The sequence below is a fragment of the Aminobacter aganoensis genome (assembly GCF_014206975.1).
GTDB classification, from domain to species: Bacteria; Pseudomonadota; Alphaproteobacteria; order Rhizobiales; family Rhizobiaceae; genus Aminobacter; species Aminobacter aganoensis.
The window spans coordinates 1-57,671 of the sequence record NZ_JACHOU010000019.1 but is presented as its reverse complement, the minus strand read 5'-3'; the positions used below and the strand labels follow the sequence as shown (position 1 = coordinate 57,671).

At 63.7% G+C, this 57,671-nt stretch carries 42 protein-coding genes (1 of these 42 running past the window's edge); 15 read left to right on the top strand and 27 right to left on the bottom strand.

Going from position 1 to position 57,671, the window contains the following annotated elements; all coding sequences use genetic code 11:
• The 8 genes from GGR00_RS23915 to GGR00_RS23880 form a co-directional block, all read left to right on the top strand.
• Nucleotides 1-388, top strand: partial view of a polyphosphate polymerase domain-containing protein gene (locus GGR00_RS23915; RefSeq protein WP_184701646.1) — the end only. Its footprint begins 425 nt before the window's first position; the window shows 388 of its 813 coding nt (coding positions 426-813); the start codon falls outside the window, past its left edge; it ends in the stop codon at nt 386-388.
• Nucleotides 389-399: 11 nt separating this feature from the next.
• Nucleotides 400-1,335, top strand: coding sequence for an esterase-like activity of phytase family protein (locus GGR00_RS23910; RefSeq protein ID WP_184701644.1), 936 nt, complete (start codon nt 400-402; stop codon nt 1,333-1,335).
• Nucleotides 1,336-1,705: 370 nt separating this feature from the next.
• Nucleotides 1,706-2,023 carry a hypothetical protein gene (locus GGR00_RS23905; RefSeq protein ID WP_184701642.1) on the top strand — a complete coding sequence of 106 codons (318 nt, stop codon included), beginning with the start codon at nt 1,706-1,708 and terminating at the stop codon, nt 2,021-2,023.
• An 11-nt stretch (nt 2,024-2,034) separates the two neighbouring features.
• Nucleotides 2,035-2,415: a hypothetical protein gene (locus GGR00_RS23900; RefSeq protein ID WP_184701640.1), complete on the top strand. Its 381-nt coding sequence runs from the start codon at nt 2,035-2,037 to the stop codon at nt 2,413-2,415.
• 12 nt (nt 2,416-2,427) lie between these two features.
• Complete coding sequence (locus GGR00_RS23895) at nt 2,428-2,595, top strand: hypothetical protein (protein ID WP_108610234.1); 168 nt, start codon at nt 2,428-2,430, stop codon at nt 2,593-2,595.
• Nucleotides 2,596-2,605: 10 nt separating this feature from the next.
• Entirely contained in the window at nt 2,606-4,003 is a 1,398-nt protein-coding gene (locus tag GGR00_RS23890; protein WP_184701638.1) for an APC family permease, read from the top strand.
• 59 nt (nt 4,004-4,062) lie between these two features.
• Nucleotides 4,063-4,761, top strand: coding sequence for a hypothetical protein (locus GGR00_RS23885; protein WP_184701636.1), 699 nt, complete (start codon nt 4,063-4,065; stop codon nt 4,759-4,761).
• A 9-nt stretch (nt 4,762-4,770) separates the two neighbouring features.
• Nucleotides 4,771-5,034 carry a hypothetical protein gene (locus GGR00_RS23880; RefSeq protein ID WP_184701635.1) on the top strand — a complete coding sequence of 88 codons (264 nt, stop codon included), beginning with the start codon at nt 4,771-4,773 and terminating at the stop codon, nt 5,032-5,034.
• Between the two features lie 4 nt (nt 5,035-5,038).
• Here the strand turns inward: GGR00_RS23880 and GGR00_RS23875 are convergent, their stop codons facing one another.
• Entirely contained in the window at nt 5,039-5,461 is a 423-nt protein-coding gene (locus GGR00_RS23875) for a hypothetical protein (protein ID WP_184701633.1), read from the bottom strand.
• 165 nt (nt 5,462-5,626) lie between these two features.
• Nucleotides 5,627-6,736, bottom strand: a complete 1,110-nt coding sequence (gene hppD / locus GGR00_RS23870) for a 4-hydroxyphenylpyruvate dioxygenase (protein ID WP_184701631.1) — start codon at nt 6,734-6,736, stop codon at nt 5,627-5,629.
• Nucleotides 6,737-6,861: 125 nt separating this feature from the next.
• Here hppD and GGR00_RS23865 point away from each other — a divergent pair, with 125 nt between their 5' ends.
• Entirely contained in the window at nt 6,862-7,329 is a 468-nt protein-coding gene (locus GGR00_RS23865) for an Lrp/AsnC family transcriptional regulator (protein ID WP_184701629.1), read from the top strand.
• A 139-nt stretch (nt 7,330-7,468) separates the two neighbouring features.
• Here GGR00_RS23865 and GGR00_RS23860 read toward each other — a convergent pair whose 3' ends face one another.
• Complete coding sequence (locus GGR00_RS23860) at nt 7,469-7,918, bottom strand: MarR family winged helix-turn-helix transcriptional regulator (RefSeq protein WP_184701627.1); 450 nt, start codon at nt 7,916-7,918, stop codon at nt 7,469-7,471.
• An 84-nt stretch (nt 7,919-8,002) separates the two neighbouring features.
• Between GGR00_RS23860 and hmgA the strand changes: the two genes are divergently transcribed.
• The 3 genes from hmgA to maiA are packed head-to-tail and all read left to right on the top strand — an operon-like array spanning nt 8,003 to nt 11,020.
• The gene (gene hmgA / locus GGR00_RS23855) at nt 8,003-9,352 is read left to right on the top strand and encodes a homogentisate 1,2-dioxygenase (RefSeq protein ID WP_184701625.1); all 1,350 of its coding nucleotides are present in this window, start codon (nt 8,003-8,005) and stop codon (nt 9,350-9,352) included.
• 13 nt (nt 9,353-9,365) lie between these two features.
• Nucleotides 9,366-10,382, top strand: a complete 1,017-nt coding sequence (locus GGR00_RS23850; protein WP_184701623.1) for a fumarylacetoacetate hydrolase family protein — start codon at nt 9,366-9,368, stop codon at nt 10,380-10,382.
• A 5-nt stretch (nt 10,383-10,387) separates the two neighbouring features.
• Nucleotides 10,388-11,020 carry a maleylacetoacetate isomerase gene (maiA, locus tag GGR00_RS23845; RefSeq protein ID WP_184701621.1) on the top strand — a complete coding sequence of 211 codons (633 nt, stop codon included), beginning with the start codon at nt 10,388-10,390 and terminating at the stop codon, nt 11,018-11,020.
• Nucleotides 11,021-11,022: 2 nt separating this feature from the next.
• Here maiA and GGR00_RS23840 read toward each other — a convergent pair whose 3' ends face one another.
• From GGR00_RS23840 to GGR00_RS23785, 12 genes are all read right to left on the bottom strand, one after another.
• The gene (locus tag GGR00_RS23840; RefSeq protein WP_184701619.1) at nt 11,023-13,035 is read right to left on the bottom strand and encodes a putative 2-aminoethylphosphonate ABC transporter permease subunit; all 2,013 of its coding nucleotides are present in this window, start codon (nt 13,033-13,035) and stop codon (nt 11,023-11,025) included.
• A gap of 1 nt (nt 13,036) precedes the next feature.
• Nucleotides 13,037-14,215, bottom strand: coding sequence for a putative 2-aminoethylphosphonate ABC transporter ATP-binding protein (locus tag GGR00_RS23835; RefSeq protein WP_184701617.1), 1,179 nt, complete (start codon nt 14,213-14,215; stop codon nt 13,037-13,039).
• 74 nt (nt 14,216-14,289) lie between these two features.
• A complete protein-coding gene (locus tag GGR00_RS23830; RefSeq protein WP_184701615.1) occupies nt 14,290-15,312 on the bottom strand; it encodes a putative 2-aminoethylphosphonate ABC transporter substrate-binding protein in 1,023 nt (340 codons plus the stop codon).
• Nucleotides 15,313-15,528: 216 nt separating this feature from the next.
• Nucleotides 15,529-16,365, bottom strand: a complete 837-nt coding sequence (locus GGR00_RS23825) for a DMT family transporter (protein WP_184701613.1) — start codon at nt 16,363-16,365, stop codon at nt 15,529-15,531.
• Nucleotides 16,366-16,805: 440 nt separating this feature from the next.
• Nucleotides 16,806-17,630, bottom strand: a complete 825-nt coding sequence (locus GGR00_RS23820) for an ATP-binding cassette domain-containing protein (RefSeq protein ID WP_184701611.1) — start codon at nt 17,628-17,630, stop codon at nt 16,806-16,808.
• The gene (locus tag GGR00_RS23815) at nt 17,623-18,660 is read right to left on the bottom strand and encodes an ABC transporter ATP-binding protein (RefSeq protein WP_184701609.1); all 1,038 of its coding nucleotides are present in this window, start codon (nt 18,658-18,660) and stop codon (nt 17,623-17,625) included. Before GGR00_RS23815 ends, GGR00_RS23820 begins: the two co-directional genes overlap by 8 nt.
• A complete protein-coding gene (locus GGR00_RS23810; RefSeq protein WP_184701607.1) occupies nt 18,660-19,556 on the bottom strand; it encodes an ABC transporter permease in 897 nt (298 codons plus the stop codon). The genes GGR00_RS23815 and GGR00_RS23810 overlap by 1 nt, the downstream gene beginning before the upstream one ends.
• Nucleotides 19,553-20,560 carry an ABC transporter permease gene (locus tag GGR00_RS23805; RefSeq protein WP_184701605.1) on the bottom strand — a complete coding sequence of 336 codons (1,008 nt, stop codon included), beginning with the start codon at nt 20,558-20,560 and terminating at the stop codon, nt 19,553-19,555. The genes GGR00_RS23810 and GGR00_RS23805 overlap by 4 nt, the downstream gene beginning before the upstream one ends.
• Nucleotides 20,561-20,617: 57 nt before the next feature.
• Nucleotides 20,618-22,189: an ABC transporter substrate-binding protein gene (locus tag GGR00_RS23800; protein WP_184701603.1), complete on the bottom strand. Its 1,572-nt coding sequence runs from the start codon at nt 22,187-22,189 to the stop codon at nt 20,618-20,620.
• An 83-nt stretch (nt 22,190-22,272) separates the two neighbouring features.
• Entirely contained in the window at nt 22,273-26,124 is a 3,852-nt protein-coding gene (locus tag GGR00_RS23795) for a hydantoinase B/oxoprolinase family protein (RefSeq protein WP_184701601.1), read from the bottom strand.
• Between the two features lie 17 nt (nt 26,125-26,141).
• Complete coding sequence (locus GGR00_RS23790) at nt 26,142-26,879, bottom strand: IclR family transcriptional regulator (RefSeq protein ID WP_184701599.1); 738 nt, start codon at nt 26,877-26,879, stop codon at nt 26,142-26,144.
• Nucleotides 26,880-27,101: 222 nt separating this feature from the next.
• Entirely contained in the window at nt 27,102-28,256 is a 1,155-nt protein-coding gene (locus GGR00_RS23785) for a M20 aminoacylase family protein (protein WP_184701597.1), read from the bottom strand.
• Between the two features lie 156 nt (nt 28,257-28,412).
• Here GGR00_RS23785 and GGR00_RS23780 point away from each other — a divergent pair, with 156 nt between their 5' ends.
• On the top strand, nt 28,413-29,588 hold the full coding sequence (locus GGR00_RS23780; protein WP_184701595.1) for a M20 aminoacylase family protein: 1,176 nt from the start codon (nt 28,413-28,415) through the stop codon (nt 29,586-29,588).
• Nucleotides 29,589-29,688: 100 nt separating this feature from the next.
• On the opposite strand, the gene GGR00_RS23775 is transcribed toward GGR00_RS23780, so the two are convergent.
• The 11 genes from GGR00_RS23775 to GGR00_RS28350 form a co-directional block, all read right to left on the bottom strand.
• On the bottom strand, nt 29,689-30,495 hold the full coding sequence (locus GGR00_RS23775) for an ABC transporter permease (protein ID WP_184701593.1): 807 nt from the start codon (nt 30,493-30,495) through the stop codon (nt 29,689-29,691).
• Complete coding sequence (locus GGR00_RS23770; protein ID WP_184701591.1) at nt 30,489-31,346, bottom strand: ABC transporter permease; 858 nt, start codon at nt 31,344-31,346, stop codon at nt 30,489-30,491. The genes GGR00_RS23775 and GGR00_RS23770 overlap by 7 nt, the downstream gene beginning before the upstream one ends.
• A 57-nt stretch (nt 31,347-31,403) precedes the next feature.
• Nucleotides 31,404-32,576: an ABC transporter substrate-binding protein gene (locus tag GGR00_RS23765; RefSeq protein ID WP_184701692.1), complete on the bottom strand. Its 1,173-nt coding sequence runs from the start codon at nt 32,574-32,576 to the stop codon at nt 31,404-31,406.
• Between the two features lie 39 nt (nt 32,577-32,615).
• Nucleotides 32,616-33,710 (bottom strand): ABC transporter ATP-binding protein, encoded by a 1,095-nt coding sequence (locus tag GGR00_RS23760; RefSeq protein WP_184701589.1) that lies wholly within the window; start codon nt 33,708-33,710, stop codon nt 32,616-32,618.
• A gap of 2 nt (nt 33,711-33,712) precedes the next feature.
• Nucleotides 33,713-35,767: a hydantoinase/oxoprolinase family protein gene (locus GGR00_RS23755; RefSeq protein WP_184701587.1), complete on the bottom strand. Its 2,055-nt coding sequence runs from the start codon at nt 35,765-35,767 to the stop codon at nt 33,713-33,715.
• Entirely contained in the window at nt 35,764-37,446 is a 1,683-nt protein-coding gene (locus tag GGR00_RS23750; protein WP_343065630.1) for a hydantoinase B/oxoprolinase family protein, read from the bottom strand. The genes GGR00_RS23755 and GGR00_RS23750 overlap by 4 nt, the downstream gene beginning before the upstream one ends.
• Before the next feature lie 135 nt (nt 37,447-37,581).
• Entirely contained in the window at nt 37,582-40,281 is a 2,700-nt protein-coding gene (locus GGR00_RS23745; protein ID WP_184701583.1) for a LuxR C-terminal-related transcriptional regulator, read from the bottom strand.
• 103 nt (nt 40,282-40,384) lie between these two features.
• Complete coding sequence (locus GGR00_RS23740) at nt 40,385-41,719, bottom strand: HlyD family type I secretion periplasmic adaptor subunit (RefSeq protein WP_184701581.1); 1,335 nt, start codon at nt 41,717-41,719, stop codon at nt 40,385-40,387.
• Between the two features lie 14 nt (nt 41,720-41,733).
• Nucleotides 41,734-43,701: a calcium-binding protein gene (locus tag GGR00_RS23735; RefSeq protein WP_184701579.1), complete on the bottom strand. Its 1,968-nt coding sequence runs from the start codon at nt 43,699-43,701 to the stop codon at nt 41,734-41,736.
• Nucleotides 43,698-45,470, bottom strand: coding sequence for a type I secretion system permease/ATPase (locus GGR00_RS23730; protein ID WP_184701577.1), 1,773 nt, complete (start codon nt 45,468-45,470; stop codon nt 43,698-43,700). Before GGR00_RS23730 ends, GGR00_RS23735 begins: the two co-directional genes overlap by 4 nt.
• Nucleotides 45,471-45,571: 101 nt before the next feature.
• Nucleotides 45,572-54,985 carry a peroxidase family protein gene (locus GGR00_RS28350; RefSeq protein WP_246441592.1) on the bottom strand — a complete coding sequence of 3,138 codons (9,414 nt, stop codon included), beginning with the start codon at nt 54,983-54,985 and terminating at the stop codon, nt 45,572-45,574.
• A gap of 180 nt (nt 54,986-55,165) precedes the next feature.
• Between GGR00_RS28350 and GGR00_RS23700 the strand changes: the two genes are divergently transcribed.
• Entirely contained in the window at nt 55,166-56,584 is a 1,419-nt protein-coding gene (locus GGR00_RS23700; protein ID WP_184701575.1) for a sensor histidine kinase, read from the top strand.
• Between the two features lie 123 nt (nt 56,585-56,707).
• Nucleotides 56,708-57,367, top strand: coding sequence for a response regulator (locus GGR00_RS23695; RefSeq protein ID WP_343065633.1), 660 nt, complete (start codon nt 56,708-56,710; stop codon nt 57,365-57,367).
• Nucleotides 57,368-57,458: 91 nt separating this feature from the next.
• On the opposite strand, the gene GGR00_RS23690 is transcribed toward GGR00_RS23695, so the two are convergent.
• The coding region (locus tag GGR00_RS23690) for an aldehyde dehydrogenase family protein (RefSeq protein WP_184701571.1) at nt 57,459-57,671 on the bottom strand (213 nt) is incomplete at its 5' end.

Below are 57,671 nucleotides of genomic sequence, written 5' to 3'. Positions count from 1 at the left end.
CGACGTGTACCGAGCCCAGTACGGCCAGCCCTTTCCGCACCAGCTGTCCCGCGTCATCGACATGCGCTACCGGCGCATGACGCTGGTCGCCAAGCAAGGCGGCGAGCGCATGACGATCGATTGTGGCCTGCAGTTCTTCACTCCGGAGGCACAGCACGCCGTCGACGATGGCCTGTTCATCATCGAAACGAAGTCGGCCAACGGCAATGGTGTTGCAGACGCCATACTGAGGGCGCTGCATCAGCATCCGACGAAACGGTGCTCGAAATATTGCGTCGGCACCGCGCTGCTCAACCCAGGCACCAAGCACAACAAGTTCCTGCCGGCCTTGCGCAAGCTTGGCGGCTTTCCCAGCCAAGGGGCACAGCCCATGGCCACCCAACAATAGGAGAAAACGAGATGATCAAGAAAATCTTGCCGGCACTGCTTCTGTGCACCACGGTCCTGGCGCCTGGATCCTTGGCGATGGCACAGTCGTCCAGCTTCGCGCTGACCTTGCTCGACAGCAAGGCCAGCCCGGCCAGTGGACCGGGCGGTCACAACATCAACGAACTGTCCGGCCTGGCCTGGGATGCGGACGACAAATTGCTCTATGCGGTTTCGGACGACGGCGTGCTGCATCATTTCCGCGTGGAGATCAAAGACAACAAGATCGCCAGCATGGAGCCGGTGTTTTCGGTTCAGCTCGCCACCGGCACGACCCCCGCGCTCGTCAATGCCGAAGGGCTCGCCGTGGTGAATGGCGACAACGGCACGCCGTCGGACGGCGAGCTCCTCGTCGCCTTCGAGGACGGTCCCGCGATCCATCGCTTCAAGCCCGACGGCACGCCGATCGAAGCGCTGACTCTGCCGGGCACGTTGTCGGACGTCGCCCAATACAATGAGCCGAACAGCCGGCTGGAAGCGGTGGCCGCCACGATCGATCGCGGCATCGTGACGGCGCCGGAGGAGGCGATGCAGGGCCAGCCCGGCGACACGCACACGATCTACGGCCTGGATGGCGGACGCTGGACTTTCCCGACCTTCCAGCCCAAGCGAAGCAACCTGAAGGCCATCGAGACGATGCCCGGCGGGCAATTGCTGGTGCTCGAACGCACGCGTGAAACCAAGGGCGGTCCGAGCATTGGCCGGTTGCGCGTCGTCGACCCGCAGGCCTGCGCTGCCGAGACATGCACGGCGACGGAACTCGATGCAGGTGCCAGCACGCTGCTGAACGACAACTTCGAAGGCATGGCCCGTCTCACCGACGAGCTCTATCTGGCCGTGACCGACAAGACCAAGAAGGAAACGCCGTCGACTGAATTCGTCCTGTTTTCGGTCATCAAGCCGGACTGAGTTCGCTGTAGCCGCTTGGCCGATCAATCAACTCGGCAGGCATCATTGCCTGCCGAAAATCATGAGTGTCGCTCTCCCGACGCCGACCGTTTGTGACTCCCGTATCGCCACCTCAAATTGACGCTTTGGCAGCCAAAACGTCCTTTGTGACCCCTCCGCATGGGGCTTCGGGCCTGTCCCGTAAAATTTCCGACATCCTGCCAAATCCATAAAACTCAATCGTTTCAATGTCGTTCTGCTCTGGCCTAAAGCCTGGGTGCGGCATGTGATCGCGGCTTCACTTGACAGCAATTTAAGTTTGCCGGACATTCCTCAGGGGAAATTAATTTCCCGCATAATGAAGCCGAAAACGGCCGAGAGGAGGAGGAAAATGGAAGCAACACTAGCCCATCGAAGCGGAGATGCGACGCTTGAGCAGCGCATCGACAAGATGCACGGACGCGATCGAGCAGGCCTTGTGATTTTTGTCGTGGTGCTGTGGTGCACCATGTTGTTTGCTCTGTTCAGCGTCTGGTCCTACATCTCGCTGCCCGCCATCCGCGTGATCCTGTCGATCGCCTGCGCGCTGGTGCTGACGTTCAACACGGCGGCCATCGTCGCCATGCTGCGCCACTACGTCGAAGACAAACACTTCATCTATGGCCTTGACCTCAAGCATCTCGACGAGATGCGGCGTCGCCGAGGCTGAGGAAACGCACAATGGCTTACAAACCTCCAAAACAGGGCCTCGCGGGCCAGATTTTTGACGTCCTGACTTTGCTCGTGCTCACCGTCGGCGCGCTCTACATTCCGCTCTACCTGGGCCTCGCCGGCGCCGCCAAGGTGCCCAACCCAATCGCCAACCCGACCTGGGAAGCGCTCGGCCAGAACGCCACCGAGCAGCAGCAATGGGCCGCTCTCGGCATCACCGATCCGGCAGCAGCCAATGACATCATCACCGCCCGGTTCGACTACAGCTTCAGCTGGGTCGCGCTGATCGTCATGGCGGTGCTGGTCATCGGCTACTTCGTCATGGTCGTACGGCTGTCCGACAAGGAATATCGCGAAGTCATCGAAGAACGCTTCGGCAAGAAGCCATAGGGAGAGGCCACTATGGATACCTGGAACATCCTGGAATACGTGGCTTGGGCACTCTCGGCCATGTTCGGCGTGCTGATGCTCATCGACCTCATCCGCATCGACACCACCTATGACAACGAACTGCTGATCTCCTCTCGCGAAGGCGAGATCGAGGCGACGGCAGAGCGCCACGAGATCTGAGGGGACGACGATGGCAAATGTAACTTCAACGGCAGGGGAGCCTGAACGGCTTCAGCTGCTGCGCGTGCTGGGCCCGGCCCATATCTGGGCGCTCGGCGTCGGCATCGTGCTCGTCGGCGAATATATGGGTTGGAACTTCTCGGTCGGCAAAGGTGGCATGATCGCCGGTCTCGTCGCCTGCTGGGTTGCCGGCCTGCTCTATACCTGCGTCGCCATGATCGATTCCGAGGTGACGTCGACGGTCGCCGCGGCTGGCGGCCAGTATGCCCAGGCCAAGCACATCGTCGGCCCGTTGATGGCCTTTAATGTCGGCCTGTTCCTGGTCATGGCCTACACCATGCTGGAGGCGGCCAACGCGATCACCGTCGGCTTCCTGCTCGACACGGTTGCGGGCATGCAAGGGCATTCCGGGCTCAATCAGCAGCCCTTCATCATCCTCGCCATCATGTTCCTGGCGTGGCTAAACTATCGCGGCGTGCTGGCGACGCTGACCTTCAATCTGGTCATCACCGCAGTCGCCTTCCTGGCGATCATCACGCTGTTCGTCTCCGTGCAGTTCGGCGCCTCCAACGTTCCGCTCGACTTCTCGGCGGTTACCACCGATCCGCTGCCTTACGGCTGGGTAGGCATCGTTGCGGCGCTGCATTTTGGCCTCTGGTACTATCTCGGCATCGAAGGCACCTGCCAGGCGGCCGAGGAAGTGCGCTCGCCGGCACGTTCGCTGCCCTACGGAACCATGGCTGGCATCATGACACTGCTGATTGCCGCGACCATGACCTGGTATGTCTGCTCGGGCCTGGTGCCGTGGGAATATCTCGGCCAGGCGGGTACACCGCTGTTCGATGCCGCTCGCGTCACCGGCAGCACCGGCTTGATGATCCTGCTGTTCGTCGGCACGACCTTCGCCACGCTGGCGTCGGCCAATGGCTGCATCAACGACGCCTCGCGCGCCTGGTTCTCGATGGGCCGCGACCGCTACCTGCCGAGCTGGTTCGGTGCCGTGCATCCGGTCTACCGGACGCCCTACCGCGCCATCGTCTTCCTTGTTCCGATCGCGCTTATCTTCGCGCTCGGCGCACCGCTTGACCAGGTCGTGACCTTCTCGATCCTGTCGGGTTTGCTCGGATACACCTTCATGACCTTCAACATGGTGATGTTCCGTAACAAGTGGCCGCTCGACACGATCAAGCGCGGCTATGTGCATCCGTTCCACCCGTTGCCGACGATCGTCCTGCTGATCCTGTGCTCGACCGCCTATTTCGCCGTGTTCCTCGGCTATGGCACGCAGCTCAGCGCGATGATGTGCTTCTACATCGTGGCATCGCTCTGGTTCCACTTCCGGCGCTACCAGTTCGTGCGCCGCGGCGACCAGTTCACCATGCCCTGGCCGAAGCCAGTCGGTTACTGACCTACCAGGGAATGGCGGCGCGGACCTCGCGCCGCCATTTTCGCAACAAGGCGGCCCCAATGCTCACCACCATCGCCCTCTCAGTCTTCGCCGCGGCTGCATGCGGCTGGATGGGCATGTGCGCCGTTCGCGATCACCACGCTGCACTGGCCGAGCGCAAAGGCCTGCTCGACGACGCTGCGAGGCTGTTTGCCAGTTCCCGCATCAGTTTCGGGCCCGATCATTTTCCTGTCGTCGTGGGCCGGCTCGAAGATGGCAGGCAGGCAAAGATCGAACTCATCGCCGACACCATGGTCACGCGCCGTTTGCCCCAGCTCTGGCTCAGGGTCACGCTCAGCGAGCAGCGCAACCGTTCGCGGCCGACCATTGGAGCGCTGGCCCGCCCGACCGGCGCCGAATATTATTCGCTCGTCCACGACATGCCGGACTGGATGGCGCCTCCCGAGACGGAAGCATCATTGCTGATGCGTGGCGATGGCCGCGCGACGGCCTGGCAGGCCGAGCGAGTCTCGGCACTGTTCAGGAACCTGTTTGTCGATCCCACGGTCAAGGAAGCCGTCATCACGCCGGGCGGCACGCGCATCATAAGGCAAGCCGCGCAAGGCGAGCCCGGTGCGCACAAAGTGCTCCGGCAGGCGCGCTTTCCGCTGACCGCCATACCGCCCGAACTCGTGCGTGCCGCCCTTGCCGAGGCCGAAGCGCTGAGCGCCGTCCTTGCCGAGGACGAGCGCGCAGCATTGGCCTATGAAGCAGCCTGAGGAAGATCGATGGCCAAGCCGATCAACCCCTATCTCGTGCTCGCCTTGGCGGTCGTCCTGCCGGGCGCCGGTCACGTCGCGGTCCGCGATCCCAAGCGAGGGCTTGCCTTTGCTTTCTTCGTCGTCCTGTTCGCGGTGATTTCCTATGTCACCACGACGCCCGAAACCTCGTTCATCGGCCGGCACGCCGGCGGCCTGTTCGTCTGGGCGCTGTCAATCCCCGATGCTTATCGCCGCGCCCGTCTGCTCAGTGTCATGGCTCCCAGGGCCTGACCTGTCAGCCCGCCAACCGGCAATCGCGGCGCTCAGCCAGGGCGTCGAGGCTGCCTGCGTTGGGGCAGAAATCCCGATAGGACGCTTCGAACTCGCCCGAGGAAAGCCGGTCGCTGCAAAGGCGTCGCGCCGAGCACATCATGCAGGTCCGGCGCATGTCGCGGTTCCACACCGGGTAGCGGTTCTCGAATATCTCGGCATCGACGCCCTTGGACTTGACGGCCTCAGGCAGCAGGATCTTCGAGGCGAAGGCAGCGCGCATCGCCTGCCTGAAGTCCGACCGCGTCAGTCCGCACTCCGCGAGCATGCGTTCGCCGTCGTTGCCAAGCTGGCTGATCTCTAGCACGGCTGCCCGGCGCTGGCGCCAATCCTTGTAATGGAGCACGGCTGAGCGCCAAAGTTCGTGGGCCTGCGGTATCCCGCTCATTTCGCTACCTCCCGATGGGTGAGGAGATCCTCATCCCGCGCAAGTGTGGCAGGCTGGGCGGCGGCGTTCCTTGTGCTGGATCAAACTTGTGGTTGAACGCCAAAAAAGAGGGGCGGATTGCCCTGCGTGCAATCCGCCCCAACAGAGGCCTATGTAACGTCGCCGTCAGGCGGCTGTCTGCGAGATCACGCCGCGGCGGATCTGGTCCTCCTCGATGGATTCGAACAGCGCGCGAAAGTTGCCTTCGCCGAAGCCCTCGTCGCCCTTGCGCTGGATGAACTCGAAGAAGATTGGGCCGATCACGGTCTTGGAGAAGATCTGCAGCAGGATCTTGGTCATGCCGCCGTCGACCACGCCTTCGCCGTCGATCAGGATGCCGTGCGTCTTCATGCGCTCGATCGGCTCGTCATGGCCGTGCACGCGGGCGTGCGACTTCTCGTAGTAGGTATCGGGCGGGCCGGGCATGAACTTCAGTCCCTTGTCGGCGATCCTGTCGGTGGCGGCATAGATGTCGTCGGTGCCGACGGCGATGTGCTGGATGCCTTCGCCCTTGTACTTGCGCAGGTATTCCTCGATCTGGCTGGTGTCATCCTTGGACTCGTTCAGCGGGATGCGGATCTTGCCGCAGGGCGAGGTGATGGCGCGGCTGACGAGGCCGGTGATGCGGCCGTCGATGTTGAAGAAATGGATCTGCTTGAAGCCGAACAACTCGCGGTAGAAGTCCCACCACTTGTCCATGTTGCCGCGATAGACATTGTGGGTCAGGTGGTCGAGGAAGTAGAAGCCGACTCCTTCAGGCTTGTGATCGGTTTCGCCGAGCCAGTCGAATTCCGCCGTGTAGGCAGAGCCCTTGGCGCCGTACTTGTCGACGAAGTAAAGCAGCGAGCCGCCGATGCCGACGATGGCCGGCACGTCGAGCGCCTTGTCGGTACCGGTGTAGGGTGTAGCGCCTTTCGACACCGCGTGATCGAAGGCGTGCTTGGCATCGACCACCCGCCAGGCCATCGAGGCAGCGCAGGGGCCATGGTCGTTGACGAAGCGCATGGCATGGCTGCCCGGCTCGGCATTGACGATGTAGTTGATGTCGCCCTGGCGCCAGACGGTGATCTTCTTGGTCTTGTGGCGCGCGACGGGCTGGTAGCCCATGCGGGTGAAAAGCTCTTCCAGCTTCTCGGGCTCGGGGTGCGCGAACTCGACGAACTCGAAGCCGTCGGTGCCAGCGGGATTGTCGGCGTTGATCTTGGCCGGCGGCGCATCGTGCGGGAATGGACCCATGGCAAATCCTCCTCAGAAATGGGGTTGCGCATAGTGTGCTCCCAAATCGATGCAATGTGCTTGCATTGTGATCCTCTTTGGGCTGGTTTATGCGTGAAGCGTGCATGGAATGGGAGTTTTGTGCAATGAATGAAGCACTCGACCAGTTCGACCTCAAGATCCTGCGCGAACTGCAGCTCGACGGACGTCTAACCAACAACGAACTGTCGGAGAAGATTGCGCTGTCGGCTTCGCAATGCTCGCGGCGGCGCGCCCGGCTGGAGGCGGAAGGCTTCATCCGCGGCTACCAGGCGATGCTCGACCGCGAGCGATTGGGGCTCGACCTGCTGGTGGTGATCTCGGTGACGCTTGCCACCCACAACCGCGACAATGCCCAGCGTTTCGCCCGGTTGGTCAACGACCTGCCCGAAGTGCTCGAGGCCTATTCGCTGACCGGCGAGATGGACTACCACATCAAGGTCGCGGTCCGGGGACTGTCGGACCTGTCGCGTTTCGTCAACGAAGTGCTGTTGCCGCATGATTCCGTGCAGCACGTGAAGACGGCGATCGTGCTGACGACGCTGAAGCAGTTCGGGCCGCTGCCGATAGGGTAGGGGCGCGGCTAAGTCGAGCGCGACGTGGACGCCCTCCCTCCCCCTTCGGGGGAGGGATAAAGGGTGGGGGTGTGGCTAGGCGCGCCACTGGCAAAGAGGTACCCCCACGCCCGACCCCTCCCCACAAGAGGGAGGGGGACTACGGTCGCCTCTTTTCCAGCAACGCCCGCTCGACCTCGGCCAGCCCCGCCTCGATGCGCTCGATGGCGCCTGATCCGAGCGCAGCTTCCAGGCTCGCCTGATATGTACGCGCAAGGTCGGCGATCTCGCCATAGGCCCTGAGGCCGGCGGCGGTGAGTTCGAGATGCTCGACCCTGCGGTCGGACTCGTTCTCGCGCCGCTTCAGCCAGCGGCGCCCGGCGAGTGCTGCCACGGTGCGGCTGACCTTGGTCTTGTGCATGTTGGAATGGGCGCCGACCTCTGTCGCCGTCATTCGCCCGGCGCTGCCGAGAGCTGCGAGCGTGCGCCATTCCGGCCGTGTCATCTGGTAGCGCTGCTTGTATTCGCGTGCGAAGCTCAGGCTGATCAGCTCGGCGGCGCGGTTCAGCCGATAGGGCAGGAAGCTCTCGAGATCGAAGGGCGGAGGCATCGTGCAGCCTTTGATAGTTACAAAATCAACGGTTACAATTGCAACCAATTAGACGATCTCATGTGCTGACGGGAGGTGCAAGCCATGCTGGACAAAACCGAAAAGCAGGCGGTTGCTGCCGCGGCCTTGAAATACATGCCGGGCTTCGGCAACGACTTCGAGACCGAGGCGCTGCCGGGCGCGCTGCCACAGGGCCAGAACAGCCCGCAGAAGTGCAATTACGGCCTCTATGCCGAGCAGCTGTCAGGCTCGCCATTCACCGCGCCGCGCGGCACCAACGAGCGCTCCTGGCTCTACCGTATCCGCCCGAGCGTTCGTCACACCAAGCGGTTTTCGGGCGCCAGCTATCCGCACTGGAAGACCGCGCCTTGCCTCGACGATCATTCTCTTGCGCTCGGACAGCTGCGCTGGGGTCCGCTGCCTGAGCCCAACGACAGGACGAATTTCATCCAGGGCATCCGCACCATGACGACGGCGGGGGATGCGATGACCCAGGTTGGCATGGCCGCACATGTCTATGCCTTCAACGACGACATGGACGACGACTATTTCTTCAATGCCGACGGCGAACTGCTGATCGTGCCCGAGGTGGGGTCGATCCGCATCTTTACCGAAATGGGCATCATCGACGTCGAGCCATCGGAGATCTGCCTGATCCCGCGTGGCATGATGTTCAAGGTCTCGCGCCTCGGCGAGGGCGAGATGCGGCGTGGCTACATCTGCGAGAATTACGGCGCCAAGTTCACGATGCCCGACCGGGGCCCGATCGGCGCCAACTGCCTGGCCAATCCGCGCGACTTCAAGACGCCGACGGCTGCCTATGAGGACAAGGAAACGCCTTGCCGCGTGCTGGTCAAATGGTGCGGCAAGTTCCATGTCACGGAGATCGGCCATTCGCCGCTCGACGTCGTCGCCTGGCATGGCAACTATGCGCCGTTCAAATATGACCTGCGCACCTTCTCGCCGGTCGGTGCCATCCTGTTCGACCATCCCGATCCGTCGATCTTCACGGTGTTGACCGCCCCGACGGAAGAGGCAGGCACGGCCAATGTCGATTTCGTCATCTTCCCGCCGCGCTGGCTTGTCGCCGAGCACAGCTTCCGCCCGCCCTGGTATCACCGCAACATCATGAGCGAGTTCATGGGTCTGATCTACGGCCAGTACGACGCCAAGGAAGAGGGCTTCGTGCCTGGCGGCATGAGCCTGCACAACATGATGTTGCCGCACGGACCGGATGCCATGGGCTTCGAGAAGGCGTCGAACGGCGAACTCAAGCCGGTCAAGCTCGACCACACCATGGCCTTCATGTTCGAGACGCGCTTTCCCCAGCAACTGACGAAATTTGCCGCCGAGTTGGAAACACTGCAGGACAATTACATCGATTGCTGGGATGGTCTGGAACGCAAGTTCGACGGCACACCAGGCATCAAGTGAAGACGGGAACACCATGAAACTCGCGACGCTGAAAGACTCCACCCGCGACGGCCGGCTGGTCGTGGTCTCGAAGGACCTCACCAGCTGTTCCGAGGTTGGCCACATCGCCCGCACGCTGCAGGCGGCACTCGACGACTGGGCCCATGTCGGCCCGCGGCTGGCCAATGTCGCCGAAGGCATTGAGACTGGCAGCCAGCCGACGATGCGCTTCCACGAGCATGATGCGGCCTCGCCTTTGCCGCGCGCCTATCAGTGGGCCGATGGGTCTGCCTATGTGAATCATGTCGAGCTGGTGCGGAAGGCACGCGGCGCCGAGATGCCGGCAAGCTTCTGGACCGATCCGCTGATCTATCAGGGTGGTTCGGACTCGTTCCTCGGTCCGCGCGATCCGATCGTCATGGCCGACGAGGCCTGGGGCATCGACCTCGAAGGCGAGGTTGCCGTCATCGTCGACGATGTGGCGATGGGCGCGTCTGTCGAAGAGGCGCGGGACGCCATACGGCTGGTCATGCTGGTCAACGACGTTTCGTTGCGCGGCCAGATCCCGGCGGAACTCGCCAAGGGTTTTGGCTTTTTCCAATCCAAGCCGTCGACGGCGTTCTCGCCGGTTGCGGTCAGCCCGGACGAGTTGGGCAACGCCTGGGACGGCGGCAAGCTGCACTTGCCACTCCTTGTCGGCGTCAACGGCAAGCCAATTGGCCGGGCCAATGCCGGCCTCGACATGACTTTCGATTTCGGCCAGCTCGTCGCCCATGCTGCGAAAACCCGGCCGCTCTGCGCCGGCACGATCATCGGCTCGGGCACGGTCTCCAACAAGCTCGACGGCGGACCTGGCAAGCCGGTTGCCGAAGGCGGTGCGGGCTATTCCTGCATCGCCGAAATCAGGACGATCGAGACCATCGAAACGGGGGCTGCGAAAACGCCGTTCCTGAAGTTCGGCGACCTGGTCCGCATCGAGATGCACGACAAGACGGGCCACTCGATATTTGGCGCCATCGAGCAGACCGTGGCGAAATACGAGAAGGCCTGAATCGCATGAGCGAAACCGTTCTGTTCGACTACTGGCGTTCGTCCGCGAGCTATCGCGTGCGTATCGCGCTCAACATGCTGGGCGAGGAGTTTCGTTCGGTGTCCGTCGATCTGTTGGCGAAGGACCAGAAATCGGCCGGGCATCTGGCGCGAAACCCGCAAGGGCTAGTGCCCGTGTTGGAGGTCGACGGCCATGCCTTCACCCAGTCGCTGGCGATCATCGAATATCTCAACGAGACCAGGGCAGCCGGTTTCCTGCCCTCCGATCCCGTCGGGCGCCAGCGTGTGCGCCAGTTGTCTTATGCCATCGCCATGGAAATCCACGCCGTCTGCAACACCGGCGTGGTTGTCGAGCTGATGCGGGTTGCGACCGATGGCGAAGCAGCGCGCGACGCCTGGATGCAGAAGTTCATCGGCGATGGGCTGGCTGCTTTCGAACGGCTGCTGGAGCACCCCTCGACCGGTCAATTCTGCCACGGCGACACGCCAGCCATGGCCGATTTCTGCCTGGTGCCGCAGGTCTACAACGCCAGGCGCTGGGACGTCGACATCTCGGGCCTGCCGCGCGTCCTCGACATTGCCGGCCGGTGCGAGCAACTCGACGCTTTCGCCAAGGCTCATCCCGACCGGGTCAAGTAGACTTATCTCGCTCTCCAGGCCTGCGTCCGCGCGATTAGCACCTTGGAGAGGAGCAGGTGGATCAGGCGCGCTGCGATGTTGGTGTAGAAGATCATCATCGCCATGGCCGCCGCCGGGGCGACGTCGCCGGCATCGTCCATGTTGAGCACGGCGACCGAGGCCAGCGCGGTGTCCTTCGAATAGAGGAACACCACGGCCGACACCGTCGTCATCGCATTGACGAACAGGTAGATCGAGATGTCGAGGATCGCCGGCAGGCAGACCGGAACCGTGACGCGGGCGAACAGCTTGTACAAGGGCTGCTTGAGCGACGCCGCCACCGGTTCGAATTCCTGGTCGATCTGCTTCAGCGCCGTCAGCGCAGTCAGGTGCCCTACCGTGTAGAAATGGGTGATGGTGCAGACCACCAGGATCGTCATGGTCCCGTAGATAGCGTGCAGCGGGTTGGCCGGATCGTTGAAGAAGAAGATGTAGGCGAGGCCAAGCACCATGCCCGGCACAGCCATGGGCAGCATGGCCAGGAACTGAAAGGCCGAGCGACCTGAGCGAAAACCTTCGGTCTTCTCCACCATGTAGGCGCCGACGAAAATGATGGCCGTGCCGATGATCGCCGTCAGCGCTGCCAAGCGGATGGAGTTGTAGTAGGAACCCCAGCCGCCGCCATCCATGCGGTCGAAGGCAAAGTGCTTGAGGCTGAGGCTGAGGTCGTAAGGCCAGAGCTTGACCAGTGCGGCGAACTGGCTGGTGACCATGATGCCGATGATGAACACGGCGATCAGCGCGCACCAGGCGAGGCAGAGCGCGTCGAAGCCGCGATTGGGCTTGGGCTGATAAGGCACTGAGCGAGCCGACAGCAGTGCCACCTGCTTCTTGGTGACCATGCGGTCGACGACGAAGGCGGCGATGGCCGGAATCAGCAGGATGACCGAGACTACCGCGCCCATCTCGAAATTCTGCTGGCCGATGACCTGCTTGTAGATGTCGACGGCAAGAACGTTGTACTGGCCGCCGATGACCTTGGGCAGGCCGAAATCGGTGATGACAAGGGTGAACACCACGAAGGCGGCGGAGATCAGGCCGTAGCGCGCGCCCGGTATGGTAACCGTCCAGAAGGTGCGCCACCGGCTGGCCCGCAGCGAAGCGGCGGCCTCGTAGTGGCGCTGATCGGATATGGCCAGCGCCGTCGAGATGATGATCATGGCGTGGGGGAAGGCGAAGAACACCGAGCCGACAACGATGCCGAGCGGACCGTAGATCGACGCGCCCATCAGCACGTCCTTGAACAGGCCCTGGTTGCCGAAGAGGTAGATGAGGGCGATGCCGGGCAGCAGGGACGGCACCAGGATCGGTACCATGGCGACGAGCTTGAATGCGTCCTTGAAACGCATGCAGCTGCGGTTCAGCGCATAGGCGAAACCGAAGGCCAGCCCGACGGTGACGATGGTGCTGATGACGGCGATGAAGACCGAGTTCTCGATCGAGCGGAACAGCGTCGGCGTCGAGAAGTAGGTGGCGTAGTTCTCCAGACCGATCGCCCGCGAGGGCCTTAGCATCACCCTGCGGAACGCATTGGAGTCGAATTCCTGCCATTCGGTGCCGCTGTGCAGTTGCAGGCCGACAAGATAGGTCGCGTCCGGTGTCGTGCCTCGGATCTTGTATTTGACCGGACTACGGAAGCTGAATTCGGGAAAGAAGCTCGTTGCCTGCAGGCGGCCGTCGGAATTGGTCCCAAGCTTCTCCTCGGGAATGGCGTTGAGCTCGCCATTGAGTGCCGCGGCGGTGACCGGATCGCCCCAGTTGCCGGCGCTGTCGCTGACCTGGAACTCGAATTTGGCGAGGTCGAAGCTGTAGGTCGAAAACGACTTGGACAGCATGACGTAGAGGGGGGCTGCGAGCGCGACCAGCAGGTACAGCGCGATCACGATCATCAGACCACGCTTGATCGCCTCGTCCTTGTCGAGGGCGAGCTTCAGCGTCCGTCCGGCGGGCAGGGGAGTGTCGATTGCCATGGCCATGTCATGCCCTCCCGGGAAAGACCAGCAGGCGATCTTCGGGCAGTTCGACTGTCAGGGCACCGCCTTCCGCCAGCGAAAGACGGCGGGCGGCATTGATCGAGAAATCGGCGATCAGCGTTTCATCGCCAAGCTCCTTGCCGCGTAGGCGCGTGCGCCAGAACGAGCCCAGGAACTCCATTTCTCCAATGGTCACGTCGAGCAGGTTCTCCGGCTGCTGCACGATGTCGGGCGCACCCGGGGAGCGGGCTCCGGGTCCATGCGGAATGACGTCTTCGGGCCTGATCGCCGCAATGACCGGGGTGCCAGGGCCGAACTGATGCGGAGCGGATCTGAAAGCCTTGGCACCGAAGCTCACGCCGCCCTTGTCGGCGTTGGCGGCAAATTTGTTCGCCTCGCCGATGAAGTCGGCGACGAACAGCGTCGCGGGGTGTCGGTAGATCTCAGTCGGCGTACCGATCTGCTCGATGACACCATGGTTCATCACCACGATGCGGTCGGCCATAGACAGAGCTTCCTCCTGGTCGTGGGTGACCATGATGGTGGTGACGCCGAGCTTGCGCTGCAGTTCCTTGATCTCGTGGCGCAGATGGGTGCGCACCTTGGCATCGAGCGCCGACAGCGGCTCGTCGAGCAGAAGCAAGCCTGGCGAGATGGCGATGGCGCGGGCGAGGGCAATGCGCTGCTGCTGGCCGCCGGAGAGCTGGGCCGGATATTTGTTGCCTTGGTCGGGCAGGCCGACCAGCTTGAGCAGTTCGGTGACGCGGCTTGCGATCTCGGCGCGTGGGCGCTTGGTATTCTCCAGCCCAAAGGCGATGTTCTTGGCGATCGTCAGGTTGGGAAACAGCGCGTAGGACTGGAACACGATGCCATAGTCGCGCTTGGATGGCGGCAAGGTCGACACGTCGCGCCCGCCCTGATGGATGGACCCGCGGGTCTGCAGGTCGAGGCCGGCGATGGCGCGCAGCAGCGTGGTCTTGCCGCAGCCAGACGGGCCGAGGAAGCAGACGAATTCGCCTTCCCTGATATCGAGCGAGATGTCCTTCAGCGCGTGGAACTCGCCGAAGGCTTTCCAGACGTTCGAGATGTTGAGATAGGCTGGCTTCACGTTCAGGCTGGCGGCGTTCATGGCGCTCACTTCAGTCGGAAGTCGCGGCTGCCCGGCGAGGGTTTCGTGTCTCATCGTAACCATCCGGCTTGGGGGCAAGAGTTCGGGCGTCGCGCGTGGCGACGCCCGTCGGTCGACGGCTTTGGCCGTCAGCTCTTCGGCTCGGACTTGGAGTCGTAGCGCTTGGCCCACTCTGCAAGGATCGTATTGCGGTTGTTGGCCGCCCATTCGAAGTCGTTCTTGATCATCTTCTCTTCGATGTTGGCGGGCAGGTGTGGGACCGGCTTGGCAACGCCCGGCATGGCGACGATGGCCCAGCCGACATTGTACATCTCGTTGGCCTTCTTCGAGACAGACCAGTCGATGAGCGTCTTGGCGGCTTCTTCCTTGGCCGTGCCGGCGACGAGCGCCGAGGCTTCCATGTCCCAGCCGATGCCTTCCTCGGGAATGATGATGTCGATCGGCGCACCCTCGGCCTTGGACTTGGCTGCACGGAACTCGAAGGAGATGCCGATCACCGTTTCACCGGCGGCCGCCATCTTGCAGGGCTTGGAGCCGGAATGGGTGTAGGTGGCGATGTTCTGGTGCAGGCCGTCCATGTAGGTCCAGCCTTCCTTTTCGCCGAACAGCTGGATCCAGCTCGACACGTCGAGATAGCCGGTGCCGGAGGATGCCGGGTTCGGCATCACCACATGACCCTTGTATTCGGGCTTGGTCAGGTCCTTCCAGCTCTGGGGCGCGGTCAGGCCGAGCTTCTGGCCCTCGACGGTGTTGTAGCAGATCGACGCCGCCCAGCCGTCCATGCCGACCCATGCCGGTGGCGTGTCCTTGTCGACATATTCGGGCTTGAGCAGATCGACGCCCTTCGGCGCATAGGGCTCAAGCATGCCTTCGGCCTTGAGCACCAGAAGCGAGGTGGCGGCCAGTCCCCAGATCACGTCGGCCTGCGGGTTGTCCTTCTCGGCCAGCAGCTTGGCGGTGATGACGCCGGTCGAGTCGCGGATGAAGTTCAGCTTGATGTCAGGATGGTCCTGGTTGAACGTCTCGGCGTAACGCTTGAGGTCTTCGGCCTCGATCGCCGTGTAGACGGTAAGCTCGGTCTCTGCCCAGGCAGCCGAGGACATCAGCATGGTGGTAACAGCAGCAAGCGCGAAGTTTTTCTTCTGGTTCATGGATATCTGGCTCCCATTTGAATCGCTTAGGCACGTTCTGATTGGGAGAGGTCTGAGCAGGGATGCGCGTGCCGCGATTGCCCCGATTGCGCCTCGTCCAAGGCTGATACTGGGAACGAGGGGTCAATAAGTAAAATCTATTCTTTTTATAATACTGTAGCCTCAGCTTATGAGCTGTATGGCGATGCGACAAACGTGTTCGGGGTCAGTCCGCCGTCAGGAAAAGGCGAGGGCGATGACGCCGCAAGCGACGATGACGGCCGAGACGATGCGCGCCGGCCAGGGCCGCTCGCCGAAGATGAACAGTCCGATCAGCGCGGCGATGATGACGCTCGATTCCCGCACCGCCGAGACTGCCCCGAGCGGGGCGATGGTCTTGGCATAGATGACAAGCCCATAGGCCGCGACGGCACCAAGGCCGCCGACAAGTCCGAGCATGACGGTCTTGCGGTCGATGGTATGGGACGCGCCGCGGCGGCGGAACAAGACGAACAACGTGACCGGGAATTCGAGCAGGAACAGCCAGCCCATGTAGCCGAACGGGCTGTCGGACAGGCGAACGCCGATGCCGTCGATGACCGAATAGGAGGCGATCAGAAGGCCGTTGATCGCCGCAGCGGCCACGGCGCGCGGATCGGCGTTGGCGGCACCGCGCTGGAAGGCGAGAAAGGCGATGCCGAAGGTGACGGCGGCAAGCCCGGCCCAGCCCAGCGGCGGCAGGGTTTCGCCGATCATCACATAGGCGCCGAAAGCGACGAGGGCCGGGGCAAGGCCGCGTGCGATGGGATAGACCTGGCTCAAGTCGCCGAATCGGTACGACTGGAACAGGAAGATGTAGTAGCCGAAGTGGATGACGGTCGAGAGCAGGATGTAGATCCAGCTCTCCAGCGATGGCGCCGGCGCTGACAGGACCAGCACCGTGCCGAGCGTGGCATGGGTGGCCGAGACGGCGGCAAGAACGACGGCGCGATCTGTCGCCGCCTTGACGACGGCGTTCCAGCTCGCATGCAGGAAGGCCGCGACCAGGACGATGGTAAGGGCAAAGCCGGACATGCGATCAGGCTTTCACGGAGTGCAGTCGGAGAAGGGATCGAGGCGAGTCCGGAGAGGACGACGCTTCCTGGAAGTCGGCAACAGCATTTCCCCTCCACGCAAATGAGGGAGCGCGAACGCGCCCTCATCGACACTCATCTGATTTGCCGGCTCAAGACAATAGCGCTCGGGCTGACGATAACGAGAAGGTCTTGATGTTGGTAGGTTTGTCACCGCTTTGATGGCGCCTTCCTTGTAGACGCTGGACGATATCGTGACCGTCAAATGGCGACATGCCGATGCGATATGCCGTGACTTTTCAGACAGAGTTTGGGGATCGGCCGAAGGCGGTCGGATCGGAAAGCACAGTCAACTCATCGTCATCCCACTCCGAGGCTCTCAATGGAGGGCCTGCTTGGAGAGGACGAACAGATCAACGATGAGCCGGTTCGAGGCTCGATCTAGCCGCCGCGACCAGCGCTTGCAGGTACTTTCACTTCCGGCATCGCGCCGATCAGCATGCGAGCGTACTCGCTTTCCGGAGCGTCGAAAATGTCGGCGCAGTCGCCCTGTTCGACGAGTTCGCCGCGGTTGATCAGCGCGACACGGTCGCAGAGATAGCGGACGACGGCGAGATCGTGGCTGATGAAGAAGTAGGTCAGGCCGAGGCGATCCTGAAGTTCGCACAGCAGATTGAGTACCTGGGCCTGCACAGAGACGTCGAGAGCCGAGGTCGGCTCGTCGAGCAGCAGCAGTTCCGGGCCCGAGGCGAGGGCGCGCGCGATGCAGATGCGCTGGCGCTGGCCGCCGGAGAATTCGTGCGGATAGCGGTGCAGGTGCTGCGGACCCATGCCGACGAGCGAAAGCAGCTCCGCAGCTCGGTCGCTGCGCTGCCTGTTGGTCAGGCCGAGCGTCTCGTGGTGGATCACCAACGGCTCGGTGATGATGTCGTAGACCGACATGCGCGGGTTGAGCGAGGCGTAGGGATCCTGGAAGACGATCTGGACGCGCGAGCGCAGGCGGCGCAGTTCGGCGTCGGACAGCTTGCCCAGGTCCTGGCCCTGGACGCGGATGCTGCCCGAGGTCGGCGTTTCCAGGTGCAGGATGGAGCGGGTCAGCGTCGTCTTGCCCGAGCCGCTTTCGCCGACGAGGCCGAAGCTCTCGCCCTTGCGCACGCTGAGCGAGACGTTCTTCAGCGCATGGACTTCAGGCGACGAGCCGAAGATGCCGCGTCGGCCGGGATAGATCTTCGAGACGTTATCGATTTCAAGCATGATCTCAGTCATCGACGAGCGCCTCCATTTCGTTGACGCGAATGCAGGCGGCGGCATGGCTGTCGCCTACCGAGACCGGCGTCGGCATGGCAGCGGTGCAGGCGGGTTGGGCAAACTGGCAGCGCGGGGCGAAGCGGCAGCCCGGCGGCGGGGTGATCAGGTTCGGAACCGAGCCGGCCAGGCCGCGAAGCTCGCCGCGCCTGGTTTCGCGGGTCGGGATCGCCGACATCAAGGCGCGTGTGTAGGGGTGGACCGGATTGCCGATGACGGCTGCGACCGGTCCGCTTTCGACGATGTTGCCGGCATACATGACGGCGACGTGGCTGCATGTCTGGGCGACGACGCCGAGATTGTGGGTGATCAGAACGACGCCCATGTCGAAGTCTTTGACGCTGTTCTTGATGAGCTCGAGGATCTGCGCCTGGACCGAGACGTCGAGCGCCGTCGTCGGCTCGTCGGCGATCAGGAGGTCAGGCCGGCCGATCAGCGCCATGGCGATCAGCACGCGCTGGCGCATGCCGCCCGAGAACTGGTGCGGGTAGTCGTTGAGCCGTGCCAGCGCGTTGGGGATGCCGACGCGCGCGAGCATCTCGCCGGCGAGCTTGCGTGCGGCCTGGCGGCGTTCGCGCCGGCCGGCATTGGGCGAGCAGCCGATCACGTCGGGATCGCGCTCGGCCGCGGCCAGCGCCACGTCGACAAGTTGGTCGCCGATGCGGAAGGCCGGATTGAGGTTGGTCGTCGGGTCCTGGAAGATCATGCCGATGCGCTTGCCGCGCAGGCGCTGCATCTCAGCCTGGCTGAGCTTGAGCAGGTCATGGCCTTCGAGCAGGATCTCGCCCGCCGTGTAGTGCGCCGGCGGCGTCGGCTGCAAGCGCGATACCGACAGACCGGTGAGCGACTTGCCGCAGCCGCTTTCGCCGACGAGCCCCCAGATCTCGCCCCGGTTGACGGTGAGGTTGATGCCGTTCAGCACATGTGCCCGGCCGTCGAAGCTGGACATCCGGAGGTGCAGGTCGCGGATGGAAAGGAGAGGTTGGGTCATCAGCGCCTCGCCTTCGGATCGAGGATGTCGCGCAGGCCATCGCCGAGCAGGTTGAAGCCGAACACCGCGAGGAACATCGCCATGCCGGGCGCCATCGCCGTCCACCAGTAGTCGGGCATATAGGAACGCGAAACGGACAAGAGTGTGCCCCATTCGGGCGTCGGGGGACGAACGCCGATACCGATGAAGCCGAGGCCGGCGACGGTCAGGATGGCAAAGCCCATGTCGAGCGACATCTTGACGATGATCGGCGACACGACGTTGGGCAGGATGTGGCGGAAGAGGATGCGCTTGGGCGTGGCGCCGAGCGCACGCGCAGCGGTAACGTAGACTTCCTCGCGCGCTGCCAGCACCTCGCCGCGCACCAGCCGCGCGTAGCCGGGCCACCATGACAGGGCGATCGCGATCACCATGTTGCCGAAGCCCGAGCCGAGGGCCGCGGCAATCGCCATGGCAAGGATCAGGCCGGGGATGGTCAGCGTCAGGTCGGTCAGCCGCATCAGCACCTCGTCGACCCAGCCACGGGCAAAGCCAGCGACGGCGCCGACCAGCGTGCCGATCACCGAGCCGATGAGCACCACGCCGAAGCCGGCGAGCACCGATACCGTGGTGCCGGCCATGACCAGCGACAGCACGTCCTGGCCGAGTTCGTTGGTGCCGAACGGGTGCGCCGCTGACGGCGGGATGAAGCGCGAAGCGGTGTCGACCCCGCCGCCGACGTGTTCGGGGTAGGGGGCCAGCACGGTGCCGAAGACGGTGAAGAAGATCACCACCGCGACGATGGCCGCACCCAGCATCGACAGCTTGCTTTGCGAAAAGCGGAAGAAGGCACGGCGCAGCCTGTCGCGGCGCGGCGTGGCGAAATCGTCCGCGGTGTTGGGCTCGGTCGTGGTCATGAGTAGCGGACCTTGGGGTTGATGACGCCGTAGAGCAGGTCGATGACGAGGTTGGCGAAGACGAAGAGCAGGCCGATGACCAAGGCCACGCCGATCACCGGCATCATGTCCTGCGAGACGATGGCCTTGGTGGCGTAGAGGCCGAGGCCCGGCCAGTCGAACACGGTCTCGACCAGCACGGTGCCGCCGAGAAGCCAGCCGAAATAGAGGCCGATCACTGTCAGCGTCGCCGAAACGGCGTTGCGGGCGACGTATTTGGTGATGATCTTGCGCTGCGGCAGGCCAAGCGCGCGCGCTGTCATCACATAGTCCTGCTGCATCACCTCGATCGTCGAGGCACGCATCATGCGCATGATCGTGGCGAGCGGGGACAGTGACATGGCGATGGCCGGAAGTGCCAGATGGCGGAGCGACATGAAGAAGGCGTTCCAGTTGCCGGCAATTAATGAATCGATGGTCAGGAAGCCGGTGACGAAGCGCGGCGGGATCACGACGATCGGCAGGCGTCCGCCGAGCGGCAGCCACATCAGCCACATGGCAAAGCAGAGCTGCAGAAGGAGCCCGAGGAAGAAGCGGGGCATCGAGATCGCGCCGATGGCGCCGACCTGGGCAAGGTAGTCGGGCCAGCGGTTGCGCCAGACGGCGGTGATGAGGCCGAGCGGAATGCCGACCACGACAGCAATGAACATCGCTGCGAAGACGAGTTCGAGGGTCGCGGGAAGGTAGGCCTTTATATCGGCGGCGACGGGGCGGCGGGTCAAAAGCGACGTGCCGAGGTCACCATGCATCAGGCCGGCGACATAGTTGCCGTATTGCACCCAGATCGGCTTATCGAGGCCGTACTCGACGGCAAGTGAGGCGATTTCGGCCTGCGTTGCGTTCGGACCTGCGGCGAGCGCCACCGGATCGCCCGGCAGAAGGCGAGCGATGGCGAACATGATGATCGTCAGGCCGACGATGACCGGTATGAGCAGCAGAAGCCGCCGCAGGATGAAATGCAGCATTGCCGATGTCCTTTGGTTGGAGCTTTGGCGGGCCCGAAGGCCCGCCAAATGTTCGACTTAGCCGAGCGACAGGCCCCAGGTCTCGATCGCGTTGGAGGCGACCGGCGTGAAGTGGTAGTCCTTCACGTTGTCGCGCATGGCGAGCTTGCGGCGCTCCAGCACGCCGAAGACGTCAGGTGCATCCTCGACGACCTTCTTCTGGAATTCGGCGTAGATCGCAACGCGCTTGGCCTGATCGATTTCCTTGCGGCCGGCCTCGATGAGAGCGTCGACTTCCGGGTTCTTGTAGACCGCGTTCTGCCAGGCGCCGTTGCGCGACGAGTGGTAGGCCGCATAGGCGATGTTGTCGGGGTCGCCGTAGTTCGCCGTCTGGTAGACCGGGAACAGGTCGGGGAAGGTTTCCGCCGACTTGCAGGCGGTGACCATGTCAGGCCAGTTCATCGGCACGATCTCGAGCTCGATGTTGAGCTGCTTGAGGCTGTCGAGCATGATCAGCGCCCAGCGGCGCTGCTGCTCGAGACCCGAGACGTGGTACATCTTGAGCTTGAAACCGCCTTCCGGCTTGGCCGACTTGGCCATGTATTCCTTCGCCTTGGCCATATCGGTGCCGTAGGCGACGAGATTGGCGTCGAAGCCAAGGATGCCCTTGGGCAACGGGCCGTTCATCGGGTCGGCGTAGCCTGCGGCGTCGAGGATCGCCTTGTAGTTCGTGGCGTAGGATATCGCCTTGCGCAGGTTGATGTCGGCGCAAGGACCGTGCTGGGTGTTCATCTTGATCGAGAAGGTGCGGTATTCCGGCTCGATGACGCTGACGACGCCGGGTGCATCCTTCAAAGCATCCATGTCCTCGCTGGTGAGGTCGGTGGCGATGTGGGCCTCTCCGCGCTGGATCATCAGCCGCTGGGTGGCCGTTTCACGCACGATCTGCCAGATCACGCCTTCGAGGTTGCCGCCGCCGGCCTGCCAGGCTTCCGGCGCGCGGGCCAGTTGGTAGAGCGTGCCGACCTCGAAGCGTGCCACTGCAAACGGGCCCGAGCCGGCTGCATTGGTCATAAGATAGGTTTCGCCGGAATCGCTGCCGAGATTGGCCTCGACCACCGCCTTCTCGACGACGAAAATCCACGGCAGCACCTGCAGGAACGGTGCGAAGGGCGTGGCGAGCTTGAACTTGACGGTGCCCGCGTCGACGGCCGTCACGCCTTCGGCTGTGACGATGTCGCGGATCATCCAGGAGTTGCCCTTGGCGAGCTTCAGTGCGCGGGCGAAGGAGTAGACCACGTCGTCGGCGGTGACGGCATTGCCGGAATGGAACTTGGCGGCCTTGTTCAGGACGAAGGTGTATTCGGTGCCGTCGGCGCTGACGGTCCAGCTCTCGGCGATGCCGGGGGTCGGCACCGGCGGGTTGCCCGAGATGCGCACCAGCGGGTCATAGACGTTGCGCATGAAGAACGAGGCGGAATAGCCCGTCGCGGTGTGCGGGTCGAAATTGGGGATGTCCTGGCCGGCGGCGATGATCAGGACGCCGCCCGACTGCGCGAAGAGGGCGCGGGGGAAAACGGTGGTGGCGAGGCCGACGCCGGCCAGGGCCAGCAGGCCGCGCCGCGAGATGTTGAACTGGTCAGAGGTCATTGCATTGCTCCTGTCGGATGTCTGGTCGTCATTGCAAATGGGCGGCGCCAGTTGGCCGGGCGCCGCCGGATCTCGATAGGCGTTTAGGCCCAGGCCACGTTCTCCTGCGGCGCCACGGTTCCTGGCGTACCTGGTTCCTTGCGGTAGTTGAGCGCCACGTGATCAGGCGTCACAAAACCGAGTGCGAGGTCGCGGGAGATCGCGGCGTGGTCGCGTTCGGCGGAGTTGCCGTAACCCGAGCCGCCGGCGAGCACGAGTTCCACCACCTGGTCGGTCCGGTGCAGCGACACCAGCTCGCCGGTGCCGCAATCGCGCAGCACCCGGCCGTCGGTGGATAGCACGCGACCGCGTGCCCCGCCGCCTGCCTGTCCGCCGAACAGGCCGTCGATGGGATTGTCGACGCCCTCGGGGTAGACCGAGACCAGCATCTCCAGCCCGTCCTCTTCGCGCTTGCGGAAGCGCACGACCTGGCCGAGGCCGCCGCGCTGCTTGCCCGCACCGCCGCTGTCGGCGCGGAACGCCTTCTCCAGCACCAGCACCGGCACCCGGCTCTCCATCAGCTCGATGGAGGTGTTGGCCGCCGATGTCGGCCACAGCAGCGAGGAGTGGCCGTCGCCGCGTTCGGAGCCGCCCTGGCCGCCGCCGCAGAAAAGCATGTCCGAATAGAACTGCCCGTCCTTGGTCTGGCCATAGACGTTCGCCGCGACCGCAAGCCCGGTGAAGGACTGGACCATGTCGGGCGAGGCCGAGGCGAGTGCCGCGAAGATGTTCGGCGCGAGGTACCAGCCGGTGCGGGTACGCAGGTTCACGGCCGCCGGGTAGGTCGGGTTCAGGATCGAACCTTCCGGCGCGGTCACCGTGAACGGGCGATAGCAGCCGGCATTGCCGCGCACCGCGGGGGTCAGCATACACTTCAGCGGGTAGGTCGCATGGGCCGCCGTGTAGTTCAGCGTCGAGTTGAGACCACCCTGGGGGAGCTGCGGCGGGGCGCCGGCGAAATCGACCGATATGCTGTCGCCCTCGACCTTGACCAGGACCGGGTAGCTGATGGTCTCGCCAAGCGGGTTGTTGGTGATGACCGAGCGGTACTCACCATCGGGCAGCGCCCGGATCGCATCGCGCATTGCCTTTTCCGACAGGCCCTGGACGACTTCGGCCAGCGCGCCGAGGTCGTGCATGCCGTAGTCATGCATGAAGGCGTCGAGCCGCTCCGCGCCGAGCTTGTTGGCCGCGACGAAGGAGAAGATGTCGCCCAGCACCTGCTCGCCGTTGCGGACGTTCTGGCGGATGAGCTGGATCAGCGTCTCGTTGGGGCGTCCCTCCTCGAAGATCTTCATCGGCGGGATCTGCAGGCCTTCCTCGTAGATCTCGCGGGCATGCAGCGAGTCCTTGGTGCCGCCGATGTCCGAGACGTGGCCGACAGTGCCCATCAGGCCGACCAGCTTGCCATTGCGGAAAGCCGGCGTGACGATGGCGATGTCGAACAGATGGCCAGCGCAGAGCCACGGATCGTTGGTGATCAGCACGTCGCCGGGCTTCAGCGTCTCGGCCGGATAGCGCTCCAACAGTGCCTTGACCGCGCGCGGCAGCGTCAGGTTGAAGACCGGCATGGCGCGCGGGCTGTGGGCCAGCGTCTCGCCGTCCTTGTCGAGCAGTTCGCAGGCAAAGTCCTGTGCCTCGGCGATGACCAGTGAGAATGCGGTGCGGCAGACGGTCAGCCACATTTCCTCGACGACGTTGACGAGGCGCGACCACATGATCTCGAGGCCGATCGGATCGCCCTTGATGCGGGCGACTGCCTGGGCGCGGGTCATGTCGTCGGTGACGAACGCGTCAGCCGCCTTGAGCGCGCCGACCTGGACGCAGAGGTTCTGGCTGGCGTCGATGGTGACGCTGTCGGACGGGCCGACGACGGTGGTGGACTCGCGCTCTTCGATGATCGCCGGGCCGGGGACGGTGTCGCCGCTGCGCAGCGCGTAGCGGTCATAAACCGCTGTCTCGAACTTGCCTTCATCGAACCAGCAGGTGCGGTGGCCCTTGATCCGGGTCGTGGTGTCGCCGCCGCCAGTGGCACCGGTGAGCGAAAGCTGCGGCGTGGGGCCGGCGACGCGTACGCGGAAGTTGACGGATTCGAAGCGCGCACCCTCGAAAGGCTCGGCATAACGGGCGGAGTAGGCCCGCACGAAGGCCTCGCGAATGGCGGGCAGGTCGGCTTCGCCGAGTGTCGTGTCGGGGAGTGGCACGCTGATGTCGTGCATCTGGCCGACAAGGCGCATGTCGGCGCTGCGTTCGACAACGATGTCGCCTGCGGCGATGCCCGAACGGGTCAGCTGATGGCGCCCCTCGTCTTCAAGAGCGGTCAGCACGCCGTTGACGGCGTTCGTGTCAAAGCCAGTCTTCAGCTCGACGCGCAGCGACCGTACGCCTTCGAAGGACAGCGGTGCTGCAAGGAAGCCGAGCGCCGACGCAGCACCCGATGCCGGTGGGATCAGCACGGATGAGATGCCCATGGCGCGCGCCACGTCGACAGCATGGGCCGGACCGGCGCCGCCGAAACCGACCATGGAATATTCGCGCGGATCCTTGCCGCGCTCGACAAGATGCACGCGTGCGGCCGAAGCCATGCTCTCGACGACCACCTTGTGGATGCCGAGTGCAGCTTCTTCAATCGTCAGGTTCAGCGGCTCCGCCACACGCGCGATGGCAGCACGGGCGGCCTCGAGGTCGAGCTTCATGCGACCGCCGAGGAAGAAGTTGGGATCGTAATAGCCGAGCGTGAGGTTGGCGTCGGTGACGGTCGGCTGCTTGCCGCCCATGCCGTAGCAGGCCGGGCCCGGGTCGGAGCTCGCCGAATGCGGGCCGACCTTCAGCAGGCCAACGTCGTCGATGGCGGCGATCGAACCGCCGCCGGCGCCGATCTCGATCATCTCGATGACAGGGGCCTTGATCGGCAGGCCGGAGCCCTTGACGAAGCGGTGGACGCGCGCGGCCTCCATCATTGGCGATATCTCTGCGCGGCCGTCCTCGATCATGCACGCCTTGGCGGTGGTGCCGCCCATGTCGAAGGAAATGACGTCGGAAAGCCCAGCCGCCTTGCCGAACAGCGCGGTGGCGAGGCCGCCGCCGGCCGGGCCGCTTTCGAGCAGCCGGATCGGGAAGTCGCGGGCAGTCTCCAGCGACATCAGGCCACCTGCCGAATGCATGAGGCGCAGCGCGCCGGCAAAGCCAGCGCCACGCAGCGATTTCTCCAGCTTGGTCAGGTAGCGGTGCATCAACGGCTGCACGAAAGCGTTGGCGCAGGTGGTCACCGTGCGCTGGTATTCGCCCATTTCGGCCACGACCTCGCTCGATATCGAGATCGACAGCTCGGGGAACGCGGCGCGGATGATATCGGCGGCGCGGCGCTCATGCGCCGAATTGGCATAGGAATGGATGAAGGCGATGGCGATTGCCTCGCAGCCCTGCGCCACCAGCTTCTTGGCAGCCAACAGAACCTGTGCCTCGTCGAGCGGGGTCTCCACCTCGCCCGAGGCATTCATGCGCTCATCGACTTCGAGGCGCATGTCGCGGCTGACCATCGGGTCGGGGAAGGAGACGAACAGGTCATAGATGTCGTAGCGCTGCTCGGTGCCCATTTCGAGCAGGTCGCGGAAGCCGCGCGTCGTGATCAGGCCGACCGGCGCGCCCTTGCGCTCGATGACCGCGTTGGTGACCAGTGTCGTGCCGTGGACGATCTCGCTGACGTCGCTGTGCCTGATGCTCTGCAGATCCAGCAGTTCCTGCAGGCCGAGCAGTGCGGCCTGTGACGGATCATGCGGCGTGGTCAGGCGCTTGTGCAGCGTGACGGAATGGTTCTGGCTGTCATAGAGCACGAAGTCGGTGAAGGTTCCACCAATGTCGAATCCCACGCGCCAGCGGTTGGGCAGATCACTCATTACTGATGTCCTTTTCTTCAAATCCGGGGGGCGACGAAGGCGCTGTCGCCCAGATCCTCGGCGATGCGGGCGGCCCCCTTGGCGAGGGCGGCGATCATCTCGTCGCGGCCTTTGGTGTCCACGAGTGCGTGGGGGTAGACGATACAGAGGCTGACGGCTTCGTCGGTGCGGGGGTCGGCGACCGAAATAGCGATGGCGTCCACGCCAGGCGTCGCCTCCTGGCTCGAATAAGCGAAGCCCTGGTGCCGTACTTTCGAGAGCTGCTCGCTCAGATCATGCAGCGCACTGTGCCCGGCATAGAGCGCATGCACTGTTTCTTCGCCAAGCCGCGCCAGCAGCGACCGGCCGGTGGCGCTGAGATGGGCGGGCAGGCGGCGGCCGATATTGCTGACGACGCGGAGCGCGTTGGTGCCCTGGAAGTCTGCGACGGCCGTCACTTCCTTGCCGTCACGCACGGAGATGTAGCCGGTGTGGCCAAAGGTGCTGCTGGCTTCGGCGACCACTTCGCTGGCGCGGCCGATGAGCAGCGACGAACGGCGGTAGGCGGCTGCGAGGTCGAGCATCAGGCGGCCCGGGCGGTGCCGATGCGAGTCGCCGATCGTCTCAAGCATGTTGGCCTCCCGCATCGCCTTCAACAGCCGCGACGCATTGGCCTTCGGCATGCCGAGCAGCTTCACGACGTCCGAGACCGTGAGATCGGGACAGTCGTTGCCGAAGCACCTCAGCACATCTGCGGCATTGTTCAGGACCGACATTTCTCCTCCGAGTCGTTCCATAAAATGGAACTCAAGTTCCACTTTTTGAAACTAATGCTCTCGTCCGTGCATTCGGTCAAGCTAAAAATGAGCCGACTTCCCGATGCCGCCGGGCAGACGGAATCGAAGATCGCCAAGGCAATGCTCCGCCGATCCCGGCAGCGATGCCGGGATCGAACGAAGTCTTCAGTTCAAGAAATTGATTTTGTTGCGTGCCTGCGCTCAGGCGGCGCCACGCACCTCGACGAGCCGGGCCAGAAGGCTGGCGCCGACGGGCAGGATCGTGTCGTCGAAAATGAATCCGGAATTGTGCAGCGGGACGGTTCCGTTGTGCCCCAGATTGAAGAAAGCACCCGGAACGACGCGCAGCAGATCGGCCATGTCCTCCGATCCCATCGTCAGTTCCGCATTCGGCTGCGCCTTGTCGCCGACGATTTCCTGCGCCACCTCAATGAGGTTGCCGACCCGCTCGGGATCGTTCGACAGCACGTCGAAGATGTTGCGGATATCGGCGGCGATCTCGATTTCGTGGGCGAGCGCGAAGCCGGCGCAGAGCTTGCGAATGCGGTTCTCGATCAGTTCGCCGTCAGCGTCGTGGAAGTATCGGAAGGTGCCGCGCAGGACTGCCGCTTCCGGAATGACGTTGTAGGCCGAGCCGGCATGGAACTGCGTGACCGAAACGACGGCGGGATGCGTTGGGTCGGTGTTGCGCGAGACGATCTCCTGCATCTCCTTGATCAGGCCCGAGCCGATGGTGATCGGATCGCGGCTGGCCTGGGGCATGGCCCCGTGGCTACCGCGGCCGTGGATTGTGATGTCGAAGAAGCTGGCGCCGGCCTGCGCCTTGCCCGGCCGGATCGTCAGCTGGGAGTGGTCCTGGTAGGGCGAATTGTGCATGCCGTAGAGCTCGTCGCAGGGGAAACGGTCGAACAGGCCGTCGCGCAGCATGGCGCGCGCGCCGCCGAGACCTTCCTCCGCCGGCTGGAAGATCAGTACGGCACGGCCCGAAAAATCGCGGTTGCCGGCGAGGTAGCGCGCAGCACCAAGCAGCATGGTGGTGTGCCCGTCGTGACCGCAACCATGAAACACACCGGGATTCTTCGAGGCATAGGGCAGGTTGGTCAGCTCATCCATCGGCAGGGCGTCCATGTCGGCGCGCAAGCCGATGCTGCGCCCCGGCCGGGTACCCTCGATGACACCAACCAGGCCAGTGCCGCCGATGCCGCGCTCGATGGTGACGCCCCAACTGGTAAGCAGATCCGCCACCCGCTGTGAGGTGCGATGCTCCTCGAAACCGAGTTCGGGATGCTGGTGAAAATCCTGGCGTATCGCGGTGAGATCGTCGGCGAACTGGGCGATCTGTTCAATCACAGGCATGGCGGACCGTCTTTCGTGGCTTTGGCCTGTCAGTGGCACTGGCGTCTTGTGAAGGCAAGCGTTTCGTCCTAGGGCGTCGAAGACGTGAACGGAGGCGCGGCTCGACTGGCCAACAGGCGCCGACACTTCAGACCCAGCCGCCTGAAAGAGGAAAAGATGTCAGCACAGACAATCGAGACGATTGCGGAAGAAGCCGGACAGTGGCGCCGCCACCTCCACCAGAATCCCGAGCTCTTGTTCGACCTGCCGGTAACGTCGGCCTTCGTTGCCGACAAGCTGAAGTCGTTCGGCTGTGATGAGGTCGTCACCGGCATTGCCACGTCGGGCGTCGTCGCGGTGGTGAAGGGAAAGCTAGGCGCCGGCCGGACGATCGGTCTGCGGGCCGACATGGACGCCCTGCCGATTGCCGAGCAGACCAACCTGGCCCATACGTCGAAGACCCCGGGCAAGATGCATGCGTGCGGCCATGACGGCCACACGGCAATGCTGCTCGGCGCCGCGCGACACCTCGCCTCGACCAGGGATTTTGCCGGCACGGCCGTGCTCATCTTCCAGCCGGCCGAGGAGGGCGGCGCCGGCGGGCGCGTCATGCTCGAGGAAGGGTTGCTGGAGCGTTTCGGCATCGAGGAAGTGTTCGGCATGCACAATGAGCCGGGCCTGCCTGTCGGTTCCTTCGCCATTCGGCCCGGCCCGATGCTGGCAGCAGCAGATCGCTTCGTCGTCACTTTGAACGGCAAGGGCTCGCATGCCGCTTCGCCACATGAATCGCGCGATCCCGTGTTGATATCAGCGCATCTGGTGACGGCGCTGCAGTCGATCGCCTCGCGCAACGTCGATCCATTCGACCCGGTCGTCCTGTCGGTCACCTATATCTCCGGCGGCAATGCGCTGGCGCTGAACGTCATCCCGGAGCAGGCCGTCATCGGCGGCACGATCCGCACCATCGATCCTAAGACGCGGAAGGCCGTCGAGCAGCGTTTCAGGGATATCGTCGCCAACACCGCGCGGCTGTTCGAAGCGCAAGCCGAGATCGACTGGCGGCCGGGCTACCCCGTGACAGTCAACGATCCCGAGATGACGAAGGCGGCTGTCGCAGTCGCCGCCGATGTCGTGGGCGAGGACAAGGTCAATGACAATTGTCAGTGCACGATGGGTGCGGAAGACTTTTCCTACATGCTCGAAAAGCGGCCCGGCGCGATCATCTGGCTGGGTAATGGCGACTCCGCCGGGCTTCACAATCCCGCATATGATTTCAACGACGATGCGATCGTCCATGGCGTTCGTTACTGGACGTCCCTCGTCAGCGGAAGACTGGCGCTGCCGGCCGAATGATGACTGCTGGGAGGGCGGCGCTCGCGCTCAGCGCGGCCCTCCCAAGCTATCGAGCTATTGGTGAAAGGTGGCGAGCGGCCACTGACAATAGCTTTGGTTTCTATCGATGCAGCTTCCGGTCCTTGGCCTGCGCCGCCAGGAGCACGAACGACACCGCCAGTATCGAAGCCAGGAAGATCGAGCCCGACAAGGCATAGATGGTCGGCGAGGCGCCTGAGTTCATCTTGCCGAACATCGCCAATGGCAGCGTGTTCTGCCGCCCGACCAGATAGAAGGCCCGGCCGAATTCGTTCAGCGACAGCAGGAACGAGAAGATGAAGGCGGCCACCAGGCCCGGCTTGATCAGCGGCAATGTCACGTCGACGAGTTGGCGCCACCAGGAAGCGCCGAGATCGGACGCGGCAAGCAGGTAGGAACGCCTGACGGCTGCCATGCTGGTCAGGATGACGGTGAAGGCGAATGGCAGCGCCCACAGCAGGTGGCTTGCCGCTACAGTGCCCCAGAAAGGCTTCAGTCCGATGCGTCCGAAAATCACCGAAAGCGACAGGCCCTGGATGATGCCGGGAACGAACATTGGCAGAAGCACGAACATGAACCAGCGCGAGCGCCATTTGCCGAGGTCCATGTAGGCGAGTGCCGACAATAGCGCGAGGCCGGTTGCCACCAGCGCGGTGATGGTCGCGACCAGCAGCGATTCCTGCAATGCGCTGATGAGGGTGCGCTCCTTGGCGAGCGCGAAATACCAGGTCAGGCTGATGTCGGACAGCGGCGGCAGCGCGGGCTGCAGCGCCGGATTGAACGACACCGCCACCAGGTACAGCGGCGGGAGGTAGATGATCGCCAGGCCAATGGCTGTCATCAGCCAGATGGCGGCCTTCAGCGGGCGGCTTTCGAAACCGGCTACCATGTGAATCCCTCGAACAGGCTGGTCAGCTTGAACAGTCGGTTGCCGATAAAAATCAGCCCGAACAGGATGATCAGCACCAGGGTCGAGATCGCGAAGGCCAGCGGGAAGTTCACCACCCGCATGACGTCGTTGATCATCACCGAGATCATCGATGCGGCGGCGCCGCCGAGCATCTGCACTTCGGTGGCCGACCCTGCCGCCATGACGAAGACGAAGAGGAACCCGGCGAATATGCCGGCCTGCGTCAGCGGCAGCAGGACCGAGCGGAAGGTCCGCCAGAAGCCGGCGCCAAGGTCCTGGCTTGCGGCGAGCAGCGATGGCTCGACGCGTTGCATCGACAGGATCAGTGGAAAGATGACGAAGGGCAAATACGAGGCGACGAGGCCGACATTGACGGCGAAATTGGAGAAAAGGAGCCAGTCGAGCGGCTGGTCGACGATCCCGAGATCCATCAGCCAGCCATTGATCAGGCCGTTGCGGCCGAGCACCAGCCGCCAGGAAAAGGCGCGGATCATGTATGAGGTAAAGAACGGGATGGTGAACAGCGCCATGAGCAGCAGTGCCGTTCGCCTGCTCGCCAGAAAATGCACCGCCATCGCGGCGGGATAGCCGATGACGACACATATCGCGGCGGTCAGGAACGCCTTGCCCAGCGATCCGACGATGACGCTCCAGCGCCCGGCCTCGAGAATCGCTTCATAACCGGCCAGGCTGAACTCCGGCCTGATCCAATAGGTCGCGGGATCCCAGGTCCAGAAACTCCAGACGAGGATGACGATCAGGGGCACGAAGCCCAGCAGCAGCACGATGAGTGCGGTGGGGAGTGCGAGTAGAAGGCCGGGCGATTTCATCTGGTTTCCAGAAAAAGGCGGGGGAGCGCGAACGGCTCCCGCCGCTGTTGGTCGCAATCAGGCGTTACGCAGCTTCTGCCACCATTCTTCGTAGAGCTGGAAATTGTCCGGGCGGGTGTTCTGCCAGGCGACCTTGCCACTGAACTTGGCCTTGACGTGCTCGGCCAGCGCCTTGACCTTTGCCGGGTCGAACTGGCTCGCATTCGCCTCGGCGTAGGCGACATTGCGATCGCTCGGCACGACGTAGCCGCGCTGTTCGCCAAGCGCGCAGCCATAGAAGCCGTCGAGCAGCCAATTGGCGAACTTGTGGGCGTCGTCGCCAAGGCCGCGGTCGACTGCTCCCTTGAGCAGGACCAGGTTGTTGCCCCAGCCCTCATAGCCTTCGACGGGCGCGGCATACTCGACCTGAAGACCGCGTTTTCGACCTTCGTAGACGATGGGCTCCCAGCCTGTCATGGCCAGCACTTCGCCGTCGCCGACAAGCTGCACGCCTTGCTCCCAGCCGCTCCAGAAGGTGCGGAACTGGCCATCCTTCTTGTGCTTGATGAGGAACTCCATGACCAGGCCAAGCTCGTCCTCGGTGAGGTTGCCCGGATTGCCGATCTTCTGGTTTTCCGACTCCTTCAGGTACATTGCGGCAAAGACCGCGCTGTTGATCCAGGCGTCTTCCATCGCCACCTGTCCCTTCAGCTTCGGGTCGAAGATGACGCCATAGCTGTCGACCTTGCCCAGCTTGTCGGGGCGATAGATGATCGAGTCGGCGTTGATGACGGCAGGCAGGCCATACTGCTTTCCGTCATGCTGCAGGTAGGGAATGTCCTTCGCCCACTGCCAGACGTTTTCGTAGTTGGGGATCTTCGACATGTCCCAGGGAACGATAGCGCCCTGGACAGCGAGTTCCTTCTCGGCGCCGCCCTGCAGGCCGCCGATATCGAAAAGGTCGTTAGCGTTGCCGGCGACCAGTCGGGCGACGGCCGGACCGGGGTCGTTGCCATTGTCGGTGAAGGCGACGTTCAGGCCCGCGTCGTCGGCTGCCCGAGACCAGGCGTCGCCGACGTCAAGCGTGCCAGTGGCCCAGAATGCCAGATCGCCCGCGGCCAGTGCCGACATGGGCCGAAACATGGAGCCGCCCGCCAGTGCCGCACCGCCGGCCCCGAGCGTCTTGAGCAATTGACGCCGGCTGATGTTGCTCGCCATCGCGCCGTTCAAAGAATTCATGTTGTTTGTCATCATGTTACCCCTTCTTTTTATGAAATTTCTTCAGGATGATCAGGTGTCACGGTTCGCCGTCGCTCCCGATGCGGGCACGGGCACCAAGGCGCCTCCGGCGAATTCGAGCCGCACTGGCTTGCCCGTTTCGGGCCAGGCATCGGCGAACTCGATCGGGATCTCGGCGTCGAGCTTCTGGCCGTCGCCAAGCTCCAGATAGAAGTCGAAGAACCGGCCGCGAAACTGGCGTCCGGCCACGATAGCTGCAAGTGAGCTCCCGGGCGCTGCATGCACGTTCGCGAGCGAAATGCGGTCGGGACGAACCGCCAGGAGTCCCATTTCACCGACGTCGCGAGCGCCTGGCAGAACCAGCCGCTCACCGGCTATGACGGCGACCGTGTCGCTGCCGCTGCGCTCCAGCCTTTCGGGTTTGAGCACGCGTTCCATGCCAACGAAGCGTGCGACGAAGTCATTGGCGGGATTGGCAAAGAAATCGGCCGGTCGTCCCACCTGCTCGAGCCTGCCCTTGTGCATGATGGCCATGCGGTCGCTGAGGCTCAGCGCTTCGTCCTGATTGTGGGTGACCAGCACGAAGGTCGATCCGGTTCGCTGGTGCAGCCTGCCGAACTCATCGCGCATCTGCTGGCGCAGCCTTTCGTCGAGCCCGGTCAGGGGCTCGTCGAGAAGCAGGATGCCTGGCTCCATGACGAGGGCGCGCGCCAGGGCGACTCGCTGTCGCTGCCCGCCGGACAGAAGATTGACGTTGCGCTCGGCAAATCCGGTCAGGTCGACCAGAGCGAGTGTGCTTTCGACCCGCTTTTTGCGCTCCGACGCAGCGACGCCCTTCACCTTCAATCCATAGGCGACGTTCTCTCCCACGCTCATGTGGGGAAACAGGGCGAGGTCCTGGAAGACGGTGTTTGACGGGCGGCGGTTCGCCGGCATGTCGGTGACATCCTGGCCATCGAACAGGACCCGCCCCGTGGTGGGGCGGTCAAAGCCGCCGATCAGCTTCAGCAGTGTGCTTTTTCCCGAGCCCGACGAGCCGAGCAACGTGAAGAATTCGCCGGCCTCGATCTTGAGACCCACGCGCTCCAGTGCTTTGACCGTGCCAAAGGTCCTGGTTACGTTGTCAATTCCAATCGAGATGGCCATGGCTAGCGGACCTCTTCGGTGATTACCATGATGCCCCGGTCGGTGATCTCCAGGACTTGCCCTGCATGAACAAGCGTTGTCGTGGTGGGCTCTTCGACAAGCAGCGGACCACTCAGGCGCTCGCCGCAGGGCAGGCCGTTACGATCATAGACAGCGCATAATTTCCAGCCGCCATCGTTGCCAAAATAGACTTTGCGTTCGCCTTTGCGCGCCTTGGCGACAGTGCGGCCGTCATTGTCGATCAACGGGCAGTCGATGACGTTGCCGGCGATCTCGGCCTGAAGATGCAGGTTCGTCACCTCGATGCGCGCGTCGGGCAGGCGGAACGAGTAGGCGGTCTCGTGAGCGAGATGGAAGGCCTCGGCGAAATCGGCGAGTTGCATCGACGGCGTGAACCGTGTCGACACGCTGTGCTCCTGTCCGTGGTAGCGCATTTCGACGGTGTAGCTGAAGGCGATGCCGTCCTTGTTGTCGAGGTCGAAATAAGACAGCGCCTCGCCTTCCATGTCGGCGAACACGGTTGCCAAATCGCCAAGCGACGACGCGGCGAGTGGCGAGAACCACGTCTTGCGAATGTCCGCGCGCGGATGCGCTGCCAGCATGCCCCAGGCCGAGAAGATGCCCGAATGCGGTGGGATGATGATCGACTTGGCGTTGAGTTCGCGGCCGAGGCGGGCGCCCAGCATCGGCCCGGCGCCGCCGCTGACGATCAGCGCGAGGTCGCGTGGATCGTGGCCGCGCTGGACGGTGACCAGTTTCAGGGCGTTGATCATGTTGGATTCGGCGACGTCGATGATGGCCTGGGCTGTGTCGTCGACGGACAGGGCGAGTGGTCCGGCCAGCCTGGCGATGGCCTGGCGCGCGAGTCCGACGTCGAGGGCCATGGCGCCTTCGGCAAATGCAGCAGGATCGAGCAGCCCGATGGCCACCTTGGCGTCGGTGACCGTCGGCTCGGTTCCGCCAAGGCCGTAGCAGGCCGGCCCGGGAGCGGATCCCGCACTTTTCGGCCCTACCCGCAGGCCGCCGGCGGCGTCGATCCAGGCGATCGAGCCTCCGCCCGAGCCGATCTCGACGATGTCGACCACAGGCACCTGGACCGGATAACCGGGGAAGGTGCGGGCCCATTCCAGCTTGTATTCGGCGTCTAGATTGGGCTTGCCGTCACGAATGAGCGTGCATTTTGCCGTGGTGCCGCCGACGTCGAGATAAAGCACGTCCTTTTCGCCGAGGATCGCGCCGATCCTGGCGGCACCAGCTGCGCCGCCCGAAGGGCCGGATTCGACAAGGGTCAACGGACTGGCGACGGCTTGCGAGAACGTCGCGACGCCGCCATTCGACAACATCGCATAATAGGCCGAATACACGCCCTTGGCGGCCAGCGCCTTTTCGAGATTGGCGAAGTAGCGCTGGATGATCGGCTGCACATAGGCGTTGAGGGCAACCGTGTTGGTGCGTTCGTATTCGCGCCATTGGCGCGAAATCTCGTAGCTGGCGCAGACGGTGACGCCCGGCAGCAGGTTGCGCAGCAGCGCAGCGCAGCGCAGCTCGTGGTCCGGATGGGCGTAGCTGTGCAGGAATATGACCGCTACGGCCTCGACGCCCTCATCCCGAAACAGGCGCGCGGCTTGGCGAATGTCGTCTTCGTTGAGCGGTTCGATGACCCTCCCGTCCGCGCCGACCCGTTCGCGGACCTCCGTTCGCAGCTTCCTGGGAATGAACGGTTCGGGGCTGTGGAACTGGAGATTGTAGAGGTCGGGGCGGTTGCCGCGGCCGATCTCGAGCACGTCGCGAAACCCTGCCGTGGTCACTAGGGCGGTCTTGACGCCCTTGCGTTCGGTAATCGCGTTGATCACCGTCGTTCCGCCATGGGCGAAGAACCGGACCTTGTCGGGGTCCAGGCCGCTGGCATTCTCTGCGCGGTCGATCACATCGAGCACGCCGATCGACTGGTCCTGGGGGGTGGTCAGGCTCTTTGAGGTGAACACTTTTCCGGTTTTCTCGTCATACCCAACGAGATCGGTGAAGGTGCCGCCGACATCGGTTGCAAGTCTGATCATTTCGTCGCCATGCCCCGGTGGTTGTATTCCGATGCCGCATGTTCCGCGCTGATGTAGCCGGCGCGGATGTCCTCGGCGATCGCGTCATTGCTTCTCTTGGCTGCGTCGCCCCAGCCGCCGCCGCCGCCGGTGGCGATGCGCAGCACGTCGCCCTTGACGACCCGGCGGTGAGACAATCGACCATAGGAGGTGGTGTTCCCGGCTTCGTTGTCGACGACATCAAGGCGGTTGAGACTTCCGGCATCCCCGCCGTCCATGCCCCAGGGCGGGGTTCGCGAGCGGCCGAAGCCGCTGTGGATGTCGGCCTCACCGGACAGGATCTCGTATTCGCGCACGACCCCGAAGCCGCCGCGCCACTGGCCTGCGCCGGCTCCGCCCTCGACATTGAGTGCGTAGCGCCGGACGTGGAGCGGAAACTTGGCTTCGATGAGTTCGACCGAGTAGTTGTAGGTATCGCCATCGGTCAGGGCGATCACCGCGCTGGCGCCATCGCGACCGGGCGCGCCACCCCAGCCGCCATGCTGCGGCTCGATGTGGATGAACTCTTCGCCGTCGGCAGTCCGGCCATTGATGTAGGTCACGCACAGGCTGGAATAGGAGCCGGCGGAGAAACGTTCCGGCATCAGCGGCGCAAGCGCCTTCCAAACCAGCTCTGAGGCATGGACAGATCCTTCGTAGTACCAGCCTGTCGGCGAAGGTTTCTGCGCCGTGAAGACAGTCCCGTCGGGCGCGATCACCGAAAGTGGCCGGAACCATCCTTCGTTGGACGGCTCCTGTGGCGCCACCAGCGCCTTGAAGATGGTCTTCACGGCCGAGCTGAGCGCGCCGCGCGCGCAGTTGATCGGGCCTGCCGCCGCAGGTGGGCAGCCGGTGAAATCCACCTCCATGCGGCCACCCTCGATCCGGATGGCGACCTTCACTTCGATGGGATCGGTGGTAATGCCATCGCCGTCGATGACGTCGGTTGCCTCGTAGAGGCCGTCCGGCAGTGCAGCTATGACGTCCTTGCTGCGCCGCTCGCTGACATCGAGGAGGTGATCGAATGCGTCCTGGATCGTGCCCGCGCCATATTTCTCGACCATCTCCAGGATGCGGCGCTCGGCGATGCGCACCGTGGCAAGCTGCGCATTGAGGTCGCCTAGCGCGACTTCCGGCAGGCGGACATTCTCGCTGATGATGCGGACCATGTCGGGCAGCAGCTTGTCATCACGCGCAATGCGGACGCAGGGCAGGCGAAGGCCTTCCTGAAACACCGAATTGGCGTCCGGGGGCAGGCTGCCGGGCACCGCGCCGCCGACGTCCAACCAATGGGCGACATTGATGGCGAATGCGATGATGCGGCCTTCGGCGAAGATCGGACGCATGATCGCCAGATCGCAGGAATGCGTCCCCCCGGAATAGGGGTCGTTGGTAACCAGCACGTCGCCCGGCGCCATGTCGTCGGCGAACCTCTCGACCAGGCTGCGAACCTGAGTGGCGAAGGTGCCGGTAAACAGCGTGATGCCGTTGGTCTGGGCAATCAGGTCGCAGTCGCGGGTGCAGATACCGCAGGCGAAATCCAGAACCTCGTAGATTACGGGGCTCATGCTGGTCCGCGCCATCACGATGCCCATCTCGTCGACCATCGACAGTAGCTTGCCCTGGATAATCTCCTGGGTCACGGGATCGACGGTTCGCACCTGCTGCTCCATTCCGCACCTTTTTGACTGCAGCGCGTATCTGCTGCCCATGCGGAAAGGTTGCATCGTGGAAGGGGCTTGCATACCCGACCGATCGGGTGGGCAGCCTGATTGCGCGCCCACCCGAAATGACGGTTAGGCTAATAGTCCTAGTTCTCGCGCGACCGAGATGGCTGAGGTGCGCGAGTGGACATTGAGTTTCGAGAAGACGTTCCGGACGTGAAACTTCACGGTGTTTTCGCTCACGTCCATGTGCCTGGCGATCTCCTTGTTGGAGAAGCCGCCGCAGATCAGGGAAATGACCTTCAGTTCCTGCTGGGTCAGCGTGTGCGGTGCGCCCGCGGTATCGGCCGCGGTTCCGGTGCTCCCTTGTCCAGAACTCGAAGCGTCTGCCGGGGCGAATATCTGGCCGACGCGCCGTGCGATCAGGCTGTCGGGGCCGGCCTCCTGCGCGCGCTGGCGCAGCAAGGCGAGCATTTCGGGACCCTCTTCGAAAAAGGCCGCGCGATACGTTGCGCTGGGCAGGGTCAGCAGGATTTCGTCCAGTACGGAAGCGGTGCGTTCGGTCTTACCGGCCTTCATGCTGGCCAGCACCGCCAGCAGGCGTATTCGCAGCATTCGCGGCACGCTGAAGGGACGCTCCTGCGCCACCTCCAGGCGTTGCAGCATGTCGAGTGCGCGCTCGATCTGGCCTTCCTGTATCCAGACCCGTACCCACAATGTGGCGGGTACCTCGCCGCGCAGCCGGATTGAAAGCCGGTTTCGCTCGATGTCAAACGCCGTTTCCGGGCCGAGGTCGAAACGGTCGGCGAAACGCTTGGCACCCTGGATGTCGCCAAAGTGGATGATCGAGCGCATCTGCTCGCGCGCCACCAGCCTTTGCAGGCGGGAAAAGCCACGGCGCTGCGCGGTGCGCCGTGCCTGTTCGAGCACGGCGTCGATGCCGTCGAAATCGTTCCTGACCGTTCTTGCGCGAATGCGGGACAGATAGGCTGCCGCCAACAGGTCGAACCAGCAGTCGTTCTTCTCCAGATGCGGCAGCGACCATTCGAGGATGCGCTCGGCACCATCATGAAGGCCGCGCTCCGACAGCGTCTCCGCCAGCAGTACCTGGGCGATCGCGTCGAGGTCGCACCCCTTGCCGATGGCGTTCTGCGCATCGCTGGCCAGGCGCTCGTAGGCCGCACTCGCGCCTTCCATGTCGCCGCGAAAGAACTGTGCCTGTCCGACGTGGACGTGGAGATGCATCGCCCCGAAAAGGGCTCCGGCCTGGGTGAAGGACTGGATCGCCAGGTTGCCGTGGCGCTCGGCGCGTTCGAACTCGCTGCGTTCGAGATATTGGAAACACAGCAGGTTGTAGGTCAGCGCGCGCTGCACCGGTTCCACCAGTTCAAGCAGCGTCAGGTCGCGCTCGAGCAGCGACAGGTCGAGGGCTTCGATGCGGTCATCCCGGTACAGCGCCATGAGGGCGCCGATCAGGCGAACCTCGTTGACGAGGATGTTGTCGGAACGGTCGATGGTCCGATCGACCAGCTCGAAATAGTGGGTTGCCAGCGCCAGGTTGCCGCCCTTGGCCGCGGCTACGGCCAGTCCGAGGAAGCTGCGTGGGAACTTTGCGGCTTCCGGTTCGGGCAGCACCGCCGCCAGCGCATGAAACTGCTGCAGCAGACCACGGGCGCCGGCATAGACCTGCCGCCATCCCCCGGCACTTTCGGAAAATTCCCCGGCAAGACGGAAATCCTCCGCATGCAAGGCGTGGCGGATGGCGCTCGCCCAGTCGCGCCGGGCGGCATACCAGTGCGCGGCATTGCGCCTGATCTGGTTGATGTCCAGTCCGCGCGCGAGCGCTTCCTGCATCAGGTACTCCTGGAACACCGCATGCAGCTTGAACTGCTTGTGCCCGTCGTCGAAAGCCTCGATCGGCAAGCCGCCGACAGCGATGTCGGAGGTCAGTTCGGCTGCGGCTGAAGGGCTGACGACCGCGCTCGCCAGCTCGGCACTGAAATAGGGCAGGGCCGCCACGCCGACCAGCACCGACTGCATGTGGATCGAGAGCGACGAAAACACCTGTTCCGACAGGTAGCGCGCCATATCGAGCTGGGTGCCGCTGAATTCGAGCAGGTCCCTGTCTGTCACGGCCCCGTCGCGCAACAGCACGCGAGCCAGTTGCAGTGCCACGGCCCAGCCCTGGGTCTTCTGGACCAGCGCCTCGATCTGCGATTTGTCGAGCTTGACCCCGGCCATGGCGAGCAGGTTCTGAGCCTCACCTGGCGAGAAACGCAGATCGCTGGCTTTCAGATAGGTGAGCTGGCCATTCAGCTGCATCGCCGAGATCGCCAGCCGCGGCTCCGATCTGGAGATGATCAGCAGCCTGAGGTTTCGCGCCTGCGGTGAAAACAGGAGCCGCGCCAGCGTCGCGTCGTTTTCATCGCTCTGGGCGAAATGGTAGTCGTCGAGGAACAGGTACAACGGACGGCGCAGCCGTTGCAACTGGGTCAGGATGACGCCCAGGACATGCTGCTGCGACAGGCTGGAATAATCCTGAGCCGCTGCGGGAAAGACGTGCGCGGCGGTGAGAACGCCAAGCAGTCCGAGCAGGAAGTGGGTGCCGTCGCGGTCGTCGCCATCGAGCGCGGCCCAAGCCGCCTGGTGGCCCTGCTTGCGCAGGTCCTCGTAGCGCTGGTTCATCAACGAGGACTTGCCGAAACCGGCCGGCGCGACAACCAGCGTCAGGCGCCGGTCGCCGGCGTCGTCGAGCAGCCTCAGCGTGCGGACGCGCCTGACCTGCGCCATGCGCGCATCGGCCCCGCCTTCAGAGATGTGTTCGGGCGACAATGCCACCATTCCTGCCAGGATCCAGCATCAACCAACGATGCCGTTATCATAGGCGGCGGCAAAAATGTACCACCTTAAGACTGCTCCGGGCTGCTTAAGGCATTCACTGCTCGCGCAGCGCACGCTGGAACTGGTCAAGCAGAGGTTTGGCCAGATAGGAAATCGCGGTGCGATCCTCGGTCGCGACAAAGACCTCCAGTGGCATGCCCGGCCTTAGCTTGTTCTCGCCCAGCTTTGCCATCTCGCCGTCGGAGACGCGAATTTCGGCGATGTAATGGGGCTGGCCGGTCGCCTGGTCGATCGACGTCGCGGCCGAGACATAGGCAATTTCACCGGCCAGCTCCGGCGTGGTGCGCTGGTTGAAGGCGCTGAACCGAAGCTTCGCGGCCTGGCCGATGTGTACCTGGTCGATGTCGGTCGGGGCGAGCCGGGCCTCGATCTTGAGCTCTGCCCCCTCGGGCACGATCGTGACGAGCTTCTCGGCCGGGGTGATGACCCCGCCAAGCGTGTTGACGGCAAGTTCGTTGACGATGCCCGCAATCGGGCTGCGGATGTCGGCGCGGTGGAGGCGGTCCTCGATCGCGGCTGCGCGCTCCTTGAGTTCCGCCAGTTTCGGCTCGACCGTGGAAAGGTCATGCTGGGCCTGTGTGCGTGCGGCATCGCCAACCGCGATGGTCTGCAGCCTGATCTCGCTGATCTGCACCTTGGCGCGGGCAATGCCGGCTCCGATCTCGGCCGTCTCGCCATTGAGGCGTGCAAGTTCACGGTTGGTGGTAAACACCCGCGAACTCTCGATCAGCTTCTGGTCCACCAGCCCCTTGATCTTGCGTTGCTCGGTCTCGATGATTGCGACTTCATCGAGCTTCGCGGCGTGCTGCGCCTCCAGCCCGCTGATCTCCTCGCCCAGTTGCTCGATGCTCAGCGTGAGTTGCTCGATCTGCGTCTTCCTGTTGCGCAGGTTCCCTTCGAGCAGCCTCGTCTCGCCGCGCACGACGTCATCGATATGTTGTCCGGCCTCATCGGAGAGCTTTGGCAGCTCCATCCGATCGAGCCCGTCGCGCTCGGCCATCAACCTGCCCTTCCTGATCGACAGTTCGGCCAGTTGCCCGCGAACGATGGACAGTTCAGCCCGTGTCTGTGCGTCGTCCAGGCGCAACAGAACCTGTCCGGCCTTGACGAAGTCGCCTTCGCGCACGGCAATTTCGCTGACGATGCCGCCATCACGATGCTGGATGGCCTTGAGGTTCCGATCCACCTTGACGGCGCCGGTGGCGATCACGGCCGCGGTCAGCTCGGCTGTGGCAGCCCAGCCGCCTGCACCCGCAAGCAACAGGACGCCGAAGGCGAGGCCGGCCGCAACCCGTCCACCCAGGCGAAATCGCTTCTCGTCGTCGTCTGGATTGCGATTGATCAATTTGCCCTGTCGGTGCGTATCCATGGTGTCCTCCCGCGTCAGGCGGTTTCCGAGACGGTGACCTGGCTGTCGCCGCTGATCATGATCGCCAGTTCGTAGTGGTCGTCATTGTCGAGGTCGGCCTCGATCAGCGTGCGGCGAACGTTGCCGGTGTACTCGTGGCTGATCAGGATCGGGAGATCGTCGTCGCCGCCGTCGCCATAGACGTCTTCGAAGCGATCCTCGAGGCTGTCGACGACCTCCTTGAAGATCTCGTAGTGGGATACGCGGATGCGGTCGCCCGCCATGAAATCGAGGATCTCGTAGGCAACCCGCAGGCCTGCCCCCGAAAGCGCTTCAAACTCGAAAAGGTCGTCGCCGCTGCCGCCGCGGAAGGAAGCGCCTTGTCCGTTGCCTTTGAAGTGGTCATCTCCCGACCCACCGATGAAGACCTCGAAGTTCGAGATCGTGTCCGTGCCGGTCTCGACGCCGCTGACCTTGCCGGACGCGAGATCGAACGAAACGCTGGTTGTCGCGGCAGCATAGTCGAGGGTGTCGGTGCCTTCGCCGCCGTCGTAGCTGTCGGCAACGAAGTCGAGGTCGCCGATCACGGTATCGTCGCCGCCGCCGCCATCGACATCATCGGTGCCGGCCCCGCCCGAGAGGGTGTCCAGTCCATCGCCGCCAAACATCTTGTCCGCGCCGGCATCTCCCATGACAACGTCATCGTCGTCGCCACCGTGCAGGGTATCGTTGCCGTCACCGCCTGCCAGGCGGTCGTTGCCTTCGTCTCCGGAAAGCTCGTCGTCGTCAGCGCCGCCGAACAACAGATCGTTGTCTCGGCCGCCGAACAGCCGGTCCCGGCCGCCGTCTCCGAACAAAGTATCGTCGCCGTTCTCTCCGAACAGCCTGTCGTCGCCGTCGCCTCCCGAAATCCAGTCGTTGCCGGTGCCACCGAAAACGGTGTCGTTGCCGAGCCCGGCAAACACGGTGTCCGCACCGGCGCCTGCCACGATGTGGTCGTTTCCGGCACCGCCGAAGACGATGTCGCTGCCGCCGCGTGCGTCAATGTTGTCATGGCCATCGCCGCCATCGATTTCGTCGCCGCATTCGGTCCCAACCAGAAGGTCGTCCTCCGAACGGCCGGAAATGCTGTTGCGGACGACCGCGAAATAGGCATTCTGCATCACCGATCGCGCGCCGTCGGTGATTTCATAGGCAATCGTCACAACCCCATAGCCGCTGGGGTCGAACAGCCAGGCCCCCCCCATCGCAGTCAGCGAGCCGGAGGAGGCGGTGATGTTCCTGACCGACAGCGCATCGCCATCCGGATCGACGGCGTTGGCGAGCAGGTCGGTAAGCCCGATCAAGGCAATGGCGCAGCCGGCGACGTCCGCCAGATAGACAGGCCCGCTGGTGCGCGGTGCGCGGTTCTGCTGTTCTTCTTCCTCGCCGCCCTGGCCGGGCTCATTGCCGCCAGGTCCACCTGGTCCGTCCGGCCCATCGGAACCACCCGGCCCATTGCCGTCCGATTCTCCCGTGCCGGGAGCCGGATTGTCGTTGGCGGCCATGAATGCTCCGGCGAACCTGAAGGGCAAGGTCGCTACCGGGCCGAAGGACGCGTAGTCGATGAACTCGAACTCGGGCGCCCAGATGGTCTCGAACGATGCCGGGCTCTGGAGATCGACGAGCCTGTCACCCGATCCTGGCGGGCTGCCTATGGCCGGAGGCGAGCCATCCGAGCCGTCAGCTTGTGTCTGGTCCGCAGCAGCCTGGAGAGCCAGCGCGGCTCCGCCCTGGCCCGGCTGTTCGCCGGCGTCGTCAGCCCTGTTCTCGGGGAGTGCTTCAGCTTCCGCCTTGCTGCTCCAGCCGGGCAGCATGGGCTTGATGTAAAGCGCAATGCCGGCCAGCAATGCGGCAAAGGCGAGGGGCCAGCGCGAGGTCTTGGGTTCGGTGCTGAAGCGGTAAGGGTGAGGGGCCGCCGGTTCGGTCGTTTCCGGTCGTGTCGATTTGACGGTGATGGTCATGCCGAGACCTTTGCGTTGACGCTCGGGCGTGCCTTCTTGACGACTGTGTCGAGGTTCGCCACCTGAGCTTGCGGCCGCGCCTGCAAGATCGTGTTCTTCGGGCCGATCGCGCTGATCTTGCCGTTCTGCACCACGGCAACGATCTCGACCGCGGCCAGCGCGCTCGGCCGGTGCGCGACGACGATGGCGATGCCGCAACGCGCGCGGATCGCCAGGATCGCGCTGGTCAGCGCGGCCTCGCCCTCGGCATCCAGATTGGAGTTCGGCTCGTCCATGACAACGAGGAAGGGATTGCCGTAGAGCGCCCGGGCGAGCCCGATGCGCTGGCGTTGGCCCGCCGAAAGCGCCATTCCCTGCGCGCCGAGCTGGGTGTGGTAGCCGTCGGGCATGCGCACGATCATCTCGTGAACGCCTGCAGCGCGAGCGGCCTCGACGATGGCCCGCGGATCGGCTTCGGGGTCGAAGCGGCAGATGTTTTCCTCGATCGTGCCATCAAGCAGCGCGACCTCCTGCGGCAGGTAGCCGATATGGCGGCCGATAACCTCGTCGCGCCATTGGGTGAGTTCGGAATCGTCGAGTCGGACGCTGCCGCGCAAGGCTGGCCAGATGCCGGTGAGTGCCCTGACCAGCGTCGTCTTGCCACCGCCGGAGGGGCCGATGACGCCCAGCGCCTGCCCGGCGTCGAGCTGGAATTCCACGTCGCTGAGCAACACGCGGCCCGTAGCCGGGGCTGCAACCGTGAGTTTTTCGACCTTCAGATTGCGCGCAGGCGCAGGCAGTTCCATCGGCTCGGGAACCTTGCTCAGCGCCACGGCCGTTTCCTTCAGGCGCCGCCATGCACTGCGGCCCTGGGCGAAATTCTTCCAGTTGCCGATTGCCAGGTCGACCGGAGCCAGTGCGCGCGCCGAAGCGACCGAGGCGGCGATAATAGCGCCCGCAGACAGGTTGCCCTGGATCGTCAGATAGGCACCCAGTCCTAGAATCGCCGATTGCAGCAGCATCCGCAGCACACGGGAGATGGCGCCGAACGTACCGCTGACGTCGCTGGTGCGGGTCTGCAGAGCAAGATGCTCGGCATTGGCAGCGGTGAAGCGCGACACGGCCCGGCCGGCAAAGCCCATCGCCTTCAGCACCTCGGCGTTGCGCGCGTTGGAATCGGCAATCTGATTGCGCAGGATCGCCGCCCTGTGCGTTTCGGCAGCATGGCCGCGTGTCATCAATTCGGTTGCGATGGTGAGCAGTGCCAGCACGAATGCGCCGCCGAGCGTCAATGCGCCGAGATAGGGATGCAACATGTAGACAAAGAGGATGTAGAGCGGCATCCAGGGCAGGTCGAACAACGCCACCGGCCCCTGGCTGCCGAGAAAACCGCGAACGGTGTCGACATCGCGGCCACGCTCCAGCGCCTCCGCCGTCGAAAAGCCGAAGCGCGGCATGTCTATCGCCACCCGATGCGCCATCGGCGCGATCTGTCGATCGAGGCGTCCACCGACGCGGACAAGCACCTGGGATCGGAGGATGTCGAATATGCCCTGGAAGATGTAGAGCCCGATCGCCAGCAGCGACAGCGCAAGCAGCGTCGGCACGCTGCCGCTTGTCAGCGCCCGGTCGTAGATCTGCAGCATGTAGATCGAGCCGGTCAGCGCGAGCACGTTGATAATGCCCGATATGGAGAACAGGAAGACGACGATGCCGCGAAAGCCGCGCGTCAGTTCGCCTGCTGTCCGAGGGCGCGACCTGGCGCCCTTGTCACCCTTGTCACTGCTCATGAACCCACCCACCCTTACTCAGAGAGGCCGGCCCCGGGGTGCCGCAACCGCGGGGCCGGCTTCTGGCGGACTGGCCCCCATGACCAATCCGCCAACCACGTTTAGAGGTCGAAGTCGTTTGTCGTCAGCGTGTGACGCCCCTTGATCTTCACCGTGAATTCGGCGTCGCTGCCGCCATTGGTATTGCCCTCCACCAGCGTGTAGTCCTGGCCCTGCCAGGTTTCGTGTGTGACCCGCAGCGCCCCGGCGGCATTGAAGCCGGAACCGGTAACCAGGGTGAACTGGTGGTTGGCAGAGCCGGTATTGGCGTCGATTGCCGACAGGTCGATGCGGTCGCCGGGTTGGAAGGAGACGATGGTGTCGCCATCCGCGTCGGCAGTCGACAGGAAACGGAACGTGTCTTCCCCGGCGCCGCCATCCATGACGTTCACGGCGCTGCTGGCGGTGATCATGTCGTCACCCGATCCGGTGACCACATTCTCGATGCCCCAGAGCGTGTCCGTGCCCGATTGGCTGGACGAGGCACTGCCGCGTCCGCCGAGGCCGGTGCCGAGATCGACAGTGCTGTTGGCGGTGATTGCCGACATGTCGAGCGTGTCGATGCCGGCCCCGCAGGACGACATGCCGTCGCCCCAGTAGCTGTCGTCGCCATCACCGGCCGAGGCCAGGATCAAGTCGTTGCCGGACCCGCCCTGCACTGCGTCGCTGCCCGCGCCGGCATTGATCAGGTCGTCGCCGTCGTCGCCGAAGATACGGTCGGCGCCGCCATCGCCATAAAGCATGTCCGCGCCGTCGCCGCCGAGCATGTCGTCGTTGCCGTCGCCGCCGAACGCCATGTCCCGGCCTTCGCCGCCTGACAGGAAGTCTTCGCCGCCCTGGCCACGCAGAACGTCGTCGCCGGCGAGTGCGATGATCGAGTCATTCGCCGCGGTGCCAAGCAGAACATCGGCAATCGCCGTTCCCGCGATCGCACCGGGCGACACGACGCCGACGTCATCTTCATCCTCGTCGTCGTCGCTGCCGGGACCGTTATCGTCTCCGTCTCCGTCTCCGTCTCCGTCGCCGTCGCCGTTGCCGCTGCCGGGAGGCGGGTTTTCGACATTGTCGTCGTCATCATCATCATCATCGTCGCCGGATCCGATGTTGGGCATTCCCTGAGGTGAAACGAAGGTGACGGAGTGGTTGTCGCTCGTCAGTTTCGTCCGCCCTGTCTCCTCGTCGATCGTCACCTCGTAGTCGGCAATGGTGGTGCCGTCGGGCAACTGGATCACGTCCTGCGGCCGCAGATTGCCGACTATGGTGTCGGTGCCGCCATTGGTCTTGAACACGATGCGATGGGCCGACTGCAGGCCGGAGATGTCGACCGTGTCATTGCCTGGAGAGCCTTCGATCGTGATCGTGCTGAGGCTCAGGCTGGTGTTGGTGTAGTCGCCGAACACCTCGAAGCTGTCCGTGCCGCCGCGCGCATTGATCGATATCTCCTCGATGTTGGTGAGCTGCGCGATCAGCGTCTCGTCGCCACCGCCAACCGCCCGGGTGATGAAGATCTCGTAGCCTTCGGGCGCGGTCGTATCGAGTGCTTCCGCGTATTCGAGGGCGGTGTAGATCCGGAACGTTTCGCCGGCATTGCTTCCGTTGATGTGGAAGGTATCGGTGTTGGCGCCGCCATCGACCGCGTCGAGGTCATCGCCGTTGGTGCCGTCCCAGATGATGGTGTCGTTGCCGGCACCACCATTGATGGTGTCCTCACCGTCGCCGCCGACCAGGATGTCATTGCCGCCATTGCCATTGAGCGTGTCGTCGCCGCCATTGCCTAGGAGGAGTTCGGCACTTCCGCTGCCATTCGTGGTCGCGCCGGCGTTGCTGCCGTTGCTGAGCGCGTAATCGATCCCCGCAAGGCGGATGAGCTCGATGCCCTGCAGCGTGTCGTTGCCGCCCTCGCCATAGGCGTTGACCCTGGCGTTGCCGCCATTGAGGTCGAACCGATAGTCGATCGCGCCGTCCGCGAAGACCGCGGTATCGGTGCCGCCCTGGCCATTCAGCGTGTTGTTGCCAGCGTTGCCGGTCAGCAGGTTGGCCGAGCCGTTGCCGGTAGCGCTGATGCCGCTGGTGCCGGAGAGTTCGAGGTCTTCAACGTCGGCATCGGTGAGGGTGTAGGAAACCGACGAGACGACCTTGTCGATGCCGCCGGCAGTTCCGTTGCCTTCACTGACCGTGTCGCCGGTATTGTTGACGTAGTAGGTGTCGTTGCCACCACCACCGCTCATGGCATCGTTGCCGGTGCCGCCAACGATGACGTTTGCCAGCCCGTTGCCGGTAAGGGTTCGGGTGCCGGAGCCCTGTGCCGTCAGGTTCTCGACATTGTCGCCCAGGCTATAGCTGTTCAGTCCCTGCGCGACATAGACCGTGTCGGTGCCACCGGTGCTGCTCGTCTCCGAGACAGTGTCGTTGCCGTTGACGAAATAGTGGTCGTCGCCATCGCCGCCGACCATGGTCCGGGCGCCGGAACCGACCGTGCCGACAAAGAGGTCGGCATTCGCCGTGCCATTGAGGGGCACAGCGCTGCTGGCAGTGGAATAGAGCACGTTTGCCAGGTGATCGGCGAATTGCAAGCGCTCGATGCCGCTGATCGTGTCGGTGCCGTCGCCTGCGTTGACGGTGAGATTGCTGCCGCTGCTGCCGAAGGCTGCGCCGGCCAGCGAGCCCGAGAAGATGGCCGTGTCCTCGGTTCCGCTGTCGCCGCTGCTCGTGCCGCCATAGAGCGTGTCGTTGCCACCACCGCCACGCAGCCTGTCGTTGCCGCCACCACCGCTGATCGTGTTGCCGCCGCTGTTGCCTGTCAGCACATTGTCCAGGGCATTGCCGGTTGCGCTGTTGCCGCTCGATCCGCTCAAGGTTAGGTTTTCGACGAATGACCCCAGTGTGTAGCTCTGGGACGAGATCACCGTGTCGGTGCCCTCGTTGTCGAGCTCGGTGACCACGTCCGCCGGCGCACTGACGTCGTCGACATAATAGGTGTCGTCGCCGGTTCCGCCGGTCATGGTGTCGTTACCCGTGCCGCCATCGAGGACGTCGTTGCCGGCGCCACCGGTCAGCGTGTCGTTGCCGCCATTGCCGATCAACGTATCGTCGCCGTCATTGCCGGTCAGGACGTCGCCGGCCGTGCCGCCGGTAATGAAGTTGTCGAGCGCGTTGCCGGTGCCGGTGAAGGCGCCGGTGCCGGAACCACTGTTGCTGCCGTTGACGTAGGTGATGTTCTCGACATTGTTGCCGGCAGTGTAGGAGGCCAGCATCGTACGCACTGTGTCGATGCCTTCGCTCGCAGCCTCGACCACGACGTCGGAAGCGTTGTCGACGACGAATGTGTCGCTGCCGCCGCCGCCCCACATCGTATCGGCACCCGTCCCGCCGTTCAGCATGTCGTTGCCGGCGTCGCCGAACAGGGTGTCGTTGCCGTCGCCGCCGTCGAGTTCGTCATCGCCGAAGCCGCCGCGCAGCGTGTCGGCCCCGCCATGGCCTTCCAACTCGTTCGCCTCGTTGTTGCCCACCAGCGTGTCGGCGTTCTGCGTGCCTTCGACGTGTTCGAAATTGCGGATGAAGGCAAAGCCGGTGGCGACGCCCGTCAGCAGGTTGACGTTGACGCCGCTGCTGCTCGAAGTCGCATAGGTCAGCCTGTCGTCATCGCCGTCGCCATCCGAGGTCACGCTGTGCAGGTTGGCATCGACGTTGTCGCCGTCGGCGACGACCGACTCGATGTCGGTCAGCGTGCCACCCTCGAGCTGCGTGATCCGCGTGCCGTCATAGACCACGGCAAGCGTGTCGTTGCCGTTGTCGCCGGTGTAGTAGACGGTGTCGTTGTCGGCCCCATCGGGGTCCTCGCCGCCATTGAAGGCGTTTGGTCCTTCGTCATCGTTGTGGATGAAGGTGTCGCTGCCGAGGCCGCCATTGAGGATGTTGATGTCCGTCCCGGTGCCATCGGCGGTGCCGCCGTTCAGCGTGTCGTTGCCGTCGCCGCCGTTGATCGTGTCGTTGCCCGCGCCGCCGTTGAGGACGTCGTTGCCGGCATTGCCGTTGATCAGGTCGTCGCCGTTGTTGCCGTCGATCACGTCGTCGCCGGCGTTGCCGTTGAGGGTCTCGTCAATGGCCGCGCTGCCGGTGTTATTGCTGCCATTGATGTCGTCGCCCACCATCGAAGTCGGGGCCGAGACGAAGAATTCCTGCCTCCCTCCGTCGTCGGTGTAGTCAACCCGCACGCGCAGATACATGCCGACATCGGCCTGTCCGGGCGTGTAGCTGGAGGTCGCCGACGGAGCGCCGATGTTTGTCCATGACGCTTCGATGCCCGGCGTCGAAGAACGCTGCCACTGATAGGTCAGCAGGCCTTCTTCGAAGGCGTCGCTCATCCCGTCGGGATCGACGAAGGCCACGGCCGCCGTGATCTGCTGTCCCTCGGTTGGCGAGGGATCGCTGATCAGCAGGTTGCCGGACGGCGCATCATTGACCGCAACGACAGGCGCGGTCACCGCCGAGTAGACATATTCCCGGACCTGGCCGCCATCGACGAAGGTGCCGCGAACGCGCAGGCCGAGGCCTGCTTCGGCGTCGCCCGGCCGGAACGTGTTGCCCTGGGCATCGGGAATGTCGACGAAGTCGCCGGTGCCGTCGTTGCGCTCGACCTGCCACTGGTAGCTGATCTTGTCTTCGGGAATGACGCCGCCGGGGAAGTTGGCGTCGTAGACCAGTGACGCATCGACGGTGAGAAGCCCGTCCTCGGTGGCAGGGAGCCCCGTGATGCGCAATTGCCCGACCGGATCGTGGTTGCCTGTCGTGCGCAGGGTGAGGATCTGGTCGGCGAACTGGATGCGTTCGATATTGACGAGGATATCCGTGCCCTCGTCGGTATGCGGATCGATCTCTTCCTGCTCGCGGCGGGCGATGATCGTCTTGTCGCCGACTTGCGTGATCTCGTACCAGTCGCGGTTGCCGGCATAGACGGCAGTGTCGGTGTCGTCGCTGCCATCGGCGGAAAGCACTTCACGCACGATGTGGAGCTGCCTTGGCTTGATCGTGCCTTCGAGCAAAAGCTCCGACAGCGCCTTGCCTGCCCAGGCGACCGGAACCGGCTGGCCGTTGGCGCCGACGTCGGTGGCGGTGAAGACGTGCTTCAGCGTGTCGACGGTGGCGATCTCGTTTTCGGGCGTGTTCGCCGCGTCGGCGTTGGTCAGCCTGATACGGACGTTGAGCCAGGCATCGCCATCGATGAAGTCGTTGCCGCCGCGGCCTTCGATCGTGTCGTGGCCATCGCCGCCGAGGAGGATGTTGCCGCCCGTCCAGGCGATCGCGTCGTCGCTTGCGCCGTTGCGCGCGGCGAGTTCGAGCAATTCGCGCAGGCCGGCAATGCGGTCGACGCCGGCCTGGTTCAACTCGTGGCCCTGCATGTCGAGTTCGGGCTCGAGCTCGCTGGTGTCGCCGCGGTCGTCGCCGCGCAGCACGTCGTTGTGGATCCAGCCCGACAGGCCTTCGGTCTGGTCGAAGCGGTCGCGCAGGATGTCGTTGGCGACGTTGGTGAAGATCGGGATGCGCATATCGGAATCGGCGGCGATCCGGCTGCCCTTGTGGATCGCCCAGTCGAAGCCGAGCATGCCTTCGTTGCGCATCACGCTTTCGCCCTGGACCATGATGTCGTCGCCGGACTCCGCGTCGAAGTCATTCTCGTTCTCGCCCGCGATCATCACGTCGTGGCCGATGATCGTGGAGTTGAAGAACAGCTCCGAGTTGTCGCCGTTGAGGACGTCGAAGCCGTCGCCGCCCTCCATCCAGTCGTCGCCCTCGTTGCCGAGGATGAAGTCGTGGTCGGCGCCGCCGAGGATGAAGTCGTCGCCTTCGCCGGCGAAGACCTCCGTGCCGTCGACGCCGACGATGAACACGTCCTTGCCGTCGCCGCCCATGAGCACGTCGAGGCCATTGGAATTGGCGATGACGTCGTCGCCGTCCTCGCCCTTGATGAAGTCGCCGGTGTCGCCCGAGTCGGTGATGATGTCGTCGCCCGCGCCGCCGATGACGAAGTCGACGCCTGCTCCGGATTCGATGCGGTCGTCGCCCGCGCCGCCCCAGATGGCGTCGTCGCCATAGTCGGAGATGATCGTGTCATTGCCCGCGGAACCGCCGATCACCACGTGCTCGCCGCCGATGAAACGGATGTAGTTGCTGGAGGCGGTTTCGTCGGCTTCGGTCAACAGGTTGTCGCGCTGGACCTTGGTCATGCCGAGGGCGTTGAGCGCGGCGTCGTCGTGCGTCGGATCGTCCTCGATCTGCTTGTCGCGATCGATGTTGAGGACGAAATCGTGCTTGGCGAAGGAATCGACACCCGTCCGGAACGGGCTCTCGATGTCGTCTGCGGTGCCTCGGATGCCGTCCGGACCCGGGTCGATCATGTCGGTGTTGGCCGCGATCAGTTTCGAGAACGCATTGTTCTCGAGCTCGTTGAGCAGGTTCAGGCCTTGCGTGCGCGTCAGGTAGTAGAACCGGTCGAGATCCTGCAGCATTTCGAGCTGCGCCTCGAAGACGGCATTGAAGGTCGAACCAAGCATGCCGCCGAACGGCATCTTCTTTTCCGCCAGTCCACCGATCCACAGGTCGATGTCGTTGAGGCCGCTGTTGGCGGGGTTCCAGCCAGCGGTGCTGTTGAGGAAGGCCAGCCGCTCGGCCGCCGGCGGGGCGCCGACGCCGCCCATGACCAACAGGGTCGCTGCAGCGCGCAGTTCGTCGACATTCTTGTCGCGAAAGCCGGTCGGCGAACTTGCATCGGCAACCTGGCTGGTCAGCGAGGAATGCTTGCCGTATGCGGCGATGAAGTTGATGATCGACGCCGGGTTCTTGAGGTTGGCAGCCAGTTCGCTCCAGCTCGTATAAGGCTTCACGAATGTCGAATTGCTGGCTTCGTAAAGCTGTTCGCGTGCCTGGTTGAGGGTTGGCATGCCGGTGTCGCGGCCACGGGCGATGTTGATCGCCGCGAGATCGAGCGGCAGGCCGAGAAGATTGGTACGCACCGCATCGACGACGAATTCGTCGATTTCGTTGCCCTGAACCAGCGTCATGCCGCGGAAAATGGCGCCGGCAGCCTGGTCGTGCGTGATCGTCCCGTCCTTGTCGAATTCCACGGGATTGAGGAACGCCTCGATGAGGCCGACATCCTGCGACCAATCCGCAAGCTGGCCAGGGGCAATCGCAATCTGCCCCATTTCCTGGACAGGGTCGCCGTTCTCGTCGAGGATCGGGGCGCCATTCGCATCCAGCTTGTCGATGAGCCCGTAGCGCACCGGCGCGCCGTCTCCATCGAGGAACATGCGCGAGATTTCCTCGGTCAGCATCGAGTGGCCGAAGCGATAGACGACATGGGCGAATTCGGCGAATATCGCAGGATCGATGTCAGTGATCGTGTTGAACACGAAGACGTCGATCATCGGCTGCACCTTGCGACCGAATTCCTCGAAGACGAGGTGCTGGTACTGCATTTCGGTCGCGAACCGCGCCGTCTGGAACAGGCGCTCGCCGTTCCATTGGAGGTCGGCGAGATTGGCCGGCAAGGCGGTTACGTCGGTCAGCAGCCATTCGTTGAGAAAGGCGATGTCGGCCTCGCCGCTCTGCACCGTCTCGATAATGTACTGCTTGTTCACCTCGATCTGGCGGTTGTGCTCGGAGTGGAACACGTGGTGGACCGCGGTGAGGCCGATGTTCTCGTTGCCACGGCCGTCGCCGGTGATGAAGTGCTTGTCGAGTAGTTCGTTGTCGTACTGGGTGTTACGGCCGGTCAGCGGGTTGAACTGCACGGCGTTGCCGGCCGGATCGATGCCGCCGATCACCACGTTGTCGACCACGAGCACGCCGTTGGCGATCACCGGTACGGCGTTGTGCGCGATGTCGTCGAGGAACGAATGCGATGTGCGGACCGGCGTGATGCCTTCCACGCTTGCCGGGTCGGTCGGAAGCCGCAACTTGAGAGGATTGTCGAGATTGCCGCTGACCAGCACATCGTCGTTGGTGTTCGGAATGCCATCGGGGCCGAGCCCGACGATCACTTGCGGCATGCCATTGGCATCGCGCACGAACTCGCCATAGAGGTCGGTTCGGATCAGCGGGATGGCAAAGACGTCCTTGTCGGTGAGCTCGATCCCGAGCAGTTCCCGGGCCTGAGCCTTGATGACCGCCCAGGTCGGCAGGCCGCCAAGGTCGACGGAGCCGGCGCCAAAATACTCGTCGAGTTCATTGGGCCTCCTGTTGCCGACCAGCTTACCGGTCGCAAGCGGCTGTCCGTCTGCGTCGAGCTTGTATTCGCGCAGGAAAACCTGGTGCGACGGGTGTGACGTATAGGTCTGGTTCTGGTCGACGAACGGGGTGGTGACGTTGACCGCTTCGCGCTGCGTATCGTCGGCTGTGCCGAGAACGCCGTCGGCGCCGGGTCCTTCGACCTGTGTTGCGCGCGTCAGCACCATGAAGTTGGTGAAGCCGCCCGGTACGTAGAGCGGGTCGTCGGGCTGCAGCGGCACATAGATAGTGCCGTCACCGCCCTTGCTGATCAGATCGAGGCCGTGGTCGAAGAACTGGCCGAAGAAGGTCATCCAGCCGTTGAACGGCGCAGACAGGCCTTCGTCCGGCGCAACATTCGGAATTTTCAGCGAGCGGCCATCGACCTCGAACTCGAGGCCGAGGTCGGTTGCGATGCGGTTCAGGGCTTCCTGTGCACCGATAACCACGTCATCGGCCGTGTCGGCGTCATCTCCGTCGGGGAGCGTGATCTGGTACGCGTCGGCATCGGCGCTGGCCACTGCGGCCGCGGCTTGTGCCGCGGCGAGGTTGCCGTCGATCATCGGCTGCAGGACGGTGAGGTGGGCCGTCGGCTGCCCCGCCGCGATGGCGGCGTCGATCGCGCCCTGGATGTCGTCCTTCATCTTCTGCCAACTGGCGACACGTCCTTCGGCAACATGGACGGCGTGAACCAGGGCATATGGCGCAGTCACAGATGCCATCGCAGCGGTGAGGTCGCCTTCTACGCCGGCATGGCGCAATGCCGCGATCAGCGCGGCAGGATTGTTCGGCGTCTGGTCGGCGATCAGGTTGGAGATGATGCGCGGGTCTGCGTCGGCGATGCTGCCGCTCGCTCCGCCGCTGTTGTAGTTGCCGTTGGTGACCGCGGACCCGGGTTGCGTCGGCCCGTCCGGATCGAAGCTGTCGCCATCCGTTTCGTTGCGCCAGTTGGGATCGAACAGCCTCGGCATGGTCTGGTCGGCGGCGCCCCAGAGTTCGCGGCCGGGGATGATGTTGTTGTAGGTGCCGTCGACGGTGCGCAGGCCATAGGGCAGGTGCGGCTGAGTGATCGCGATGTTGCCGCTGGTGCCGTAGTTGCCGTTCTCGTCGACACGGATCTCGGTCAGCGGGATACCGCTTGCATGCGCCTCGGCAATCTTGATCTGCTTGAGGATGAACTCAAGGTCGTGCTTATTAAGTTTGACAGCCATTTGACTAACCCCCAACTCGAACGAGATCGGATCATCATCCGACGCCTCTATGGATCGTCAGATTATGTCGACAGGGAATGCTGGCCGTAAACGACAGGAAGTCGGGCTATCTTTGCGACTTCTGTCATGTGCCTGTTCGGGACTTTCGGCACCTGTGGAAAGAGGGCAGGAGGTCCCGGCATGATCTGGCGCGACAGGCTTAGTCTTTCGACGCAGTTTCTCGTCGCCGCCGCCCTCGTGCTGTGCGCCTCGATGGCCGTGCTCGGCACCTGGGTCAACCACCAGATAACCCGAAGCGTGCTGGTTACGTCGGGAGCCGGCGGCTCCGATTTCATGATGGGCTTCCTGGAGGCCGAGGTGCAGAACCTGCTGCCCGATGGCACCATGCCGCTGGAAAACCAGCAGCGCCTCGACAGGCTTTTCGTGGGCACGCCGGTGGCGGAGAGCATCGTCTCCATCAAGATCTGGCGGCCCGACGGACGTGTCATCTACAGCAGCATGTCGAAGGACGTGGTCGGCAAGCACTTCGTCTCGGCCGATGTGGCAAAGGCAGCGCGCGGCCAGATCGTCGCCGAGTTCGAGGACATGGTCAGCCAGGAGAGTGCATACGAGCAGACGCTGAACAAGTCCCTGATCGAGGTCTATGCGCCGCTCTACAAGACCGGCACCGACATAGTGGTTGCCGTCGGTGAGGTGTACGAAGACGCCGAAGCGCTCGACGCACAGCTCAATTCCAGCCAAATCCTGACCTGGGTCGTCGTCTGCCTGACGACGCTGCTGATGCTCGCCTTCCTTTACCTGATCGTGCGGCGCGGCAGCTACACCATTGCGCTGCAACGCGCCGAGTTGCGAGAGCGCATTGCCGAAGCGCAGCGAATGGCTGCCCAGAACGAACAGCTGCGGCTGGATGCCAACGAGGCGAATGAGGAGTTGCTGGGTCGCATCGGCTCCGACATCCACGACGGCCCCATCCAGGTGCTGACCCTGGCGCGCTTCCGCCTCGACGAGATCGCCGGTATCTGGAGCACGCAGACGAGGGGCGAGGCGGTCGGAGGATATCTCGACGAGGCAAGAACCACGGTTGCCGGTTCGATCGAGGAACTGCGACAGCTTTCGACAGGGCTGGTCCTGCCGGAACTGAACGAGAAGTCTCCGCGCGACGTCATCGAGCTGGCCCGGGACCGTCACGAAAACATGACCGCGACCCAGGTCGAGCTCGACCTCGGCGAATTGCCGGACCAGCTTTCCGAGGCCATGAAGATCTGCATCTATCGGATCGTGCAGGAATCCCTGACCAACGCCTTCCGGCATGCCGGTGGTATCGGGCAGCGCGTCGAGGCGCGGGTGGTCGATGGATGTCTTCGACTGCTGGTAAGCGACCGGGGCGCTCATTTCGCCAGGGACGTGACGAGCCGGATGCATCATACCAAGCTCGGGCACAGGGGCATTCGCAATCGCGTCCAGGCCTTCGGCGGCACATTGGAGATCGGCAAGACCGAAACAGGCACGGACGTTCGCGTGTCGCTTCCGCTGGACGGTGCGCGGGCCTCGCTCCGCTATGGCAAAGGTCCTTTGTCCCACCGCCTCCTCCGTCGCTGATTGGAGGGTTGTATGCCAGGCGACTTATATTAACCAGATCTTAACAAACTTGTTTGCAACCGACGGTTATGCGGCTAAACTTCTCCTGCGTTTCGGGCTGGGGAGTGTGTCGAAATGCATAGTGTGTTGGTTGCATTTGTAGACGACCATCCAACTCTGCTGGAAGGTCTGAAAGCCATCTTTGGGCGACGCAACGGGTACAAGGTGGTTGCCACCGGTGGTTGTTGCGACGAGGCCCTGGACATCGTCTCGAAGTTCAAGCCGGACGTCGTCGTCCTTGACCTGAACATGCCAGGCAATGCTTTTGAATGCATCAAGAGCATTCGCAAGGCGTCGGGCGAAACGAAGATTGTCGCCTTCACGGCGTCCTCGGGCATCAATCACGCGATCGAGGCCTTGCAGGCGGGTGCGAGCGGATATGTTCTCAAGGGCAGTTCCCTCGACAGCCTGACCGACGCCATAGACGCGGTATTGACCGGCGACACCTACATCACGAAAGGCTTTGCGACCAAGGTGATCGCGGCGCTTACGCATCCTCAGGGCGCGCCGATCAAGCTCAGCGCGCGCGAGGAACAGATCGTCGCGCTGCTGCTCGAAAGCCGAACCAATCGCGAGATGGCCAAGCAGCTTCATCTCAGCGAAAAGACGATCAAGAACTACATGACGCTCTTGATGCAGAAGCTGAAAGTGCGCAACCGCGTCGGCCTGGTCATGGCGGCGAGGGGCATGCCCTTGCCTGGCTCGGCAAGCCGCGATCTCGATCGGATCGGGTTGTTGAACTAGGGCCATCGGCGAGCGACGGACGAGATGCGAGTCCGCGCCAGCATTTCCGCACGAACTCGCAGTCGGCCGAAGCCGACGCCTGAGGCGATCCTTACCAGGGCAATGAGAATGTCTTGACGTTGGTGAAGCTTTTCATGGCTTCGATGACGCCTTCCTTGTAGCCGTTGCCAGAGTCCTTGATCCCGCCAAATGGCGACATCTCGATGCGATATCCGGGGACTTCCCAGATGTTCACGGTGCCGACCTGCAGGCCTGCGATGTATTTCTGCATGCGCCGGAAGTCGTTGGTGCAGACGCCAGACGA

Coding starts and splice junctions, on each gene's coding strand:
- GGR00_RS23825 (WP_184701613.1), bottom strand. CDS start 16,365: ATGTCCGGCTTTGCCCTTACCATCGTCCTGGTCGCGGCCTTCCTGCAT.
- GGR00_RS23755 (WP_184701587.1), bottom strand. CDS start 35,767: ATGATCAGACTTGCAACCGATGTCGGCGGCACCTTCACCGATCTCGTT.
- GGR00_RS23875 (WP_184701633.1), bottom strand. CDS start 5,461: ATGAGCGGGATACCGCAGGCCCACGAACTTTGGCGCTCAGCCGTGCTC.
- GGR00_RS23735 (WP_184701579.1), bottom strand. CDS start 43,701: ATGACCATCACCGTCAAATCGACACGACCGGAAACGACCGAACCGGCG.
- GGR00_RS23700 (WP_184701575.1), top strand. CDS start 55,166: ATGATCTGGCGCGACAGGCTTAGTCTTTCGACGCAGTTTCTCGTCGCC.
- GGR00_RS23800 (WP_184701603.1), bottom strand. CDS start 22,189: ATGACCTCTGACCAGTTCAACATCTCGCGGCGCGGCCTGCTGGCCCTG.
- GGR00_RS23910 (WP_184701644.1), top strand. CDS start 400: ATGATCAAGAAAATCTTGCCGGCACTGCTTCTGTGCACCACGGTCCTG.
- GGR00_RS23820 (WP_184701611.1), bottom strand. CDS start 17,630: ATGACTGAGATCATGCTTGAAATCGATAACGTCTCGAAGATCTATCCC.
- GGR00_RS23795 (WP_184701601.1), bottom strand. CDS start 26,124: ATGAGTGATCTGCCCAACCGCTGGCGCGTGGGATTCGACATTGGTGGA.
- GGR00_RS23805 (WP_184701605.1), bottom strand. CDS start 20,560: ATGCTGCATTTCATCCTGCGGCGGCTTCTGCTGCTCATACCGGTCATC.
- GGR00_RS23835 (WP_184701617.1), bottom strand. CDS start 14,215: ATGAGACACGAAACCCTCGCCGGGCAGCCGCGACTTCCGACTGAAGTG.
- GGR00_RS23850 (WP_184701623.1), top strand. CDS start 9,366: ATGAAACTCGCGACGCTGAAAGACTCCACCCGCGACGGCCGGCTGGTC.
- GGR00_RS23880 (WP_184701635.1), top strand. CDS start 4,771: ATGGCCAAGCCGATCAACCCCTATCTCGTGCTCGCCTTGGCGGTCGTC.
- hmgA (WP_184701625.1), top strand. CDS start 8,003: ATGCTGGACAAAACCGAAAAGCAGGCGGTTGCTGCCGCGGCCTTGAAA.
- GGR00_RS23785 (WP_184701597.1), bottom strand. CDS start 28,256: ATGCCTGTGATTGAACAGATCGCCCAGTTCGCCGACGATCTCACCGCG.
- GGR00_RS28350 (WP_246441592.1), bottom strand. CDS start 54,985: ATGGCTGTCAAACTTAATAAGCACGACCTTGAGTTCATCCTCAAGCAG.
- maiA (WP_184701621.1), top strand. CDS start 10,388: ATGAGCGAAACCGTTCTGTTCGACTACTGGCGTTCGTCCGCGAGCTAT.
- GGR00_RS23900 (WP_184701640.1), top strand. CDS start 2,035: ATGGCTTACAAACCTCCAAAACAGGGCCTCGCGGGCCAGATTTTTGAC.
- GGR00_RS23740 (WP_184701581.1), bottom strand. CDS start 41,719: ATGGATACGCACCGACAGGGCAAATTGATCAATCGCAATCCAGACGAC.
- GGR00_RS23775 (WP_184701593.1), bottom strand. CDS start 30,495: ATGGTAGCCGGTTTCGAAAGCCGCCCGCTGAAGGCCGCCATCTGGCTG.
- GGR00_RS23810 (WP_184701607.1), bottom strand. CDS start 19,556: ATGACCACGACCGAGCCCAACACCGCGGACGATTTCGCCACGCCGCGC.
- GGR00_RS23780 (WP_184701595.1), top strand. CDS start 28,413: ATGTCAGCACAGACAATCGAGACGATTGCGGAAGAAGCCGGACAGTGG.
- GGR00_RS23790 (WP_184701599.1), bottom strand. CDS start 26,879: ATGTCGGTCCTGAACAATGCCGCAGATGTGCTGAGGTGCTTCGGCAAC.
- GGR00_RS23865 (WP_184701629.1), top strand. CDS start 6,862: ATGAATGAAGCACTCGACCAGTTCGACCTCAAGATCCTGCGCGAACTG.
- GGR00_RS23815 (WP_184701609.1), bottom strand. CDS start 18,660: ATGACCCAACCTCTCCTTTCCATCCGCGACCTGCACCTCCGGATGTCC.
- GGR00_RS23770 (WP_184701591.1), bottom strand. CDS start 31,346: ATGAAATCGCCCGGCCTTCTACTCGCACTCCCCACCGCACTCATCGTG.
- hppD (WP_184701631.1), bottom strand. CDS start 6,736: ATGGGTCCATTCCCGCACGATGCGCCGCCGGCCAAGATCAACGCCGAC.
- GGR00_RS23830 (WP_184701615.1), bottom strand. CDS start 15,312: ATGAACCAGAAGAAAAACTTCGCGCTTGCTGCTGTTACCACCATGCTG.
- GGR00_RS23890 (WP_184701638.1), top strand. CDS start 2,606: ATGGCAAATGTAACTTCAACGGCAGGGGAGCCTGAACGGCTTCAGCTG.
- GGR00_RS23905 (WP_184701642.1), top strand. CDS start 1,706: ATGGAAGCAACACTAGCCCATCGAAGCGGAGATGCGACGCTTGAGCAG.
- GGR00_RS23765 (WP_184701692.1), bottom strand. CDS start 32,576: ATGACAAACAACATGAATTCTTTGAACGGCGCGATGGCGAGCAACATC.
- GGR00_RS23840 (WP_184701619.1), bottom strand. CDS start 13,035: ATGGCCATGGCAATCGACACTCCCCTGCCCGCCGGACGGACGCTGAAG.
- GGR00_RS23860 (WP_184701627.1), bottom strand. CDS start 7,918: ATGCCTCCGCCCTTCGATCTCGAGAGCTTCCTGCCCTATCGGCTGAAC.
- GGR00_RS23885 (WP_184701636.1), top strand. CDS start 4,063: ATGCTCACCACCATCGCCCTCTCAGTCTTCGCCGCGGCTGCATGCGGC.
- GGR00_RS23760 (WP_184701589.1), bottom strand. CDS start 33,710: ATGGCCATCTCGATTGGAATTGACAACGTAACCAGGACCTTTGGCACG.
- GGR00_RS23730 (WP_184701577.1), bottom strand. CDS start 45,470: ATGAGCAGTGACAAGGGTGACAAGGGCGCCAGGTCGCGCCCTCGGACA.
- GGR00_RS23895 (WP_108610234.1), top strand. CDS start 2,428: ATGGATACCTGGAACATCCTGGAATACGTGGCTTGGGCACTCTCGGCC.